The following is a 57,671-nucleotide window of genomic DNA, read 5'->3' as shown; positions in this document are numbered from 1 at the left end:
CAGGGGTCGGTGCTCACCCAGGTCACGGCGCTGCCTATGGACCGTCCCCAGGAGGGTGTGGGCGGGGGCACGCCCACTCCCAGGAAGGACAGGGCGGCCTCGGCGGTGATCCGGCCGGGCACGGAGACGGTGGTGAGGACGATGACGGTGGCCACCAGGTTGGGCAGGACCTGGGTGCCCAGGACGTGCAGCTCGCAGGCGCCCATGGCCCGGGAGGCCCGCACGAAGGTCCGGGAGCGGGTGCCCAGGGTGCGGGCACGCAGGACGCGGGCGGTCGACGGCCACCCCAGGAGGCCGATAATGAGGACCATGACCAGGATCCGGTTGGCGGTGGGCGGGACCACAGCGGAGACGGCGACCATGAACACCAGGCTGGGGAACCCCAGGACGACGTCGGTGGCGCGCGACACCAGGGCGTCCCACCAGCCGCCGAAGTACCCCGCGGAGGTACCCAGGACGACGGCCACGGCCGTGGCCAGGGCGGTGGCGCCCATGCCTATGGTGAAGGAGGTGCGGGTGCCCTGGACGACAATGGCCAGCAGGTCGCGCCCGGTCTGGGGCTCCACGCCCAGGGGGTGGGCGGTGCTCACGCCTCCCAGCGCCCCCGCGGGAAGACCCGAGGGTGCCAGGAGGTCGAGGTGGTAGGTGTAGGGGTCCACGCCCAGGAGCCGGGTGACCCAGGGGGCGAGGAGGGCCACGACGGCGGTGAGGACCACCACGGCCCCGCCGGCCACGGCCCAGCGGTCGGAGGCCAGGCGGCGGGCCACGGAGCGGGGGGCGCCGCGCCCGTCCGGGGCGGCGTCGGCGTCGGCAAGGGCCTCAGGACTCTCGCCGGGTGTCCCGGTGCCCCGGGCGGGGAGGGCGGCAGGGGGTGGCGGGGCGACGGCGGGGGCGTCCGGGCGGTCGGCGCCCGCAGGACGGTCGACGGGTACAGGGGCGTCCGGGGTGGACGTGTGCACGGGGCACCTCTCGGGGGATCAGGCGCGCGTCAGGGCGCGCAGGGCGAACGTGGTGTGCGGCTGTCTCACAGACAGCGGCGACAGCACATTCGCTTGAGCATGGGCTCGTGATCCTCACGTTCGGGTACCGGGCCGGTGGCCCGGGCGTCGGTCAACGCCTTGACGTCGCTGAACGCTACCGGCGACCAGGACCGTCGCCAAGTCGTAGCCCACTTCTGAGACCAGGGTCACTGCCAGGGGCGTGCGGGGACAGCGGGGACAGGAGCCCGCTACCGGGCCCGTCCCCGATTCCGGCAGCCAACCGGGACCAGGCAGGCCCCCGGAACCCAGTACCGGACCACAGGACCCCGGTGCCGGGCCGCAGGAGCCCTAAGCCGCAGGCCCCCGGTGCCAAGCCTCACCCGGCGGATCCCGCCCCGGCGGGCTCCAGGGAGTCGAGGTACTGCTCGACCTTGCCCACGTCCTCCAGCGCCGGGTTGCCCTCCCACCGGGGGTGGGCCAGCAGGGCGCGCACCTGGGCGACCCCCTGGCGGGCCAGGGGCAGGTGCGTGGCGGGATCCTCCTGGATGAGGATCGCGTGGATCCGCGCGACGTGCGCCGTCACCCGGGCCTGGTCCTCGCTCCGGCCCACCTCGGCGTACAGCCTGGCTGCCGTCGCGAAGTGCCCGCCGGCCTCCTGGAGCTCGGTGCCGGACCACAGGATCTCCCCGAGCTGCTCGTAGGCGTCGGCGCGCTCCTGGACGGCCTCCTCGCAGGGCCGCTCCCAGGCCTGGTCCAGCAGGTCGGCGCCCAGCTGCCACAGGTCACGGGCCCGGGGCAGCTGGGCCCGGGTCATGGCGGTGGTGGGCTGGCGGGTCAGGGCGAAGGCGGCCCGACGCAGGAGGCGGGAGCGGCGCAGGGCCCCGCCGGGGCTGTCCAGGTCCTCCAGGTCGGCGCAGCGCTGGTAGAGGGCGGCGGCCGTGTGGGCCTCCTTGAGCTCGTAGGAGGCTCGCGCCGCCCGCTCGAAGGCGGCCAGCGCACCCTTGTCGTTGCCCGTGGCGAGCTCCAGCTCGGCCAGCTCCTGGCTGGTCTCCTGCAGGCGCGCGTACTCGTTGAGGTCGTCCAGCACGTGGGTCAGGACCCACAGGAGCCTCATGCGGCGTCGCTGGAGCCCCGGCCCGCGCAGCAGCCCGATGGCCGTCTCCAGGACCTCGGCGGCCTCCAGGAAGCGTCCGGTGGCCCCGAGCGCGTTGGCCAGGTTGGCCATGGTCTCGGTCGCCCAGTCCCGCACGTCCAGCGCCAGGGAGATATTGGCCGACTCCTGGAGCTGGCGGGCGGCCTCCTCCTGCATCCCGTACATGCCGCAGGTCCAGCCCAGGGAGTCGCGGGCGGCCAGGGCCAGCCAGGCCGGGCAGGGGTCGTGGCGGCGCAGGAGGGAGTCCGCGAGCACGCAGGCCTGGTAGGGCTCACCGCGCATTGCGCTCACGGCCACCCGGTCCAGGTCCAGGAGGTCGCGCAGGATCCCGTCGGGGTCCTCGCCGCGGGCCTCGACGTCCCGGACCAGCTCCTCGGCCTGCTGGAGGACCTCGGCGGCCAGGTCGAGGTCGTTGAGGAGGTAGGAGCACCGGACGAGGTGGTCCAGTCCGTCCAGCGCGGTCCTGCGGTCCTCGGGGGTGCCCTGGGCCAGCTCGGCGACGTCGGCGCGCAGCCGCGAGGCGAGGTGGTGGAGGCGCCCCACCCGGCCCTGCCAGGCCTGGTACTGCATCCTCTGGGCCTCGTCCTGGTCCACCCCGGTGATCTCGGTCCTCTCGGCGGCGGCGTTCTCGGAGCGCAGGCAGGACAGGGCGACGCAGGTGACGTGCAGGCGGCTGTCTATCCCCGGATCCTGCTCGGCCTCCTGCTGGGCCAGCACCAGGGCCTGCCGACGCCGTTCCATGGCCTGGTAGGGGTCGTCCAGCCGGAAGGCCGCGGCCCCCGCCGTCATCGCCAGGTCGCACCGCTGCCTGAGCGTCAGCCCCTCCTCGTCCACGGGCAGCAGGCCGCGCTCACGCACCTGCTGGTGGAGGAAGGTCGCCTCCAGGGTCATGGCGGCGGGGAGGCGCTGGATGCGCGTGGCCGCCTCCAGCCCGTCGGCGGGCGGGGTCAGGACGGGCAGGCTCAGGGGCGGGTAGGGCTCGGCGTGCTCCTGGCGGGGGGCGGGGGCCGGGCTGGCGGTACTGGGGGCCTGGCCGGCACCGCCGGGGGCCTGGCCGGCACCGCCGGACGCCCCGGGGACGGCGTCGGAGCTGGCGTCGGCGTCAGGACTGGCAGAGCCGCCAGCGTTAGGACTGGCAGAGCCACCGGAGCCAGAGCCGCCGGAGCCAGAGCCGCCAGCGTCGGAGCTGCCGGAGCCGCCGCTGCCAGCAGAGCCACCGGAGCCAGCGTGAGGACCGGCACCGGCCTCGGGCAGGTCGGAGACGTGTGCGGCCTCGGGCAGGGGCTCGGAGGGGCTAATGAGCTCCAGGATCCTGGTGAAGTCGGCCACGGCGAAGGGCTCACGGGCCAGGGCCCGCTCCAGGTCCCGGCCCAGCACGGGGTTGCCGTTACGGGCGTCGTAGGCCGCCGTCAGGCTGCGCACCCAGGCCAGGATCTGCTGGCGGGCCCGGCTCACGGTGACCTCGGCGTCGACCCCCGCCTCCGGGCCCCACACGGCGTGGGACGGCAGGTCCACCCCCAGGGGCTCCTGCCCCAGGCCCGCCCGCTCCGCCTCCCGCAGGACCAGGGCGATGCCGATCAGGAGGACCTGGAGGCTGTCGGCCTCGTCGGCGTCGGCCGTCCAGGAGGCGTGGCGGCGCAGGATCTCCAGGCCGCGGACCAGGTGCCCGGACAGGGCCAGGTACTCCAGGTGGCGCCCCATGGGGGCGGTGTAGCGGGGGTTGACGCGGTGCCTGCGGTAGGAGCGCAGGTGGGCCTCCCAGGCGGCCCGGGGGCGCCCGGAGGCCAGCAGCGGCAGGAGCACGAGGTTCTGCATACCGGCGGGCTGCTCCCCGCAGCCCACGTCCTCGCGCAGCACGGGCACCGCGGTGGCCACGGCCAGCTCCCAGTCCTCGGCGCGGCGGGCGGCGCCCACCTGGCGCTCGGGGTCGCAGGCCACGCAGTCGGAGTTCTCGTCGCGGGGGGTGGCGCGCCAGGCGGCGAGCTCGGCGCGCGCCTCGTCGGGCAGGCCCAGGTCCACGGCGACGTAGTAGCGCTGCCCGTGGACCGTGTGCATGGAGGCCCCCTGGGAGCGGAAGAAGGACTCCATGCCGTCCTCCAGGAGACGCACCTGCTCCAGGCTCACCCGGGGGTTGGCGGCCGCCGCGGTCACGACCCACTTGTAGTTCCACATGAGGTGGTACAGGCGGTTGTGGTGGAAGAGGTCGGGGCGCTCGGCCTGCCGGGCCAGGCACCACACGAAGGGGGCCACACCCTTCCAGTGCTCCCGCCCCCACTGGTAGGCGTGGATGAGCTCCAGGCGGGTGACCACCGCGGCCTCCTCGTCCTCGATGGCGTCCGCCCAGGTCACCGCCTCGGCCACCAGGGCGGAGCGGGCCGGGCCGTAGGGCAGGGCGTGGGCCTGGTCCAGGCGGTCCCAGATGTCCTCGCGAGTGGTCATGGACGCTCTCCTTTGGCACGACGCCGGGTAGGGGAAGGTGGTAGAGGGTGGGGCCCGACTGCCTACCGGCAGGTGGGACGGCGTCGGGGGACGCACCGTTCAGCAGGCAGCGGGAGGGGGCGGCTCCTGCTCGTCGCCCCGGCCGCCCGGGCCGACGGCGCGTTCCAGGAGGGTGTGGAGGGTCTGGGCCGCCCAGGCGCGCTCGGTGGGGCCGAGCACCTGGTGGCCCGACAGCAGGCTCTGCACGTAGAGCCCGCGCAGGACCTGGGTGAGGACGACCTCGTCCACGGAGGTCACGAGCCTGGCCACCAGCGGGTTGGAGCGGTTGAGCACCAGGCGCGGCGGGGAGGAGGTGGCGAAGGGGTCGGCCACGCCCAGCAGGTCGGACCAGACACTGCCCACGGTCCGGGCCGCCTCGGCCCCGCTCCTGGCGACCTGCTGGCCGGCCAGGTCCGGGTCGGGCAGGTAGAGGGCGGGCAGGGCGGCGGGGGCGAAGCGCCGTAGGACCACCTGGCAGCCCTGGGAGCCCAGGGCGCGGGCGGCCACCAGCAGCAGGTCGGCGGCCTGCGCCTCCTCCGCCGGGGTGCACGGCTCCAGGACGTCGAGGAGCTCACCGGGGTCCACCAGGTCGAAGACCACGCCCCCCAGGACCTCGGGGTGGGTGCGCACCGCCTGGAGGAGCTCCTCCTCGTAGGAGTGCCCGGCGTCGACCAGCACGATCCCCTGGGCGGAGGCGACGTCGGCCAGGGCCCGGTACTGGTCCACGGTGCGGGTGTAGCGCACCTGGCGCCCGAGGCGGACCAGGTCGGCCAGGGCGGTGAGGCTGCGCGGGCCCTCGGTCGTCTCCAGGGGCACGTGGTGGGCCACGAGGTCGAGCATCATGGGGTCGTGGACGGCCACCGCACACAGCCCGACGGCGTGGGAGCGGACGAACTCCTCCATGCGGGTGGGGGCGGTGTGCCGCAGCCGCTCCAGCCAGTCGCGCACGGCGGTGCCGATCGCCTCGCGGGTGGCCCCCAGGAGCTCGTCGTCCACCAGGGTCTCCCGGGACGCCGTCAGGCGCAGGTGGCGGGCGTCGGCCACGACCCGGGCGAAGTAGGCCCACTCGGGGGTGAGCTTCTGGGCCGAGCGGGAGACCAGCATCCGCTTGACGCTGACGGTGTGGTGGGCCTGCTGGGTGGGTGAGGCCGTGGGCATAATGACGGCCAGGCCCCTCAGGCCCGCGGCGGGCACGTCCAGGTCCACCAGGTCGAAGGGCGTCACGCCCAGGTGGGTGCGGCACCACTCGCGGGCCTCGTGACGGCTCATCTCCCAGGGCGCGGGCTCGCGGCCGTGGTAGGTGGTGGCGCCCGGGCTGCGTACCTCGATGCGCACGGGCAGCAGGGAGCCGAACTCGTCCACCAGCGCACGCACCGTGCCCGGCTCCACCCAGGACTCCCCGGGGCGGGCGTTGAGGACCACGGTGGTGCCGGGGGCGTCCAGGGCGGGGACGTCCTCGCCCGGGGGCAGGACGGCGTAGGTGCCGTCCGTGCTGCCCCTCCAGCCGACCGTGGGGGCGTCAGGGGTGCGGGCGGAGCGGGAGGCCACCGTGATCTCCTCGCTGACCATGAAGCAGGACAGCAGACCGATGCCGAACTGCCCCAGGTAGCCCACGCGCTCCAGGCCCAGCTCGTCACGCTTGGAGGAGGCGCCAATGGTGGACAGGAAAGTCCTCATCTCCTCCTCGTCCAGGCCGATACCGGTGTCATGGCAGGTCAGACGGGGCCCGTCGAGGGTGAGGGCGACGCGGCGAGGGCAGTCGGGCTCGTCGTGGGCGCGCGCGGCAATGGCGTCGACGGCGTTCTGGAGGAGCTCACGCACGTAGACGCGGGGCCCGGAGTAGAGGTTGCGGGCGAGGAGGTCCACCATCCCGCGCAGATCCACCTGGAAGGTTGCCATGGTCCTGCCTTCAGACGGTCGGGGCCGCGGGGGCCGGGTCGGTGGGGCCCGGGCTGGCTGGCCCGGTCGGGTCGGGGGGCAGCGGGAGCCCCTGGGTCTCACTGAGCTCGTCCAGGGCGTGCAGGGTGCTCTCGCACCACACCCGCAGCGTCGTGCGCAGCTGGGGGTCGCTCATGCCCGCGGTGACGGTGCACCAGGCCCGCCCGACCACGTCGGCGCCGGCCAGCCCGGGGGCCGTGAGCAGGGTGGGCGAGACCCGGCCGGAGTTCTTCTCCAGGAGGTGGGCGGCCAGGTGGGCAGCCGCCTCCTGCGTCAGGCCGACGGTGTAGCGCGACTCCATGAGCAGCCTCACCTGAGCGGGCTCCGGCGCGGGGGCGCCGGTCAACCGGTCCGGGGCCGGCGCTGGTGCCTGCGGGGCCGGGGCCGGTACGGCAACCGCCTGGTCCGGGACCGCCTGACCTGAGGTCGCCTGGTCCGCCGGGACGGGTCGCTGAAGGGCCTCCGTCGAGCCGGCGTCAGGCCGGTCCAGGGCAGCCTTCTCCGCCTGGGTCGAGACCGGCCCCGGGGCCGGTGGGGCCGACTGGTCCGGGGCCGCCGGGCCCGGGCTCAGGAGGCGCAGGGTGCAGGGGTAGCGGTAGAGAACGACCTGAGTGCGGCCGTCGTGCACGACCGGGTCCAGGCCCAGGCGCCGCAGGGCCGCGCAGACCCGCTCCAGGGTCACCGGGGGCGCTGCGACCTCGGGGGGCGTGTTCCACCAGGGCACGTCAGTCCTCCTCCATGTCAGGGACGAGCTCGTCAAGGGTCTGGCGCAGGGCGGCGACGGCGGCGCCGAGGGCGGCCACGGCGTCGTCCATGACGGTGGCGAGCTGGGGGTCGTTCATGCCCTCACCGACGGTGGTGACGACCTGCGCGTTGACAATGACACGGCGGGGCAGGTCGGCAGAGGGGTCCTGGTCGGGTACTGGCGGGGCCTCGGGGTCGTCGTAGACCGCGAGCGCGGGGCAGGTGGGCTCCTGGAGGAGGCGGGTGCACAGGGCGACGGCCTCGGCACGGCGCGCCGGGGTCATCTCGGCGGAGAACCGGGCTCGTAGCACCAGCCCGTAGCCCCGGTAGACGAAGGCGAGGAAGCGGTGCCCGGGGACGTCGAGGCCCCCGTTGCCGTCAAAGGAGAAGCCGGGGCCACGGCGCCGGGCCCAGGCCCCTAAGCGGTCACTAGTCACGGAGGGAAGGTCAGCCATCCCCCGCATGGTATCCCGATACCGCCGGGCTCATCCGGTAACACGGGTGGGCCCCAGGCTCCCGGGCCGATGGTCCCACCGGCCCCCACCAGCCGGGTGCCCCGGCCTGCCGGACACGCGGGGCGCGCTGTCCCGGTCCCAGCCGCACACCCCCTCCCCACCCCCATCGCGAGAACGGTACTTATTCGCCGCGAGAACGGTACTTGTTGCTCGCGAGAACGGTACTTGTTCGTCGTGAGAACGGGACCGGCCACACAGCACGCCCCCACAGACCGCACCAGTTCTTGCAGGAGGCGCCCGGGGCCTACGGAATCATGCGGATATCCCGGGGTCCTGCAGGGGGCCGGTACAGAAACTGATGAGATATGCAAGAACTAGTGCAACCTGGATACACCCCAGCCCAGGTGAACGCGCTCCCGCGCCCCTGAACGCGCCTTGACCTCGATGTACGTCTTCCCACGCCATTGAACGCGCTTTAGCCTTGATGAACGCGCTCCTGGGCATACGAACGCCGCCCAGGACGGCGTTCACATGCATGAAACGGCGTTCACGCGCACGAAGGCGCGTCCACCTCGAATCAGCCCAGCGTGTCCCCACCAGAGGCCCCTCGACGCCGCGCAGCATCCAGGGGCGGGACCTCCGCCAGCTCACGCAGCTGCCGCCCACCTGCTGGCGCAGCATCCAGGGGCGGAGCCGACAGCACGCAACCATCCCGGGCACAGTCACCGGCCACCGTCGCGAACACCGGCCGTGCGGGACGGATCCAGCCGGACCTTGACCTCCTGCCCATGTCCCACGACGACGCCGTCCGGGACCAGGGCGGCCGCGGCACCAACAGGACCACCGGCGCCCAGGAGCTGGACCTCGGCCCAGCGCTCACCACGACGGGCACGCAGGCCCGTCACCCGCGCTGCGGCCGTGAGGGCCCGCACCCGCTCGGGCCCGGGCGCCGAGAACGCCCCTCCGCGCGCGCCCAAGGCCTCGTCCACCGAGGACGCTCCACCCACCGGAGGCGCCCCGCCCGCCGCGATCCCACCTACCAGCACACTACTCATTGGCGGCACCCCGCCCACCAGGGCCCCCGGCCCAGCACTTACCGCAGACGCCCCGGTGGCCGAGGACGCTCCATCCACCAGCACCCCACCCATCGAGGACGCCCCACCCACCGCGGCCCCACCCACCGGGTCACCATGACCCACCACGCTCAGCGCGCCGGGTGCCAGGGCCAGTGCCGGGAGGCCGCCGTCCGTGGCGCCACCGGCCGCGAGCGCGCCCTCCCACCCCAGGCAGGCGACGTCGTCGGCACCCAGGACCGGGGAGTACCCGAGGAACTCGGCGACCTGCCGGCTGCCGGGGTCGCCCCAGAGCCGCTCGGGGACGTCCAGGCGCGCCAGCCGCCCGTCGGCCATGACGCCTACGCGGTCGGCCACGGTCATGGCCTCGTCCTGGTCGTGGGTGACGTAGAGGGCGGTCATGGCCTGCTCGCGCAGGATGGTCCGCAGGTCCAGGCTCAGCTGCTCACGCAGGGCGCGGTCCAGGGCGGAGAGCGGCTCGTCCAGGAGCAGGAGGCGGGGCCGGGGGGCCAGGGCCCGGGCGAGGGCCACCCGCTGGGCCTGGCCACCCGACAGGGTCGTCACCGCCCGCCCCCCGTACCCGCCCAGGCCGACGAGGTCAAGGACCTGCGCCACACGCCGGTCCCGCTCAGGCCGCGTCATCCCCGTCAGACCGTAGGCCACGTTCCCGGCCACGTCCCGGAAGGGGAAGAGCTGGCCGTCCTGGAACATGAGGCCGAAGCCGCGCCGGTGCACGGGGGTGCGCACCACCGAGCGCCCCGCCCAGGCGACGTCCCCCCCGCTCACCGGCTCCAGCCCGGCCACGGCACGCAGGAGGGAGGACTTGCCTGAGCCGCTGGCCCCCAGCAGCGCCACCACCTCGCCGACGCCGACCTCCAGGTCCACCCCGTCCACGGCGGCCACGGGCAGGGCGGGGCGGGGCGCCGGGTAGGTCACGCGCAGCCCGGTCAGGCTCAGGCCCGTCGGGGGTGTGCCCGACGCCGGTGGCCGTCTCGGGCCAGGTGCACCCACCGGACCAGCCGGGTGCGGCACCCCCGCACCAGGTGCACCGAGCGCGCCCACCGGACCAGCCGGAGCACCATCGGGCGCACCCGCCCCCGGGTTGGCCGAAGCACCAGTCAGGTCATCCACGGAGCCTCCTTCCCGTGGCCCGCGGTCTGGAGCCACTCGCAGACAAGCATGAGGACGGCGGTCCCGCCCGCCAGGACGACCCCGGCGGCCAGGCCCATGCCCTGGTTCTGGGCGCCGGGCCTGCCGATGAGCCGGTAGAGGACCACGGGGAGGGTGGGCTCGGCGGGGCGGGCGAGGAACGACGTCGCCCCGAACTCCCCCAGGCTGGTGGCCAGGGCGAAGCCCGCGGCCAGGCCCCCGGCGCGCACCAGGTGGGGGCCGTCCACGGTGGCCAGCACGCGCCCCGGCCCGGCCCCCAGGGCGGCGGCGACCTCGCGCTGGCGGGGGTCAATGGCACGCAGGGCCGGCAGCAGGGTGCGTACCACCAGGGGGACGGCCACCACCGCCTGGGCCAGGGGCAGGATCCACCAGGAGCGGGTCAGGGCCAGCGGCGGGCGGGCCAGGGTGACGAGGAAGCCGAAGCCCACGGTCACCGCCGAGACCCCCAGGGGCAGCATGACGACGGCGTCGAGCACCGCCAGCCCCCGACGCAGCCAGGCCGAGCGCGGGGAGCGGGAGATGACCAGGCTCAACGCCACCCCGACCCCCAGGGAGATGGCGGCAGCCACCACGGCCACGCGCAGGGAGCTCCCAGCGGCCTGCCAGACGGTGACCGTCAGGGCGTTGCGCCCGCCGGTGGTGGACAGGTCGGTGTAGTTCGCCAGGGTCCACTGCCCGCCCCGGCGCAGGGACCTGGTCACCAGGGTGGCCACCGGCCCCACCAGGAGGACGGCCACCACCGCCAGGGTCAGGACCAGGGCGGGGACGTCGCCCGGACACAGGCGGGTGGCGGGCACGTCCACGCGCAGGGCCAGCCGCGCCTGGCTGGCGCGCCGGGCGCGCTCGGTGGCCCCCAGGCAGGCTGCGATGACCGCGAGCTGGAGGACGCTGAGCACGGCCGCGTCCCGCAGCTGAAGGTACTGGGCGGTCAGGGTGTAGATCTCGGTCTCAATGGTGCCCACCCCGGTGCCGCCCAGGACCAGGACCACCCCGTAGGCGGTGGCGCAGAACAGGAACGTCAGGGAGGCGGCCGAGGCGATGGCGGGCACGAGGCTGGGCAGGGTGACGGTGCGCCACGCCCGCCACGGCGAGGCGCCCAGGGCCCGGGCGGCCTCCTCGGCGCGCGGGTCCAGGCGGCACCACATGGTGCCCACCGTGCGCACCACCAGCCCGTAGTTGAAGAAGACCAGGGCGGCGACGACGGCGGTCAGGGACCCGTCCAGCCCCCAGCCCCCCAACGGCCCGCCCTTGGTGACCAGGGCGTGGAAGGCCACGCCCACCACGACGCTGGGCAGCACGAAGGGCACCAGGACCAGGGTCCGCAGCAGGTCGCGCCCGGGGAAGCGACGCCGGTAGAGCACCAGGGCCCCGGGCACGCCCAGGACCACGCAGACCACCGTGGCCAGGGTGGCCTGGGTCAGGGTCTGGCGCACGACCCTCCAGGTCCGCGGGCGGGTGAGGACCTCGGCGAAGCCTGACAGGTCCGGGCTCCCCTCGGGCGCCAGGCCCCGGCCCACCAGGGTGGCCACCGGCCAGGCGAAGAAGATCCCCAGGAAGACCAGGGGGGCCGCCACCGCCAGGGCCCAGCCGGCGCGCTCGCCCCAGCCGGTGCGCGGGCCCGACGCCGGGGCGGTAGCGCGCGCGCCGCCGGGCACCGGGGCGCGTTCCCTCACCGGCCGACGGCCTCGGACCAGGTGGCCAGCCAGGACTCGCGGTTGGCGGCGATGTCGGCGGCGGGCACCGAGACCGGCGTGGTGGACAGGGTGCCGAACCTGGTCAGGGCGTCGCCCAGGGAGGCGTCGGGGCTGACCGGGTACATGTACATGTTCTGCGGGATGGACTCCTGGACGTCCTTGGTGAGCATCCACTCAATGAAGGCCTTGGCGCCCGCGGGGTTGGCGGCCCCGGTCAGCACCCCGGCGTACTCCACCTGGCGGAAGGCGGTGGCCGGCAGCGAGGCGGTGGTGGAGCTCTGGCCGTCGGGGCTGACCGTGGCCGCGGGGGAGGAGGAGTAGGACACCACGATCGGGTAGGCCCCCTGGTTGCCGCCGCCGGAGAAGTCCGTCTCGTAGGCCTGGGTCCAGCCCGAGTCGATCCTGGTGCCGTTGGCCACCAGCTGCCTCCAGTAGTCGGCGAAGCCCCCGGACTGGGCGGTGCCGAAGTGGCCGATGGTGGCCAGCAGGAAGGCCAGGCCCGGGGAGGAGGTAGAGGGGTTGATGGCCACGAAGAGGTCCTTGTAGTCGGGCTTGACCAGGTCCTCGAAGGTGGCGGGGGCGGTCAGGCCCTTGGAGGCGAAGTAGGTGGTGTCGATATTGACGCTCACCTCGCCGAAGTCAATGGGCACCAGGGCCGGGGTGGCGCCCACCACGTACTGGTCGGCGCCGGTGGGCAGGGTCACGGACACGGAGGTGTCGATGACGCCCTCGTCCAGGACGCGGCTGGCGAAGGTGTTGTCCACACCGAAGACGGCGTCGCCCAGGGGGGCGTCCTTGGTCAGGATGAGCTTGTTGACCAGCTCGCCGCTGTCACCGGAGGCCACGGTCTGGAGGTGGTAGCCGGTGTCCTTCTCAAAGGCGGCCACCAGGTCCTCGGGTACCTGGAAGGAGTCGTGGGTGACGACGGTGACGGTCTGGGAGCCGGTGCCGGACGCCCCTGAGGCGGCGGGACCGGCGTCGTCGTCCTTGCCGGAGCAGGCCGCCAGCGTCAGGGCCAGCACTCCGGCCAGGGAGCCGCCCAAGAGGGTGCGGCGGGAAAGGGTGGGGGCCGTGGGAACAGCCATGGGTGTACCTCCGTGGTGTCTCGGAGGGCCTGGGCACGCACGCGCCCAGGGAGAATTCTCGACTTCCTTCGCCGGTACTAGCCGGAGCAGGTTCGAGGGTCTGCGTCGGCCCGGACGCCCGGGACGGCGGGCGCTGGCCCCAGGTCCCGACGGCGCCTCGCGGCTCCCGCACTCTCAGCGCGTACGCGCTCCCCTGTCGTGCTCACAGCATATAGCGCCCGGGCCGACCCTTCATATCCACGGGCGCGGCGCCCGCACTCCACACACCACCCGCGGACCTGTTCCACGTGAAACCCGGCCAGGCCGCGAACCCGCACCCCGGGTGCTCACCTAAGACGACGCAGTCGTTCAGGCCACGCTCAGCACGGACTCCCGGCACCCGCCCGAGAGGAGCCTCTCCCCACCCCGGACAGCAGCCAGGACCACGGCGAGGGCGCCATGAACGCGCAGGGACCGTCTGGCTCCCCCGTCCAGGTCAGCTCGGTGGACAGGGAGCACCGCAAGCGCACAGGGACTATCCTGCCGCGGCGCGGCGTACCCACGGACGGCGCCATCGGGCCTCCCCCACCGGCGGGAACCGTCCGGGAGCCACCACCCCAGGAGACGGCGCCCTACGGCCACGAGCTGACGATTCGGTCAGTGGCCTCAGGCACGGTCAGGAGATACGATAGGGCGACATGCGAGGCCTCCACGCAGCAACGTTACCTTATCGATATAAAAAGGTCGCCAACACGCCTACCCTGCCTGCCCTGACCTGTGCAGGCCCTCGGCTCGGCGGCCTTGGGGTCAGTCGTACTGCGCGCCAGCCTCGCAGGTACTACCAGCAGCCATGTGCCCGACGCCGCCAGCAGGCAAGCGGATCTCCTGGTCCTCCTTGTCGGGAGCAGCGGTAAGACACGGGCACACAATATCTCTAGAAAGGAATTCAATGAGCCACCTCTACCGATCCGCGATCGGGACGCTCGCAGCGGTGTCATTCATGTGGGCCGTTGTTCCCGCAGCCACGGCCGACGACCCCGACGTCGGGCAGACGGCCAGCCCCGGGGTCGAGGCACCGGCCACCCCAGACCCTCAGGCCGGACCGACGGACGCACCTCCCGTCCCCCCGGATCCGCCTGTCGCCCCCGCTCTTCAGGGATGGCACGCTGAAGGCGGGGTCTGGTACTACTACGACCAGGGCGTGAAGAAGACCGGATGGCTCTTCCTGGGAGAGGCCCGGTACTACCTTAACGTCGACGGCTCCATGGTCACGGGCTGGGCGCGTATCGGAGGAATCTCCTACTACTTCGGTACCGACGGCGTCATGCAGCACAGCAAGTGGGTCCCCTCGGGCGGGAACTGGCTCTACCTGACCGATTCAGGGACGGTGGCCACCAACAAGTGGATCCCCCAGGGAGGCTACTGGTACTACGTTGACGCAAACGGTTTCATGGCCACGGGCCAGATCCAGGTCGATGGAGCATGGTACTACTTTAACGCAAACGGAACCATGGCCACCAGCGCGTGGGTCTCGCAGGGAGGCTCCTGGTACTACTTTGGTCCCAGCGGAGCCGCGACTACGGGATGGGCGCAGCTCGGAGGCACCTGGTACTACTTCAGCAGCGAAGGGGTCATGTCCACGGGCTGGATGCAGGTAAGAGGATGGTGGTACTACTTTAACGCAAACGGATCCATGACCACAGGGTGGGCCCAGATCGGGGGATCCTGGTACTACTTTGGTCCCAGCGGAGCCGCGACTACGGGATGGGCGCAGCTCGGAGGGACCTGGTACTACTTCAGCCGTGAAGGGGTCATGTCCACGGGCTGGATGCAGGTAAGAGGATGGTGGTACCACTTTGACGCAAACGGCTCCATGACCACGGGGTGGGCCCAGATCGGAGGGTCCTGGTACTACTTCGGCACCGACGGCGTCATGCAGCACAGCAGGTGGGTCCCCTCAGGCGGGAACTGGCTCTACCTTAACGACTCAGGTGCTATGCTCAGCAGCACCTGGCTGCCCCAGGGAGGCGCCTGGTACTACTTCAACACCAATGGCGCCATGCTTACCGACTGGGCCAAGATCGGAGGGGTCTGGTACTACTTCGGCACTAGCGGGGTCATGACTACCGGCTGGGCTCAGATTGGAGGATCCTGGTACTACTTTGGCAGCAGTGGGGTCATGTCCACCGGGTGGGTGTACACCGGCGGGAACCGTTACCGCTTCAACGGGAGCGGCCGGTGGGTCAGCATCTACTCGGGCACCTACACCTGCCCCAGCTCGCACCCCATTAAGGGGAACCAGGACAGTATGATCTACCACAGGCCAGGACAGCAGTCCTACAACGTCACCAAGGCCGAGGAGTGCTTCGCCTACGCGTCGGACGCGGAGGCCGCGGGATACCGGGCCGCCAAGCGGTGACCGTCCCCCATTCTCCTCAGGCCAGCAGACCAGTAGCCAACTGTATCGTCTCTCCTACCGTCATCTGTCTCCTATAAGGATGCCACCAGGACCCCTGGAACAGGCGGGACCGATGAGGACCTGCACGTGTGGGGCGGGAGGACCATCCGGTTCTCCCGCCCCACGCAATCGCGCGAACACCTCTACGGCTGGGCACCCGGTGGCGCCGCCGCCGGCAACCCGCCCTACACGCTCGCGCGGACACCTAGATTCAGGCAGGAGCACAGAGGCGGCCCTAGGATAAGGGGGCTATGCACGGCCCCGGCGGTGGTGGGCGGACGGTTCTGTCGCAATCTGAGGATCAGAGCCGACCCCACCCCGCACAACTCTTTGTACACTCAATGTCCACGCAGGTCAGGAGCCCGGACCCCAGCGCGGCAGAGAGTGCCCACCGCCCTGATCCTCAGATTGCGACACACGTACGAACCGGGCCAGCAGACAGACGGCAGATTATCCGGTTCGCCAGATAAATCCGCCCCGATTCACCCGGACCCACGCCGGGAGAACTCGGCAGGCACCCCACCACCTGGCCCCTTACCCCGGACCACCTCCGGTCTCCACCGTCATTATGGCCATTCCCGCGCCCAGAGTATGCCCCCGGCCGTGCTTGACAGCCCGGCCGATCCCTCCGGCGCTGGAAGCCGGAATCCACAGCGAGAACATCGACCTTACCCACTGAGCCCTCCGAGTGAATGCGCGTGCGCACCCACCCGGCCACTACGCCCTTGACGAGCGCCACACTGACGGACCCGGGCTCTCGAGCACGTGCCCCAGTCCCTGAACCTGCCTCTGCCAACCTCGCGGGCAGAAAGCGCTGTAGACGAGACCGGGGACGGCCTCCTCGCATTCCTCGGGAAGACCGGCCCCTACGCTCGTACAGCGAGGTCGGGAGCAGCCTGGCGCATCGGCTCGTAATAGCGAACGGTCATCGGCGCGATACCGTTAAGGGCGCGGGCCATATCGGTCACGCCCGTGGACTCCGGCAGCCAGTCAGAGGTACGACGCGCGCAGGTCGGCCGGGTCCTTCGCCGACAGGTCGGCCAGTGTCACGTCGAAGACCGTGCGCGCCCCGGTCTCGCCGCGTGCCGCCATCCTTACAGCCGCCCGGCCCATTGCGACCACGACGGAGCCGGTGAACTCGGGGTTCGATCCCAGGTCGAGCTCGAAGCCAATGCGCGCAGCGACCCCCGGGGAGGTCTCGCCGCGACGGATCACCGTGCCCCCGTGCGGGATGCCGCTGTGCCTCGCGGCCATCTCCTCGGCGGAGATGAAGGTCACAGTGGTGTCATAGTCCGCGAAGTAGTTCGGCATCTCCACGATCTCCTTCTCAATGCGAGCGAGATCGGCGCCGTCGTCGGCCACCACGTAGCAGTCACGCCGGTGCATCGAGCGGGTCGTCAGCTCGACGTCGTCGCCGGCCTTGACCGCGTTGACGGTCTCCTGCACCGGCAGCGTGTACTGCCTCGCGTCCACCACCCCGGGGATGCGGCGGATCGCGTCCGAGTGCCCCTGCGAGACACCCGGCCCCCAGAAGGTCGTCGTCGTGCCGTCGGGCAGGACCGCGTCCCCGAGGACCCGGAGCATGGAGAACAGGCCCGGGTCCCACCCGGTGGAGATGATGGCGAGGTGGCCGGCCTTCCTGGCAGCGGCGTCGACGGACGCGAAGTAGGCCGGGATCTTGGCATGCGTGTCATAGGAGTCGACCGTGTTGAAGAAGGCGGCCGCCGCCGGGCCCTGCTCGGCCAGGTCCGTCGCGGATCCGCCGCAGTCGAGGCAGACGTCGATCTTGCCTTCCCAGTCCGGCATGTCGTCGACGTGGGCCACCGGGGCCCCCTGCGTGGCGACCGTGCCCGGATCACGCCGGGTGAAGACGACGACGAGCTCCATGTCGTCGTTGCGGGCGATCGCCCGCTCAGCACCTCGCCCGAGGTTGCCGTACCCGTTGATTGCGACTCTGATCATGGGAGCCCTCCTGTCGTTGACGCTGTGGCCCCAAGCCTCCCACCAGGACCGGCTCGACGCGAGCCCCGGCGGGCGACGTCTCGCGAGGAACGAACCCCGGGGCCCGCGGACGCGCATCAGGCCACGGTCGACGGCGAGGGGCTCGGCGCCCGAACGAGGCATATGAGATGCTCATCACTCTTTTACGGCCTCCACCCATGCACAGTGGCACATCGTAGTCGGAGCCGCCCACCTTCGGGAGATACTCGGCAGACCTCCACAAAAGACTGAGAACGACGTCAACACATAAATGACCACGCGACTGCGTCACCGCAGACCCCATTCAAAGTATGGCTGGAATTAAACAAGATCGGTGTGTGGTGGTGTGACTGGGAGGTGCTCGAGGTCGTAGTCGAAGGTGCGGTTGGTGATGTAGGTGGTGAAGGCCGTGAAGGTTTTCTCCGGGGTGTCGCGTTGGAGGTTGGCGGTGCTGGTTCTTGGCGGCGTCCCGTACGTGTTCCGTGGGACCCAAGGTCGGGGGCGTAGGGGGGAAGGTAGATGGGTGTTATGCGTTCCAGGGCCTGGCCGGGGGCGTAGAGGTCGGTCAGGGCCCTGGCGTGGTGGAACCTGGCGTTGTCCAGGACGACGGCGATCTTCTTTCCCTCGTCGGTCTCTCGTTGGAGGCGGCCCCGTCATGAGGATGGTCTGCTCGGTGTTCTGGTCTCCCTCGACGGGGTAGATCCTCATCTTCCTGGTCGTCAGGCTCAGTGCCCCGAAGAACGACTGGCTCGCCTTCTCACGGTCCACGTACAGTTTTGTCCTCCTTCCTCTGGGGAGCCACATGCGCCTTGTCTCGGCCTCGTGGCGGGCGCGGACCTCGTCGACGGTGTAGACCTCCCAGCCCTCCTGGAGCAGGTCGTTGACCTGGTGCCGGATCTCGGCCATCCGCCTGGTGACGGCCTCCTCGTCGCGGCGCTTGTCGAACGGGTCGGGGCAGCAGAGGCTCATTCCCAGGAAGCGCATGAGCAGCCGGTAGGAGGAGTCCGACCTGTACTCGACTCCGAACCTGATCTGCACGACGTCCCTGAGAGCCGGGACGTCCCAGAACTCTGCTCTGACTCCCGACTCCGAGGGCGGCTTACTGAGAATCTCCTCCAGCTCCTCCTTCTGCGCCCTCTTGAGTTTTGCGGCGTTCTCGTTTCCGGCGTGACCGGTCACCACGGATCCCAGCCTGTACCTCCGCCATTCCGAGAGCCACTCGCGTACCGTCTTCTCGGTCCGCTCGACCATCTCCGCGATAATGTCCAGGCCGACGCCACGGGCGGCGTACACAATCGCCTCCGCCTTCATCCGAACCAGCTTGTAGGTGTCCGAGCGCTTCTTCCACCTGATGAGGATGTCCCGCTCCTCGTTCGTCATGTCGATCTGCACGAGACAATCCTACACGAGATACTCCGCAGACGTCAACCAGGAACCCCGCAGAAGCCATCCCAGAATACCGTTTTGTTTAATTCCGGCCATAGCAGACGCCAGGAACAACGAGCGACCGCTCATTAAAAGCATCTCACACATTAAAGCGGAACTCGACCACGTCTCCGTCGGCCATAATGTAGTCCTTTCCCTCCATTCGCACCCGGCCGTGGGCGCGGGCCTCGGCCACGGAGCCGTACCTCATGAGGTCGTCGAAGGAGATGATCTCGGCCTTAATAAAGCCGCGCTCAAAGTCGGTGTGGATGACCCCGGCGGCCTGCGGCGCCGTCGCCCCCTTGCGGATGGTCCAGGCACGCGACTCCTTCTCCCCCGCCGTCAGGTAGGTCTGCAGGCCCAGGGTGTCAAAGCCGACCCGCGCCAGCTTGTCCAGCCCCGACTCCTCCTGCCCGCTGTCGTGCAGCATCTCAGCAGCCTCATCAGGTTCCAGCTCCACCAGCTCGGCCTCGAACTGGGCGTCCAGGAAGATCGCCTCAGCTGGTGCCACGAGCTCGCGCAGCTCGGCCTGCTTCTTCTCGTCCCCCATTCCGGCGTCGTCCATATTGAACACGTAGATAACGGGCTTGGTGGTCATGAGCTGGAAGGTGCGCAGGACCTCGGGCTCGATCCCGGCCCGGGCGGCGTCGCCAGAGGCCACTGCCGCGGAGAGCAGGGTGCCCTCCCCCAGGACAGCCAGCGCCGCCCGCGCCGTCTCCAGCACTGAGGCGTCCGTCTTCCTGCCGCGCACCTCCTTCTCCAGGCGCGGAACGGCCTTCTCCAGGGTCTGGATGTCAGCCAGAACGAGCTCGGTGGCAATAGTCTCAATATCGGAGGCGGGGTTGACGACACCGTCCACGTGGACCACGTCGGGGTCGTCAAATGCGCGCGTGACCACGCAGATGGCGTCAGCCTCGCGGATATTGGCCAGGAACTGGTTTCCCAGACCCTCGCCCTCACTCGCCCCGCGCACGATCCCGGCAATATCCACGAACGACACTGTGGCAGGCACCACCTTGGCGCTGTGGAACATCTCGGCCAGGCGCCCCAGTCGCGCGTCAGGCAGGGGGACGACGCCGACATTCGGCTCGATCGTGGCGAAGGGGTAGTTCGCCGCGAGGACGCTCGCGCGGGTCAGGGCGTTGAACAGGGTGGACTTGCCGACGTTGGGCAGTCCGACGATTCCGATAGTGAGAGCCACGCCCTGAGTCTAGGCCACCGGGCGGGGCAGAGGGCGAAGGACGACAGGGACGTCGTAGGTTCGGAGCCAGCAGGGCGCGCCAGCCCCAGCGCGACCCACGGGACACCGGCGCACCAGGACCGCGGCCCGCGGCACCCGGGAGACCGTGCCCACGCAGCCAGGACACCGGCGTACCAGGACCGCAGGACCCACGGGCAGGTCCACCCCACCGGAGCCGGAGAGGACCGGACCCGCCCTTTGCCGCACTGTCCCACCCGGCCCCGGGGCACGGCCTGAGCCACTCCTCACAGCACCGACGACATGAGCCGGCACACATTGTCAATGTACTTGTTCCACCACGGCTCGCGCGCCCACTGCGCCGCGGTGAGCTCGGTGGAGATCTCCCGGTAGTGGGCGTCGTTCTCCCGCAGGAGGTCGTCCAGGTCTCCGCCGAACGCCAGCAGCATGACCTCGTAGTTCAGCGCAAAGCTACGGAAGTCCATATTGGCGCTGCCAATGACGCAGGCCTCCCCGTCCACGGTCATGTACTTGGCGTGCAGCACCGTGGGCGCCGGGTAGCGGTAGATACGAACCCCCGACGCGAGCAGCGCCGAGTAGTAGGAGCGCTGGGCGTGGTTGACAATAAACTGGTCGGATTCCTGTCCCACAAAGAGCTCCACCTCCACCCCCCGGTAGGCGGCCGTGGTCATGGCGGACAGGAGCGCCTCATCAGGAATAAAGTAGGGACTGGTAATAGAGACTCGCCTGGTGGCGTTCTGGATAAGGGAGAGGAACAGCCGTAGGTTCGGCTCCGTGGGGTAGCCGGGGCCGGAGGGGACGAGCTGCATCGCGTTGACGACGGCGTCAGGACGTCCCGGCTGGGGTGCGGGAGTCCCCACGGGGGCGGTATCGAGAATCTGCGCGGTGAGCTCAGGGAGGATTATGGAGTCGTCCACCTGCGGTATCGCACCATTAACCAAGGGCGCCGGGGCGGTGACGGAGGCGGAGGCGACGACGAGAGGACTCAGCGAGGAGTCGTCCATGTCGTGGAAGGGAGCGAGGTACCCGGGCCGGGGTGGCGTGGCGCTGCCGCGGCCAGCAGGCAGCCCGTCGGCCGGGCCCCGGTTAGCGAGGCGAGGACCAGCCGGTGCGCGGCCATCCGGCGCGAGACGGGTCGGTGCGCGGCCAGCAGGCGGCCTACCTGCCCCAGCAGGACCAGCCCCACCAGGACCAACCGGACCAGCCCCGGCAAAACCTGCCGTGGCAGAACCAACCGAGGCAGGACCGACCCGGCCAGAACCGGTCCCGGCAGGACCAGTCCCGCCAGGACCGACCCGGCCAGAACCAACCGGGGCGGGAACAACGGATCCGCTTCGGGGCCCCTGCCCCGAGATCCTCTGGTCACGCCTGGCCGCGCGGTCGGGCTCCCCCTTGGCCCGGTGCCTGCCGCCCTTGAGCCGGTGCCTTCCTCCGACCGTGTAGCCGTCCGCGGTGGTGTAACCGCCAGCAGCCGCGTAGCCGTTCCCGATCGCGTAGCTGTTCCCGAGGGCGTGCCGACCTCGGGGACGGGGCCCTCCCCCGGTCAGCCCGTCCACGGTCGCTCGCCCGTTCTGGGCATAACCGCCCCTGAGCACGTGCCTGCCCCCGAGCCGGTGCCTGGGCACCCCCCTGACGAGCCCGGACCCCACCCCCAGCTCAGCGGCCAGCCCCGACTCCGTCACCTGTGCCAGTGTGCGCGCCTGACCCGGGTCCGCGCGCCTGACCCGCGACCTCCTGAGAGCCTCGGCGGCGCCGGGAACGGCGTCGAGCAGGTCCAGGGTCTCCCCGGACTCGAAGTACCAGTCCATGGCAAAGACCGCCTGCGCCTCCACCACGACCGAGCCGGTGACCTCCACGGTCAGGTCCTCCCACGTGCGCCCGGCACGGATATTGCGACGCAGCCGGTAGGTGGGGTCAATAATATTGTGGCTGCCGATAAAGGCGCGCTCACCGTCGACGACAAGAATCTTGCGGTGGTTGCGCAGGTCCGGACGACGCCAGCGGCGACGCAGGGGCAGCAGCGGCATTGTGAGGTACCACTGGATACCCGCCGCGGTCAGGCGACGCCCGAGCTGGTTCCAGCCGGGGTACTTGCGGCTTCCCAGGTGGTCCAGGAGAAGACGGACGGTCACGCCCCGCTGGACCGCGCGCGCCAGGGCCGAGTAGAAGGGGTCGGTGACCTCATCCCAGCTCTGGATGTAGAACTCCACGTGGACGTGGCCGGTAGCGGCGTCGATCGCACGCACCATGGCGGCGTAGGTGGACGGGGAGTCCGAGTGCAGGGCCACGACCTCCCCGGTGACGCAGGGCAGGCCGGTCAGGCGCCGGTTCATCCGCAGCAGCGAGCCCAGGGAGCGGCTGGGGGTGGCGCCCTCGGGGGCGTCGGGCAGGTTGCGCGTGTAGGCCAGTGTGGTCCTGGTGGCGGCGACCTGCTGCTGGTAGCGCTTGCCCTGGACCCAGGGGCTGCCCAGGAAGAGGTACAGCGGCAGGCCCACGAACGGCAGGAAGAAGATGAGGACGAGCCAGGCGGTGGAGCTGGAAGGGCGGCGGTTCTCCGGGATGACGCCCAGGGCCACGATCTTGATCGCGTACTCCAGCACCACCCACGTTCCCGTCGACAGCTGGTTCCAGTCCATGGGCTCATCCTGCCACGACGCCGGAGGACACCCTGACCCTGAGCTGGGTCGACGTCGGACACCGCGGGTGGACGCACTGGCCTGTAGGTGAACTCGCCATCCTGCGGGTGGACGTGCTGTCCCGCGCGCCGCCGCGCCGCCCTGCAGATGAACGCACTGGCCTGCCGGGTAGACGTGCTGCCCTGCACGCCGCCGCACCGCCCCGCAGATGAACGCACTGTCCCGTAGGTGGACGCGCTTAAGGGTATATGAACGCCGCTCTACATGGCGTTCACGCACCCGACAGCGCGTTCACCTGCGGGACAGCACGCTCACGATCGCGGCCAGAACCCTCGATGCGCGCAGAGGCCATGTCCCGCAGGGCCCGCGGGCGGCGCGCTCACTTCTCGCAGGCAACCCCGTCATGGTCGCGGTCCAGAGCAGAACGGTAACCTGGGTCGCCCTGGTACAACGGGGCCGCACCTGCGGCCTTTGCCTCGGCACAGTTCCTGTAGTAGGCCTGCGGCTTCTGCGCAGGCTGTGCTGGCTCCTCCGGTTCCTGCGCCTGCTCCTGCGCTGCTTCCTCGGCCTGCTGCGCCTCCTGGGCCGCCTTCTCCTGCGCCGCCTTCTCCGCCGCCTCCGCAGCTGCCGCAGCAGACGCTGACGCCTCCGCAGCGGCCGCAGCAGATGCCGAGGCCTTGGCTGACGCCTCCGCGTGGGCGGAGTCGTGGGTGACCGTCAGGGTGATCTCCCGGTCTGCCGCAACCTGCTCACCAGCCGCGGGGTCCTGGGCTGTCACGGACCAGTTGCTCTTCTTCCACACGGACTCCTTGCCGTCAACGTCCTTGAAGGTGGGGTCCTCGGTGAGACCGGCCTTCTCAAGGGCGTCGACGGCGGCGTCGCCCTTCAGGCCGACGACGTCAGGCACCTCGATCGTGGTCTGGGCGGTGGTGGCTTCCGACGACGCGGTCTTCTTGGCCGACGCCTGGTCGCACCCGGCAAGTGCCGGCGTCAGGACGAGGGCAAGGGCGACGAACCAGCTACTGGCGGACAGCAGCCTACTGCGGCGACGCGGTGAGACGGACTGGGGAGCGGACACGGTGGGATCCTTAGGTGACGGGAGCGGAACAACACCCCTGGGATACACCCTGGTACACCGCGACGGCAATAAACCACCGCATTTGTCATCATATTGTTATGAAACTCGAACAAAATAACGATGAGGTCACTTTGTACACCCATTGAACTCGCCCGCAACACGAAGGCTCGTCAAGCACCCAAAGCCATCGCGCACTCCGTGCGAAAAAACAACTCCTAAGACACTCAGAACTCACCAAAGTTTGAAAGCTCACGATTGAACGCGGTCGACCGATAAGGTCTTCCTATTACCTCACCGCGCCTGCAGGCCCGTCTATCTGGATCTCATCGGTCCCCGGTCCCCGCACCTGTGCCCACCTACCTGGCCGCACGTCCGCGGGCCCGAGGCCGGTGAAGCAGGCACCCAGCCCAACTCCTCCAGCCCAGCTCCTGTACCCGGCCGCACGTCCGCAGGCCCGAGCCGCCACCGCGTCCGGCTGGCCCCCGCCCCGCTCAGCTCGCCTGCCAGCACGAGGGAAGCGGCCCGCTCGCCCGCGTCGCCTGGCCCGGACCCGGCGGAGGAACCGGGGCCTCTATTGGGACAGCCGTTCCCGGGCCCAGAGGCGGGTAGCGCGTGGTCCAGGTCATGCTGGTCGCGTGCCTCAGTCGTTCCCAGGCTCAGAGGTGGGTGCCTGGGCGGCGACACAGTGGCGCTCGAGCGGGTCAGTCGTTCCCGGGCCCAGAGGTGGGTACCGCGCTGGAGGCGCCGAGCCGGACGGCGGTCGCAGCGACCAGAGGGTAGGGGGCCTCGCGGGGCAGGCGGCTGAGGTCGATGCGCTCAGAGCCACGCAGCTCGCTGACCAGGTCTGTCACGTCAGTAATATCGACAATCCAGTCATCGACGTAGCTGGGGACCATGCGCGGGCCGATCCCCACCTGGATCGACCGGTGCCGCAGGGGGGAGGAGCGGACATTACGCTCGGGATCCCACTGGACCCGGACCGGGCTGGTGGTCTTGGCCGAGCGCCAGGCCTCGTAGGTGGGGTACACGGCGGGGTCGAAACTGCTCAGGCACGCACTGGCCAGGGCCTCGTCAAATCCTGAGCGCAGCAGGCGGATAGCGAGCACCTGCTCCTGCCCGGGTTTGGTGGCCCAACCGCTGCGGTACATCATCCACAGGAACGACGGCTTGATCCACGTCATTCTGGTACGGCTAAAAGGTGGCACGAATCGACCCGCACGCAGGGCCGGTTCAGCGATACTGGACGAGTACGCCTGGTAGACCGTGATCGTGTCATCATCGTAGAGCGCGCGCACCTGGCGCGCAGGAATATCGTCGGGGACAGGGGGTAGCATAACTGTCCTGGACCTCCTAAGGGTACGGCTACTCCGACCCCTGAAGGATACCGTACGGCACAGGATAGGGCACGCAGCTCCCGGCTCAGGGCGCGGTCGGTGCCAATACCGTCCAGTTCTCACAGAGCACGGGCACGACGCCGAGTCGGGTCTGACCCGCGACAACCGTCAAGGTCTCCCGGAAGGCGGCTGGTAGACGGCGGCCTTGACGCCGTTGACACCAGCGGCGCGCAGCCCCCAGACCGGAGCGCGCAAATAACACGCACCTGAATCCGCTACCGTGTCGTTGCGAGCTTGCTGGCAGCCTCGTACAGGGCATTCCTCAGGGAGTTCAGCCTGCGGTTGCTGCCTGACGGCGTCCGCACACCGTCCTGCAGGACGAGGTCATTGAAGCTCCCCATGCCTCCGTACATCCTCAGTATGTCAATCGCCACGTCCCTGCGCTCGGCCTCGCCAGGGGCCTTGACGAACTGGAGCCTACGGATCTCCAGCACGCGCGCATAGTATGTCTCGCCCTCTTGCGACAGGAGTTCTACAAGCCTTGACAGGATCTCGTCAACAGCCCGCATTTTGATCCCCTGCCCTCCCGCTGCGACGCAGCATCTTCACTCTCCGCCTCAATCCCGTAACTATAGCACTACATTTACTCATGACGTCTGGCGGGTTCTTTTGTAGGAGGGTGGTGGTGTCAATGTTGAGCGTGTGGCCTGCCTGTTGGATGTTGGCGAGGTTGGTGGGGGTGAGGTGCGTGCCCGTCTCGCACACCTGGGTGCAGAGCACTCTCAGGGCGAGGGCCCACTCGCCCATTGAGATGAGGTCCAGGACCCCGGCGAAGTCGAATACGGGCAGGTCGGGGTTGTCGACGACCCTGAGGAGCTGGTTACGTAGTCGCGTGCCGGTCGGGGAGGTGTCGACGACCACCTGGTTGCGGCTGACGACCCGGCCTGTGGCCAGCTCCGCCACGACGCACACCCCGGGCGGGTAGGCGCTGACCCAGCACAGCACGGGCGTGCCGTTCCTGGCACAGGGCCTGCCGAGGGTGCCGGTGAGCAGGTAGCGGGAGGCCCGCGGGTCCTCCAGCATCCCGGACACGTAGGCGTCGACCTCCTCCTGCGACCAGTCCAGGGGGAGTCTCTCGTTACGACAGGCCAGCGGGTCCCACCACCCCTCCCCACGCGGCTCCCCCGAGGCCTCCCTCTCGTCCCAGCGCCTGAGGTATTTCTCGGTGTCGACGCCCAGCTCCCGGGCCAGGCCCAGCAGCCTGCCCAGCAGGGGCTCGTCCGGCCTCCACCCCGTGCACCGCAGGAACTGGTCCACCGCCAGCTCGAGCTCCCCCGGCCCCACGAGCTCCAGCACGCTGGCCACACCCCGGGGCGACAGCCCCTCAGCAGCCACCACGCACTCAATCACGTCAGACCTCACAGCAGACCAGTCACGACGAACACGCGCCACCACGAGCAAGACCTCCTAGAAACATACCCGGAGTCAACTCCACCCAGCGAGCCCCAATGACGTCCTCACCGTCGTCAATAAATCGAAGACGAGGGCGCTTACGCCTGCTCGAGGACCTTCTTAAGGTGCTGCCAGAGGCTAATGTCTGTGAACTCGTACGGACGACTGTCGAAGAACTGGTCGAACTGATATGTCTGTATCTCTCTCTCAATTGCGTCCAGGATACGCTCACCGACCCTGCACTCGACGAGCCCGGCCCATGACTTCACCACTTCCCGACCATGCTCAAGGGCAGTAGGCGCATGACGCACACGGGCGTAGTAGTCGGCCTCCGGCAGCCTCTGCGCGTCCAGATCGACGCCGTAACGGAAGGAGCAGGAGACCAGGTCGGCAGTGGAGAAGTCGTTGCCCCTGAACTCGTTGACGGCAGGCAGGGTCGAGCCGTTCTTGAGGTCGCTCCTCAGTGGGGACCCCCAGAACACGCAGTCCTTGAGCACTGCCCCGGAGAAATCGCAGTCCACCAGGCTCATTGTGCTCGAGTTAATTCCCTTAATGTGCGCACCCCGAAATGAGCAGCCCACGAAGTGGGCCCTTCCCGATGCCATCATCGCGCCCCTCAGGCCGTTAAAGTTACAGCCTCGGTACTCGGAGAAGGACGCGCCTCCGCCTATGCCGAACAGGCCGATCCGAGAGCCACTGAAGTCACAGCCCTCGAAGACGCTTTTCCACACGCTGAACTTGTCCAGATCCAGCCGGGACCAGTCAGCGCCAACCGCCTTTACCCTGCCAGCGGAGCCAAGGATCTCTCGATCCATGTCCGGGAAGTTGTTCTCCCTCACCCTCAGGCCCCTGATCGCCGCCATCTCCTTGACGCTCTTCAGCCCGGTCCCTTCCATGACCAATCCTCCCTGTGTCGTCCTTCTTCCGAACCTGACATCATTATTATACATTCTGTTTGGGCGTGCCGCACGTCCAGGAGCCACCTTACTGAGTCGTCCGTGGCACCTCCTACGCTTCTCGGGTCTCCCACGAACCCAGGTACGCCCCTAAGCGGGTGAGCATGGTGAAGGCCGTCGCGCACGTGAAGTGTGGTAGGCGTTCAAGAGGAAGTTGGCTGACACGTTCCGCCAGCCTTTCCCGCACCTGCGGGCTGAGTAGTCCTGCCACAAATGCTGAACCAGCAGATGAAAGAGCCACTCACATCGCCCGTCTAAGCGGCTCTAGGTACTGGGTGACCGCCGTCGGCATAATGTGAGCCCGGCTCGCAGGTCCTCGCGCCTTGATCGACCCGAGTAGCTCTCCTGTAGAGTACGCCATGACCTCGCCCCCATTAATATCTCATGGAACACCGTTAAAACTCTTAAAGAGCTTCTTAACGAGCCCACCATCGTCGCCTAGGAACCTCTCGAGCGAACTCTTTCCCCGATCGTTGCCCGGTCTAGCAATCATTAAAGTAGCATAAAATATGTTTCATAGTCTTTGAATCGAGTACAGATGCAAGCGTCTGGAGGACGTCGGCGGTAGTGGTCACATAATAACCGTGGTGCCCGACGGCGTACAGAGGTTGTGGTCTGGCTGTCCCCCTCCACCGCCCTCCCACCGCAAGCCCGACGACGCACAGGCGACAGACAGATCCGTCCTCTGACCTGCGGTTACCGCTCAGGCTAGGGCTACCAGAGTGCCACCCATCCGGGACGCCCCTTCCTTACCTCAGGCACACCGGCTTCTCGAGGTGCCGCCTCCCTAAAGGTAGTGGTCTGGCACCCAGGTCGGCCGTACCGGCGCCGTCAGGGATGCTGCCTTCCCAAAGACAGTGGGCCTGACGGATCGTGAGGTACGGCAGACCGCTTCCGACCTCCATGATTAGGCTCTCCTCCATTCGGGGCCAATATCATTCCAGTTTTCAGAGATCTTGACGGAGTCCTCGGGCGTGAGGAAGAAGTGCTCGGTAGTGGACACAGCACGCCCCAGGATCCTGCTGACGCCCTGAATATCAGCATAACAAGTAGGGAAGCCCTCCCCGGACACGAGGACAGGGCAATCGACAGTACGAGTGAGCAGACTGTACAGGAAGCTGGTGACACTCATCTCGTGGAAGGACCACTCGGTGCACTTACTGTCTACATAGACTACACGCTCCGGAAGGTCCCCCGTGGGAGCCAACTACAAGCAGCAGTCGCCGTTATCGGTGCCTCCCCACACCGCCCAGGCTTCTACGGAGCGAATGGCCTTAAGGAGCGGAATGACTGAGTCATCGTAAGAGGCAACCTGCTCCAGGATTTCCAAGAATAGGTGCGTCTCCACCGTAGAACTGAGGTTTGGGTTTTCGTCTGTCCTGCCCAGGACAGACAGGAAGATATCGAAGGAGCCTTGCCCGTAGACGCTATAGAGATGAATAAGATCCTGCGGCCAGGTGACAATGTCCTCGGATTCTGCCGTACTAATATGAGAGTGCGGTGGCGGTGGAGCAATCTGAATCAGGAGGTCTGTCTTGTCTTCCATGCCGTAATCCTCCAGGGGGCTAAGGTACGAGGGCTGTCTAGGCCTGCTCGAGGACCTGCTTGAGCTGCTGCCAGCGATCAGGGTCAGTGAACTTGCACCTACGAACATCAAGAAACTGGTCCAGCTGATCTACTTCAATATCTCGCGCAATTGCATTTAAAGCACGCCGCCCAGATTCCTGGTCGTCGAGTCCGTTCCAGGATGCCACCAGCTCCCGGCCGCGCTCAAGAGCGGCCGGCGCGTGACGGACACGGGCGTAGTAGTCGGCCTCGGGGAGCTTCTGCGCGTCCAGGTCCACACCACGACGGAACGAGCACGACACCAGGTCGGCACCGGAGAAGTCATTACCCTTGAACTCATTGGCAACAGGCAGACTCGGGTCCCTCTCCAGGTCCATGACCAGCGGCGCACCCCAGAACACACAGCTCCTGACCACCGCCCCGGTAAAGTCACAGTCTACCATGCTCATACTATCCGCATTGAAACCCCTGAGACGCGCCCCACGGAACGAGCACCCCACGAAACGACCCCTCCCCGAAGCCACATTCGCCCCCCGCAGCCCACTGAAGTCACAACCCCGGTACTCAGAGAACACCATCCCCTCCCCCATGTGGAACACCTTGACCTGGGAGTCACTGAAGTCACACCCCTCGAACACGCAGTCCCACACACCAAAGTTGTCCAGATCCAGCCGAGACCAGTCAGCACCACACACCCTTAGCTTAGCCGCAAACCCATGAGGCTTCCGATTCGGACCAAAACCATTCTCACTCACCCTCAATCCCTCAAGAAGCGCCATCTCCTCAGCACTCCTCCGCCTCACACCCCTCATACCAAGACCTCCTAAAGACATATTCTCGCGAACTACTATCCGCCACTATCGCTACGTACCAGGTCGAGGCAGTTCGTACGTCGCGTACTGCGCTGTCTCGTATTCTCCACCTCGCGCGATATGCTTTTCTACCTGCCCCGAGGTAGTCAACTCGATCCTGGTCACGACCTTGGTGTCCGGATCTACGTGCTTAAAGTCAACACCATTACTGGGATTGTACTCAAACTCCCCAGGATAACGATTCTGGAGAACCTTGTTAGTTCGATTATGTACAGCATGACCGGTAAAGACGTCCTCAAGCCATGACTTCTTTTTAGCAGCCTCTTGCTGGTCTACCGTGAGCGTCGATAGCAGCGCCTTGCGCCCCCTCTTGGCCTCCTCCTGAGCGATTTCCTCAATCTCCTTCCTTGGATCCGTGCACTTGTTGTGGACGGCGACGGGAATGCCGCTGGTGGTGACCACATAGTAGCTGTGGAGCCCGGCGACGTGCAGGTTGTGGACGGTGGCCTCCTGCCCGGTGGGGACCACTGAGACCACGGTTACCGTGGCGCCGTCCGAGGCGGCCACGTCCGGGGCGCCGTCCGAGGCAGCCGCCCCCGGAGTGCCACGCTCCTCAGGGGTACCGCCTGCACCCGAAGTGGCCTGGTGGAGCCGGTCCCCCGGGCGCAGGTCCCGGGCCGCCACCCAGCCCCCGTCCTCCACCAGGAAGGGGTGGGTGGCGGTGGTGGTGACGCTGCCGCCGTCGCTGGTGGAGACCCGCCAGGTCCCCACCTCCTCGTGGACCAGGGCCTCCACCACCACGCGGGGCTCCTCGGAGCCGGTCGCCGGGTTGTGGGCCAGCACCTCCTCACCGACGGTCACCTGCTCAATGGGCTTGCGGCTGCCGTCCGCCATCACCACGGGCGTGCCGGCGACAAAGCAGCCAATGTCGCTGGTGCCCGTCACCTTGGCCAGGGCCCCGCCGGCACCGCCGGAGATGGTTCCCTCCAGCAGGCCCTCACCGGTGCTCGAGGCCAGGCCACCCAGCGTGTGCGGCCCCGGTCCCGTCAGGTAGTTCAACGCGTTGGACACGCCGTTGTCGGCAGCCTCCTCGGCGGCACCCACCAGGATATTGCGTCCCATGCAGGACATGGAGGTGCGCGCCGTCGCCCGGGTCAGTCCCGCCGCCGCTCCCCCGCCCGCGGCCCCGCTGGCACCGCCGATGGCGGTGTCCAGGGCCACCTGGCGCCAGTCAATGTGGCCCGTGGTGATGTACTGGGAGCCTGCTGAGAACACCCCTGAGCTGGCGGCGCCCACCAGGATGCTGGCCCCGACCCCGGCGCCCACCCCGGTGGCCACCATCGCCACGCCCGCGACCACCACCGCGGCGGCGGCAACGTACTGCCAGTTGTCCGCCACCCAGGACGTCGCCGCGTCCCAGGCGCTGGCCAGCATCCCCGAGTGCGCCTGGTTGTAGGCCCGCAGCTGCTCGTCGGACACCGGTGCCATCCCCGTGGGGTCGGCGAGGTTGACCGGGTCGTTACCGGCGAAGGAGTAGGGGTTCGGCCCCCAGGCCGCCCCGGGCGGGGCCAGGAGCGGGTCCGTGGTGAGGAAGGAGCGGGTCGCCGTGTCGTAGACACGCGCGTCCATGAGGCTCAGGCCGTCCAGGCCCAGGGCGCCGCTGGTCTCCAGGACCAGGTCCTCCCCCAGGGAGGCGGCCCCGACCTGGGCCCAGGGGTCACCAATCTGAGCGGCCCGGCCCCCGGCCCCTGACAGCCCGCCCCCTGACAGCCCGCCCCCTGACGGCCCGGGTCCGGCGCCATCCCCTCCGCGCCAGTCCCTGTGCCAGCCCCCTCCGCGGGCACGTCCCACGCCGACCAGGTGGGCCACGCCCGCGCCCCGGCACCGGCGGGCCCGCTGGTCATGCTCACCCCGGAGGTGGTGTCCAGGCTCAGGGCGCCCACCATGACCGGCGCGGTGGCCCCGCTGGCGGCGTCCCAGGTCAGGGGCACCTCACCCACGCTCGTCACGGTGCCGGAGGCGTCGCGCTCAATGTCCCAGGCCCGCTCGGCCCGCCGTCGGTCCCCCTCACGGTGCACGCGCACCACGCGGGTCAGCTCGCCGTCGGTGTTCCACGAGTAGCGGCGCTCACCGGCGGGCCCCTCCTCCCGGGTGCGACGCCCCAGGAGGTCGTAGGTGTAGCGAGTGGTGCCCAGGGCGTCCGTCCTGGTCACCAGCTGGTCAGCGGCGTCGTAGGTGTACTCCACCGTGGAGGAGCCGAGCCCGTCCGCCCCGGTGCTGGTCTCCCTCAGCAGGCGTCCGGCGGCGTCCCACGTGTAGGTGGTACCTACCCCGTCAGGTCCCACCAGGTGCGTGAGCTGGCCGGCGGCGTCGTAGCCGAAGCGCGTGGTCACCCCGTTCGTGGTCCGGGCGAGCACCCGCCCCTGGTCGTCGCGCTCGAAGACGGTGACGCTCCTGGCGCCCTCGCGCCGGGTCTCCTCCCGGGCCAGGTAGCCGTCCTCCCAGGTCCAGGAGATGTACAGGCCGGGGGCGTGCGCGCTCACCGGTCGGCCGATGAGGTCCCGCTCCACGCTGACACGGCCCGCGCCGGCCCCTGCGCCGGCGTCAGTGACCAGGGCGGCGAGCCGCCACTCGGCGTCGTACTCGTAGGTGGTGCCCACGCCGTCGGGGCGGGTCATGGAGGTGCGGCGCCCAGCCTCGTCATAGGTCCAGGTGGTGCGCTCGGTCCCCACCCAGGACTCGGTCAGGAAGCCGCGGGCGTCCCACACCTGCCGCGTGGTACCGGCCGCGGGGCCGTCCTCGCCAGCACCGGGAGCAGGCCCGGAGCTCACGCTCACCTGGCGCCCGGCCACGTCGTAGAGCACGCTCCGGCGGGTCCTCCGCGAGCCGCCTGCGGTGGCCAGGACCTCGGAGACCACGCGCCCGGCCGGGTCGCGCTCCCACAGGACCGCCTCACCGGTGGGCTCCAGGCGGCGGGTGAGGCGCCCGGCGGCGTCGTAGGTCAGGCGGGTGACGCGCCCCAGCGGGTCCGTGACCGAGACGACCCGCCCCATGCCGTCGTGCTCGTAGCGGGTCACCCCGCCCGCCGGATCCACCTGGGCCACCACGCGCCCGTTGCCGTCGTACTCCAGGGTGGTCAGGCCCCCCAGGGCGTTGACGACCCCGACGAGCTGGCCCGCGGCGTCGTAGCGGAAGCGGCGCGTCCCGAACTGGGTGTCCTGGGTGCGCACCACCCGCCCCGCCCTGTCGTAGGTGAGGTGGCGCGTCCCCGCACCGGGCTCCCGCCGGCAGACGGGCCGGCCGCAGGCGTCGAACTCCGTGGTGACGCGCTCACCGGTGGGCCAGCGCTCACCGGTGGGCCAGCGCTCACCGGTGAGACGGGAGTCGGCGTCGTAGGAGACCTCGTAGCGGGCCCCCGCCGTGGAGACCGTGGTGCACCAGCGTCCCAGCTCATCGTACTCATAGCCGTAGGAGTCCCCACCCGGCAGCCTCACGCGGGTGAGGCGCCCGGCGGCGTCATAGGCGTACGACGTCGTGGCCCCGGTCACGTCAGTGGCGGTCAGGACCCGGCCGCACCGGTCGTAGGTGACGTCCTCACCCGTGCCGGCGGGGGTGCGCACCCCGACCGGCCGCCCCAGGCCGTCGTAGGTGGACTCCCAGGCCCCGAGCGGGTCGCTCAGGAGGCTCGGAGCACCGCCCTCCTCCCGGGTGACGTGACGGGTGGTGCCCACGGCGTCCGTGGTGGAGCGGATCCGCCCCTGGGAGTCGTACCGGATGCTCCACCGGCCCCCGCTCGCGTCACGCACGCTGGTCAGGCGTGAGAGCGCGTCGTGCCCCAGGTCCCAGTGGGAGCCGTCCGGGAGGGTGACGCTGGCCAGGTTCCCCAGGTCGTCCCAGGTCTGACGCAGCTCACGCCCCAGCTCGTCAACGGTGCAGGCCTCCTGGCCCGCGGAGTCGTAGGTGACCTCGGTGCGCCCGCCCAGGGGGTCCACGCGGGCGGCCAGGCGCCCTGCCGCTGTGTACTCCATGCGCCACACCCCGCCCTCGGGGTCGGTGCGGGACACGCACAGGCCGGAGTCGTCGTAACGGAAGGAGGTGGTGTGCCCCAGGGGCGTGACGGCGGAGACAATGCGCCCGGCCGCGTCCCGGACCAGGCGGTGCACCCCTCCGGCGGCGTCCGTCACGCTCGTCAGGTCGCCGTGGGCGTCATAGGCCAGGCTCACGGTGACCCCGGTGGGGTCCTCCAGCCGGGTCAGGAGGGAGCCGTCCCACCACAGGCGGGTGACCCCGCCCTCGGGGTCGGTGATGACGCTCGGGTTGCGGTCCTCGCCCTCGTACTCGTAGCGGGTGACGCTCACGGCGTCCCGGCCCCGGGCGTCCTGGGGCCCTCCCGTCCTGCCCGACCGGGCGGCGGGCGTGAGCCGGACCTGGGTGAGCCTGTCCCGCTCGTCCCACACGGACTCGGCACGCGCGCCGGTGGGGCCCTGCTCCAGGGTGAGACGACCCCGGTCGTCAAAGAGACGCGCAGTGCGGCCACCGTCGCGTTCCACCACCATGACCTGGTTGCCCCACCGGTCCCAGCCCGACCTCTGCGACCTGCCGTCGCTGTCCGTCACGCGGACCAGGCGGCCCCGGTCGTCGTGGACCCAGGTATTGGCACGGGTGCCGTCCTCGTCGGCGACCACGGTCACCCTGCCGGGCAGGTAGGTGTAGTAGGTGAGCCGCCCCCGACGCGCCGTGACCTGGTTGTGACCCGATACGCAAACACGCAGGGCGCGCCGCTGGGCGCACACCGTCTCCGCAGGTCAGAAGCCCTGTCAGCCGGGAGACGCCGTCGGCGGCCCCGGCGCCACGGCCCCACGGGACCAACCCGGTTATGTAATGACTCACACCTGTCGGGGTGGTGTGTGCCTAGGATGACCAGACCACCGACGTCACCCAGCGTCTGAAGGAGATCCCGTGATCCACGTCCACCGGCCCCGGTGGTGCAGCCGGCACCGGCTGCGCCTGGCACCCTCCCGGCTGCGTGCCCGCGCGGCGTCCGGGCTGCGCCCGCTCCTCTCCCTGCCGGGCGCCCTGACCCCCTCCCGGCTCCCGGGGACCCTGCGCACCGCGGCCCGCTGGCCCCGTCGGCACCCCGGCGTCGTCGCAACGGTCCTGGTCGGCGTCCTGGCCGTGGTCTCCTCCCTGGTCTCCGCCCCCACCCACGCCGAGGAGCTCCGCACCCTCCAGACCGTCCAGGTCCAGGTGGGCCAGGACGGCACGGTCACCTCCATCACCAGCACCACGGTCGCCAGCGACGGGAGCTCCGGCGACAGGCACTCCTACGACCCCTCCAAGGCGGCCGCCGACCTGCCCGTGCGCGTGCGCACCGCCTACCGCACCCAGGACTCCTCGGGCACCAACCTGGCGGACCTGGCCGGCTACACCGGCCGGGTCACCATTGACGTCACCGTCGAGAACCTGACCGTGAGCCCCCAGTCCCTGACCTACGACGTCGCCGGGACCGCCCGCACCCAGACCGCCCTGGTCGGCGTCCCCCTGACCCTGGTGGCCTCGACCTCGCTGGGCGCTGCACCCCAGCAGGTCATTACCGCCGCCGACGACCCGGCCCAGACCACCAACGGCGTCCTGAGCCAGGGCCCCGACGGCACCGCCCAGGTCCAGTGGGCCATGCTCATGGCCCCGCCCCGCCTGGGCGCCACCGCCTACCTGCGGCTAGTGATGGACGCCACTAACCTGACGGTCCCGGAGATCAGCATGGCCGTCTACCCCGGCCTGGTCACCGACCCCTCCGTCCAGTCCCTCCTGGACAGCGCCTTCCGCACCGACCCCGGCTCCGCCCTGGCCCAGACCAGCACCACCATCGAGGTCCTGGGCCAGGTCAACGGGGTGCTGGCGAACGCCAACGCCATTGTCACCAAGGTCCGTACCAACCTCGACACCAACGCCACCACGCTGGCCAGCACCACCGCCGCGGACCTGGCCTCCTCCAGCGCCGCCCTGACCAGCACCATGAGGTCCGTGGGCTCCACGCTGTCCTCCCTCCGCTCCTCCCTGAGCAGCTCCCTGGCGTCCACGGAGTCAACCTCCACCGCCCAGCTGCTCCAGGTGGTCAACACCGTGTCGGCGCTCATGGGCGACACCACCCAGCAGGTCCCGGCCCCCACCCTGGAGGGCACCGGGTGCCAGGCCGCCCTGCCCGGCCCCACCCCGGACGCCGGCGGTGGGGACACCGCGTCGCCGGGCGCCACCGCCACACCCGCCGCCCCGGCCTCCGCCGTCGCCTCCCGGGGCCTGTACGGCAGCCTCGCCCAGGTCTCCGCCCAGCTCCAGGCCTACGCCGGTGCCACCGACGACTGCAAGACACAGATCCAGTCCAGCCTCCTGGCCTCCATAGGCCCCGCCGAGCCGGACGCCACCACCTGTGTGGGCCAGACCTCCACCACCTGCGCCCTGTTCTCCACCCAGACGGCCCTGGCCTCCGTCGCCCAGGACCTGCGCCAGAAGGGGAGCGACGCCGCCGCCAGCCTCCAGCCCGAGGTCGCCAGCAACGTGGGCAGCGCGGCCACCACCCTGTCCACCACCGTGGACACGGTCTCCCAGGCCGCCGCGAACCTGACCACCTCCTCCACCACCTTGTCCACCGACCTGGACACCCTGTCCACCGCCGCCTCCACGCTCTCGACCCAGGTCGACACCCTGGTGTCCAAGCTCGACGCCGTCCACTCCGACGTCGCCAACGCCACCACCCACAACACCACCGCTACGGGTCAGGTGACCGCCCTGGCGGACCAGCTGTGCCACGCGCAGGTCCCCGGCGCCACCGAGGCGGCCAACCTGGAGCACGCCAACACCATGCGCGCCTACCTCACCAGCACCCCCTGCCCCGGCTCGGCGCAGGCCAGCCTGCCCCTGCCGGCAGACGCCACCGCTACCCTGAGCGACACCCTCACCAGCCAGGCCACGACCCTGGCCGACGCCTCGACCCTGTCGGACACCAAGACCGAGGGCGCCGCCACCGCCACGGCCGTCACCAGCCTGCGCACCGCCGTGACCGACGTGACGAACGCCGTCAGCCAGGCCAAGAAGGCCCTGTCGGGGGACCCGGACGACCCCGACGCCGTGAGCCTGACGACGGCGCTGAGCACCTTGAGCACCAGCGTCAGCCAGCTCACGACCGACCGCACCACCCTGACCAGCGCCGTCAGCGCCCTCAAGACCCAGCAGGACACCCTGTCCACCACCGTGACCACCGCCTTCGACTCCGCCGCCGCCAGCGCCGACGCCGCCCGCACCACCGTGGGCACCCAGGTCCGCCTGGTGTCCGCCCAGGCCCAGCTGGACACGGCGACCCTGGGCAGCATGTTCGAGCGGTCCACGAGCGCCCTGGGCGGGCAGGCCAAGGCGATCACGGACACCGGCGCCCAGGTGGTCACCGGCCAGAACGCCCAGGTACAGACGGCCGCCGCACAGGCCGCCGCCCACGTGCACGACCAGGCCCAGGCGAGCCTGAGCACCATGTCCGACGCCATGACCTCCTCGGTCACCGACATTGAGGCGGCCCGCACCCTGCTGAGCGCGGACCTCACCACGGTCCTGACCGACCTGGGCAGCAAGGACGGCAACGGGACCGGCCTCATCGGGCTCATGTCCTCCTCCTCCGCCCTGGTGGGCAGCGCCAACTACCAGGTGGCCCTCGCCGCGCAGGCCAGCTCCGCCCACGCCGCCGTCAGGGGGCAGGACCTGGCGGCCGCCCTGCTGACGCAGGCACAGGTCAAGGCCAGCCTGATCGCCCAGGCCCGGATGAGCCCCTTCCACATTGAGGACCCCACCGGCCGGGTCACGACCCTGTACAGCATCCGCATCGGAGACCACCAGTGAGTATCCAGGACGCCGTCCTCCGGGCACTGCCCGGGCTTCCCGGCGCGGGCCGTCGTCAGCACCGGGTTGCCCGGGACCGCGTACGTCAGCTCGGGCTTCACGGCACGGGCCACCAGCTTCCTGGCACGAGCCACGAGCTTCCCGCAGCCCGCCCGGCGGGCACCCGCCGCGTCAGGACGGTGCTGGTAGGCGCCCTGACCCCCGCCCTCCTAGTGGTCGCGGGCTGCTCCGCCGGCCCCGCGAGCAGCCCCACGCCAGCCGCCCCGGGGTCTGCCGTCGCCTCCGCCTCCCCCGTCCCGGGCGCCACGTCCGGGGTGGGAACGCCGGCCGCCCCCACCCCGGTGGAGCTGGTCGCCGACGGCGCCCCGGCGACCATCACCCTGGGGGTCGTGGTCAGCCCCGGCGCCCCGGAGGCGGAGGGCTCCACCTGGGTGGGCCCGGCCCAGGGCGCCGCCGTGGCCGCCTACCGCTACCGGCTCGGCGGGACCACCGTGACCCTGGTGACCGCCGACGACCACGGTACCGCGGAGGGCGCGCAGGCCGCCGTCGAGCAGCTCGCGGCGCAGTCCGTCTCCGGCATTGTCCTGGCCACCGGCGGCAGCCACGTCCAGGCCGCCCTGAGCGCCGCGGCCAGCCACTCGGTCCCCGTGCTCATGCCCTACGAGACCTCCAACGAGCTGGTCGCCGGCGGCAGCGGGGCCTGGCTGACCGGCCTGACCCGCAACCGGACGGCGATCGCCCTGGCCAAGGCCCTCAAGGACGTCGGCTCCGCCGCGCCCCTGCTCATTGACGCCGGTGGCGCCAACCCCACCGAGGTGGCACCGGCGCAGGTGCTGACCTACACCGACGGGCAGGACACCGCCGAGCTGGTCGCAGCGGTCACCGCGGCGGCCAGCAGCCAGGCCGTTGACGCCGTGCTCGTCTCCGGTCCCGCCCACGCCCAGGCCACCGTGGTCCACGCCCTCCAGGGCACCGGGACCACGCTCCCGATCGTGCTGACCCCCGAGGCACTCAGCCCCGCCTTCCCCGCGGCCCTGGCCGAGGCGGGCGGGAGCCTGTCGACCCCGCTGACCACCGTGGGCGTCGCGGACCACGACCCCAGCGCCCTGACCCCCACTGAGGACGGCGCCGCCCTGTCCGCCTACCTCGCCGCCGTGCGCATTATGAGCGAGGACCCGGCCGCCGTGGACATCCTGGACGGGCAGCCCTTCGGCGACGCCGCGGCGGGAGGCGCGGACGTGGCCAGTCACGACGCCGTCGTGGCCCTGGTGCGGGCCGCCGCACAGGCCGGGAGCACGGACCCGGCCGCCGTGGGCAGGGCCCTGGCCACCCTCCGCCTGGACCACGGTGACGGCCTGGCCGGAGGGGACCTGGACCTGACCGGCTACGTGGCGCTGTCCACCGACGCGGTGGTCACCCTGGTCTCCACGAACCAGGACCCGGGCCTGCGCGCCACCTCAAAGGCCCACCCGCTCCTGTACTGGTTCACACCTAAAGGGTAGGGAAAGCGACCAAACAGACCGTGTACGTGAGTGTAAGGAGTCGTTGAGTGCGTCTTGTCCTGACCCTGTTCGACAACCCCCGCACCGTGGACCTGGTTGACCACACCGAGGCCGCGACGCTCGCGGACCTCCTGGACGCCGCCTACGGCCCCGTCCACGACCTGAGGGGCCCGTTGTGGGTGGACGACGCCTCCTACGAGCTGGACGCGCCCCTGGAGTCCCTGACCCTCATGGAGGGCAGCACCATCGGCTCTAAGCGACCGCAGGCGCTGGAGCTCCTGGAGGGCTGGACCCTGACCGTCCTGGGCGGCACTGGCACGCAGGGCCACTGCGCGCCCGCCCCGGGGGAGCCGGTCAGCATCGGCCGCTCCCCCCGGGCGGACCTGACGACGGACTCACCCAGCGCCTCCTGGCTCCACGCCACCGCCACCCTGGAGGAGGAGGGCCTGCGTCTTGAGGACCGGGACTCCACCAACGGGTCCACGGTGGACGGCACGCCCCTGGACGCCGAGGGGACCGTGCTGAGCGACGACGCCGTCGTGCGCGTGGGCGGGTGCACGGTGGCGGTGCGCAAGGACGTGGCAGAACCGGCCGCGCCTCGCCCGGGCAGCCTCCACAACGTCACCGCCGCCGGCACCGTCCCCTTCAACCGCCCACCCCGCCCCGGGCGTCCGGCCCCGCCCCGCCCCCTGGCCCTCCCCCAGCGCAAGAGCATCCCGCCGGCCACCAAGTTCTCCCTCATCACGGTCCTGGCGCCCCTGGCCCTGGCACTGGTCATGATCATTATGATGCGCGACCTGCGCTACGCCCTGGTCTCCCTCATGAGCCCCCTGCTGGCCGTGGGGACCTGGGCGGAGCAGCGCCGTCGCCGCGCCCAGGAGGTCAAGGAGGCCGACGCCGCCTTCGCCACGGGCCTGGAGACCCTCACCAAGGACCTCCTGGGGGCCGCCAGGGCCCGTCGCCTGGTCATGCGGGCCGACACCCCCGACGTCCAGCTCATGCGCCGCCGTGCGCTGGTGCCGACCACCACCCTGTGGCAGCGGCGTGCCGAGGATCCCGACGTGCTCCTGCTGACCGCGGGCACGGCCGACGTCCACTGGGTCCCGGAGGTGGACGCCCGCCCCGGCCAGCGTCAGGAGGACGAGGTGTCCGCGCTGCTGGCGCGCGCCTCGGTGCCCGGCGCCCCCGCCCAGGTGGACCTCACGGGGGCCGGCGTGGTGGGGATCGTGGGGGACCGGGCCGGGGCGGTCGCCCTGGCCCGCAGCCTCCTTGTCCAGGCGGCCACCCACTGCGGTCCCGCCGACCTGACCGTGGGCGTCTTCCACGACCCCGGTCGGGCCCAGGAGTGGGAGTGGGCCTCCTGGCTGCCCCACACCCGCCGCCTGGGCCCCGAGGCCGGTCGCTGGCTGGGAGGGCAGCGGACCGTCAGCGACTCCCTCCTGGGTCGGCTGCGCGACGGCGTGGAGTCCCTGCCCACGCCCCACGTGCTCCTGCTGCTGGACTCCGACGTGCTCACCGAGGGCCGGGACTCCCCCGCCCGCGCCCTGCTGGGCCGGGGGCGCGCGGCCAGCCCCTCACGTGACCACGTGCCGCGGCGGGTCAGCGGCATCGTGGTCGCGGCCGTGCGCGAGCACCTGCCCGCCGCCTGCACCACCGTCATCGAGGTCGGCGAGGACTCCACCGGGGTCCTGGAGCACCCCCAGAGGCGTGAGCGAGTGGAGGACGTGGCCCTGTGCGGGGCCAGCGTGGCGGAGGCGGAGCAGGCCGCCCGCGCCCTGGCCCGCCTGGAGGATCCTGAGCTGGAGGTCCCCGGCGCCTCCCTGCCCGGCCTGGTCCGGCTCGGCCCCCTCCTGGGGCTGGAGGAGGTCACCGCCTCCCAGGTGCGGCGCCTGTGGGGCAGCCCGGGGGTCTCCACCCCCATCGGCGTGGGGGAGCGGGGTGTCATGGAGCTCGACGTCGTACGTGACGGCCCCCACGGCCTGGTGGGCGGGACCACGGGGTCGGGCAAGAGCGAGTTCCTCCGCTCCCTGGTGGCCGGGCTGGCCGCACGCAACGACCCCACGCGCCTGACCTTCATCCTCATTGACTTCAAGGGCGGGGCGGCGTTCAAGACCTGTGAGCGCCTGCCCCACACGATCGGCACCATCTCCAACCTCGACGCCCAGATGGCCGACCGGGCCCTGCGCGCCCTGGAGGCCGAGATGACCTACCGCCAGCGGCTCTTCGCGTCCGCGGGCGACGGCGTGGACAACCTGGACGCCTACCTGGCCACCAGCCCCTCCGAGCCCGTGCCGCGCCTGCTGCTGGTGGTTGACGAGTTCGCGATGCTCGCCAAGGAGTACCCTGACGTGCTCTCCTCCCTGGTGAGCGTGGCCGCCGTGGGACGCACCCTGGGGGTCCACATGGTGCTGGCCACCCAGCGGCCCGCGGGCGTGGTCAACGACGACATCCTGGCCAACACGAACCTGCGGGTGGCCCTGCGCGTCCAGAGCCGTGAGGACTCCTCCAACGTCATTGACGTGCCCGACGCCGCCGCGATCGGACGCCACCAGAAGGGGCGGGCCCTGATCAAGCTCGGCCAGGACGACATCACCCCCGTCCAGACGGCCCTGGTCACCGGCGCCCTCCAGGAGGACGACCGGGCCCCGGTCACCCTGCGGGACGAGGACGGGCGGGTACTGGTCGCCGCGCCGGGCGAGCCGAGGCCAGGCGAGCCGAGCCAGGTGCCAGGGCCGGTGGAGGTGCCGAGCCAGGCGCCGGGGCCAGGCGAGCCGAGCCAGGCGCCGGGGCCAGCGGGAGCGCCGACGCCAGGCCAGGCGCCGGGGCCGGGCGAGCCGGAGACGGACCTGGACCTGCTCATTGACGCCATTGTGGCGGCCAGCGAGCAGGCAGGGATCGCCCCGCCGCGCCCCGTGTGGCCCGAGCCGCTGGGGCCCCGGGTGGATCTAGAGGGCTTCCCGGCGTCGCCGGTGCCCGACGACCCGCGCAGGGCCGTCCCGCAGGTGGGAGGGCGTGAGGGGGACCGCATCCTGTTCGCCCTCTCCGACGACCCGGACCGCCAGCGCCAGGTGGTGGAGGGCTGGAACCTGGCTGAGGGCAACCTCCTCCTGGGTGGCGTACCCGGGTACGGGACGACGACGGCCCTGGCCTCCGTCGCCCTGGCGGCCACCACCCAGTGGGCGCCCCAGGAGATGGACCTGGTGGTGCTGGACATGGGCACCGGTGAGCTCACGGCCCTCGAGAGGCTGCCGCACACGCTCGCCTACGCGGGTACCGGCCCGGGAGGGCGGGAGCGGCAGGGACGTCTTATCAACTACCTGCGCGCTGAGCTCGAGCGCCGTCGGGCGGGGGCCGCCGGCCGCGTGACGGTCGTGCTCGTGGACGGCCTGGCGGCCCTGCGCGACGAGTACCAGGACACCGAGGGCCTGGAGCTGCTGGACAGCTTCTACCGCGTCTACGCGGACGGCCCTGACCTGGGGATCCACGTGGCCGTCAGCACCTCCCGGGTCAAGGTCATCCCCTCGGCGATCGAGGAGGTCACCACCCAGAAGTGGCTCTTCCACCTGGTGGACCGCTACGACTACGCCCAGGCCGGGCTCAAGCCCACTGAGGGCCCCCCGGAGGTGCCCGGCCGGGCGGTGGTCTCACGCACCCGGCTCCAGACGCATGTGGCCACCCCTGCCTGCACCCTGGCTGAGGCCGTGGACCTGCTGCGTGACCGCTGGGTCGGGGCGGAGCCCAAGCGGCCGGTGGTGGGGGAGCTGCCCAGTGAGGTGGCAGTGGCGGCGCTGGAGGGGTCCGGGGACGTGTCCGGTGAGCCCTGGCGCCTGCCCGTGGGGATCCTGGCCTCCGACCTGTCCACGGCGGTGCTGGAGAGCTACGAGGGCGAGCACCTCATGGTGGCCGGGCCCCCGCGCTCGGGCAAGTCCATGACGCTCCTGGCCCTGGCGGCCTCCGCCCGGCAGGCGGCGCAGGCGGCCGGAGCCGAGATCTGGGTGGGGGCGCTCGCCTCACGCCGCTCGCCCCTGGCCGCGGCCGGCCCTGAGGCGGGGCTGGACAAGGTGGTCACCGAGGTCTCGGAGCTGGCCGTCCTGAGCTCGGCCATCACGGTCCATGAGGGGCCGGCCCTGCTCCTGGTCGACGACGCCGAGCGGGTGGAGGACCCTGACGGCGTCCTCAGCGGGCTCCTGGCCTCCGGACCGTCTCACCTACGTATTGCCGCGGCAGGGCGCAATGACGACGTCCGGACCCTGTACAGCCACTGGACCAAGACCCTGCGGCGCTCCCGGTGCGGGATCCTGCTGCGTCCCAATATCGACCTCGACGGCGACCTGCTGGGGGTGAACGTGCCCCGGCGGGCCTCAGTGCCCATGACCACCGGGCGCGGCTACCTGTGCCTCAACGGGCACGCCACGCTCATGCAGACCGCGTTGCCCTGAAGCAGTCTCACCGCGACGTCGATCACCCTCTCGCGCAAGTCCTGACTCGCCATCTTAACCTCCTCGACAGAATGCCTTGCATAAATCCCTAGGTCCGTACGATCAGGGCAGGCAGGTACCACCTGACCTGGTGCACTGTGTTCTGCAAGTGGGTGTGCATCAGGTCTGTTCCTGTTCCTGCTGTTTCTCTTGTTTCTGTTGTTGTCTTGCCCAGCGGGGGAGGAGTCTGGGGTCGCCTAGTGGTATGTCTGTCCCGATGGCCATGCCTGGTGGGGGTGGGGGTGGTGGTCCTGGTGGTGGGTCGTAGTCGGTGCGGTTGGGCGGCTCGCCCCCTCTTACGAAGCAGGCGCGGTGGCTGAGTCTGAGGGTTCCGTCGGGCCACACCCCGAGGCGGCGGACCCGGATGGGCTGCCCCACACTGGGGTGGAAGTCGGTTTTGAACATCTTCCGGTCGGCCTCGATGAGGGAGCGCATGACCGTGCCGGTCTCACCCGAGGCCAGGAGGAGCACGTCAAAGCCCCGCTCGTGTACGGCGGTGATCACGCCCCACTCGGCCAGTCTCAGGCCTGAGGGCCACCCCGTCTTGCGTCTGCGGACCACCTCCTTGGGTGACCAGTCGATAGCCGCCTGCTGGGCTGTCAGGCGCAGCTCCCCGCTGGGGCGCACCTCCATACGACGCACCCGGATACGGTCCCCCACGTCCGGCCAGTACTCCTCATTAGTCCGTATAGTACTGTCGTTGACCCACGTTATCCCGACCGTACCCACCTCCCCCGAGGAGTCCAGGAACACGTCCAGCCCGTACGGCCAGTGCGCCACCACCGTCCCCCACTCCACCGGGCCCATTCTCACGCTCCCAGGCTTAACCACAGCTAATCACCTCTTCCCCGACAGATCCTACAACGGGTTATGTGCCTCCGGACCCCTGGTCCGGGTTGTGGAGGGTCTGCATGAGGTTGTTGATCGACGTCGGGGAGAGTCGCCTCGTGTTGGTGGCCTCCTGCCACACGCCCTCGAAGAGGCTGGCGCTGGTGTAGCAGGCGGTGAACTCGTCTGCCTCGTTTATGGACTGGAGTTCCGGGACTGGGGGCGAGATGTTTATCGGGTCCTCTTCCCAGAGACTCTCTGTCTCCACTCTGCCGTCGTGGAAGACATTGATAATCCGCTCCAGGTAGCGTTCACCGTCGATCTGGACGAACACGATAAAGGGGTCCTCGGGGTCGTCGCTCCTCCAGTCTGAGAGTATGTACCGACTCATTCGTGTCTCCTGTGGTGTGGTGCCGGGTGGGTTACCGGGGTGGCGTCGTAGCAGGTCACTCCCACCACGTCCAGGCCGACCAGGCGACCGAGCACCCCCTGCCAGCGCCCGGGGTCCCACAGGTCCGTGGTACCCAGCACCACCCTCCCGTCCCCGCCCAGCACCCGGACCAGGGTCTCCGGTGAGAAGTTCCAGTTCTCGCCCCCCATCCAGATAAAACAACCAGCTATACTCTCAATCCTGCTCACCCGCAGAGGCACTAAGGACTCCAACCAACGCGAGTAGGCGTTGACCCAGGCAGCGCTGCTAATCATGGCATCTTCCTAAGCGTAAGTACCATTACGGCACCCTTCTAGGGGTTCAGCAGGAAGCGTGTCTGTTAAACCTGCCGTCCCGTTCCAGGTAGATCCAGTCTTTCCTGCTCGTCGTCCTGGGCCCATTGGAGTGCCAGCTCGCTGGCCCCTTCCAGGTTGCGGTGTGAGAGCTTCTCCAGGAGGGCTCGTCTGGTGGGGGTGTCGTCCTCGACGTTGTACACGATGGTGATGAGGTGCGAGCGGATCCTGTCGTCGGTCGCCTGCTCGAGCATTTGGTAGAGGCGGGGCAGGCGGGCTCTTACGACGGCCCGGCACCTGCTGTCCAGGTCCTCGTCACTGTGCTCCTCCCCGGGCGGGGTCTCACCGCAGGTGATCTCCACCAGGGCGTCCGTGGCGTACACCGTCCCCCAGTAGGTGCACTCCCCCTTGCACACCGCGTCCACCAGCACCCGCGTCACCGGCAACGCCGCCTCCTCAAGCTGCCGGGAGTAGAACGCCGCGTACTCAAGCTGGTCAGAGGCCTTACCACCCGACCCCGCGTCCGGCCAGTACTCCTCGTTGGCGTGGAAACTGTTGTCATCGACCAGGATCCGGTCGACCACGCCCACGTCACCAGAGGCCTCCAGACGCACCTCCAGCCCGTACGGACGGTGCGCCACCACCACCCCCCACTCCACCGGACCCAGACCCATGTCCTCAACCCTACCCACAACAACTCACCCCTTCCCCAACAGAGCAAAGTTCGTAACCAGATCTTGTCCTGTCCGTACTATATTCAGGGGCCGGACGCTAAAGTACGTGCCCTGGGACACCACTTACTCCGGCGACTGATTGGTCTTGGTTATGCCGCCTAGTTTCTCGGCATGTCGTCTTCTGACGCGGTCCAGGGACATGTCAAGGAAGGTCTTGCGGTGGCTGAGTCTGAGGGTGCCGTCTGGCCAGATCCCGAGGCGGCGGACCCGGATGGGCTGCCCCGTGCGGGGGTGGAAGTCGGTGGAGAAGAACATGCGGTCGAAGTCGACCAGGGACCACATGACCGTGCCGACATCCCCCGAAGCAAGAAGGTAGACGTCGAAGCCCCGGTCGTGCAGGGCCGTGACCACGCCGTGCTCCGTTTCTCCCAGACCGGCAGGCCACTCGTACATACGCCTGCGGACCACCTCCTCGGGCTCGGACCAGCCGTTGAGCGCGGTCTGGAAGGAGACCAGGCGCAGCTCCCCACCGGGACGCGCCTCCATGCGACGTACCCGGATACGGTCCCCCACGTCCGGCAGGTACTCCGGGTTACGACGCATGTAACTGTCGTGACTCTGCATCCTGTCCAGCATGCCGACCTCGCCCGAGGCCTCCAGACGCACATTCAGGCCGCACTGGTGACACCTCACCACGACCCCCCACTCCACCGGGCCCCAGCCGGTGTCCTCAGGCCTGTCCACAGCTGACCGCCCCTTCCCCGGGTCTTGTTCCCGTCTAGAAGAGTGTATATGAGGTCCTGTCCTTGGGTGTGGGTCGGGCCTGGTGGTGGGTGTCCGAAGTCTGCTCCTAGTGCTTCTTCCTGTTCTGTTCCTGTGTTCTTCTGTCCTCTCCGTACTCCTCTACCAGGTTCCAGTGCAGTGCGTTGTCGCTCGGTCCGGGCAGGTCCTGGTGTGAGAGCCTCTCCAGGAGGGCCCGTCTGGTGGGGGTGTCGTCCTCGGCGTTGTACACGATGGTGATGAGGCGCGAGCGGATCCTGTCGTCGGTTGTCTGCTCGAGCATCTGGTAGAGGCGGGGCAGGTGGGCTCTTACGACGGCCCGGCACCTGTCGGGCAGGTCGGTGCGCCCGGCCGAGGTGTGACTACAGGTGATCTCCACCAGGGCGTCCGTGGCGTACACCGTCCCCCAGTAGGTGCACTCCCCCTTGCACACCGCGTCCACCAGCACCCGCGTCACCGGCAACGCCGCCTCCTCAAGCTGCCGGGAGTAGAAGGCCGGTCCCTCGATCTGCCAGTAGGCCTTATTAGCCGTCTTGGAGTCCGGGGCACTCAGCATCACCCCGATCGGAGCAGGATCCATACCCACCCCGTTCAGAGTACGCAGGGAACCCCACTCAACCCCGTAGTCACCACCCATCCCAGGATCCTCCCTCCTCCCTACCTGGTGTGCCGGGTGCGCTGCGGTGGAAGGGTTCCATGTGGTTGAGTGAGGCGTAGTGTGACAGTATCCTGGCCTCGTAGGCGGGGTTCCAGGTCCTGGTGAGTACTCCCTCTGGGGTGGTGGTGACCTCTATGCTGCACAGCCCACCAGTAAGGTGCCCGCGGACGTGGAGGTCGAGCACGTCCGCTAGCTGCATGCGCAGGCGCAGGGCGTTGTTGCCCCGGGCGGCCCACCTGGCCGGGAGGGGGTCGGGGGCGTCGGCCAGCTCCACAACCAGGCGGACGTCGTCAAAGTTGACGAAGCGGACACGCAGGCACACCGCCCCCTCCAGGGAGGCCGGGCGGCGGTTGAACACCTCGAACAGCCCCCGGCACCCCGAGAGGCCCGCGGCCCACCAGCCAGTCGGGATACCCACGTCAGATGACCTACCCATTATGTCCTCCCTAATTAAGGTCTCGTGCTCCTGCCCGTGTGCTCGGATTGGAGGGTGCGGTGGGCCCGACGTCGGGGCTGTCGTCCTGTCCGTCTGCTAGTCGGGCTGGTGTCTAGTAGGGGTTGTAGCCGTAGGCCTCGTAGTAGTCCAGTAGGCAGGTGCGGGCGCGTACGCGGATGCTGTGTCCCTGGCGGGCCAGGCGCAGCTCGACGTGGTCGTCGCCTAGGGCCCCCAGGTAGACCTCGTCGGGGCCAGCCCCGGCCCTGGTGGTGCCCGCTACCTCCACGTCCCCGTGGAGGGACAGGAACAGGCAGATCATGTCGCAGCCCGGTCTCCAGCAGGCGGGCGGGTTGACGGGAGTCTGGACAATACTCAGGCACACTTTCAGAGTGCCCGTGCTGTGGTAGATGATGAGCTCGTCGCCGATCAGGTTGGACGCGCACGGGCCCTGGGGCCCATACATCTCGTAGACGACTTCCCCGCCCTCTATGACCGCGTAGTCCACGTCACTAGCCGACGCCGTCGGGTCTGTTCCAGGTGACATTGCTCCAGTCTCCGAATCCGTAGTGGTCAAGGGTTCCCTCCACCTTGCCGTTATCAGTATGTCCTGTGCGGGGCGACGAGGAGCCCGACCACCGCCGGGTCGTACGCCCGCATCCCCAGCAGGCCGGCCACCACCAGGCCCCGGCAGCCAGCACACCCGCACCACCAGCACCAACTGGGCCAGCGGGGCCCCAGAACCACCCGGGCCAGCGGGCCTACCAGGACCGACGGGCAGCTACGACCACCCTTATTCTGCTGTGGGTGAACAGGTGTGGGCTGCCCCTGTTGGCGCTACAGGATGTGCGGTATGTTCCTGGTCACAGAACGGTTACGGCCGCGACCGGGCAGGGACATGATCAGGCAGGGAGGTGAGGCGGTCCGTGGAGGTCAATGACGCAAACCTTGACAACCTCAAGGGAATGCCTGACGTCGCCTACGACTTCAGTGTGGCGAACTCCCTGGCCGCGATGTTCCGTCTGGCAGCCCGTAACCTGCGGGACCAGCACCCTGAGCGGGCTAGTTACCGACTTAATGCCCGTAAGGACTTCAAGGGGCACTTCTCGGTGGTCTTTAGGACCAACGGGACCACTCAGCTGTCTGACCTGGACGAGATCGTACGTAACCTGGATCTGGTGGCCACGAAGGTCGAGGCCGTGACGGCCAAGGCCCGTGCGGAGAACGCACGGCGTCGGGCCGCGCGGGAGTGGGCCGAGCGGCGTGCAAAGCGCGGTTTCTGGGAGAGGACCTTGGACCGCGTAGGTGGAGGTGAGGAACCGCCCTACAAGGAGATCGCCGACGACGACGAGGGACCCTCGGAGTCGGTGACCGCGGGTGCACCCCAGGCACGTCAGACGCCCCAGCCGGGGAGCGTGGGGAACTCGAACGGGACGTCGTCGGCCAGACCCGGTGACCTGAAGGACTTCGCCACGAAGTCGCGGGCGGCCGACGAGGCGCTAAGGGCGGTCCCGGGGCAGCTCGAGGGCTACTGCCTGGACTTCGCCACCTCCTGCTCGTGGGCCACCCTGGACGCCTCGAGCGTGCTGTCAGGCTACCGGCAGTGGCTGCTGGCCAACGAAGAGGATGCCAAGTGGGCCCAGACCGTGGGACAGGCCTTTGAGGACGCGGGAGGCAGCGGTGAGGTGTCCGCCCTGCCGGACAGTGCCGTGGAGGCGGTCCTGGCCGGTGCGGGCGTGTCCAGCCAGCGTGCGGACATCGTGATCGACCCGCCCACGGCCTACGGGTCCCCGCCCACCACGGGCTACAGCGACGACCCGGTCAACACCAGTACGGGCGCCTTCCTGGAGGTCGAGGAGGATCTGGGCTTCGCCGGGGCGAGCGGGTCCCTGGCGTGGACGCGCTCCTACAGCTCGTTGAACCCGGTGGTGGGTGCCTTCGGGCGGGGCTGGTCCTCGTGGGCCGAGGTGGGCCTGGTCCTTACCGGGGACGCCGCCCGGCTGACGCTGCCCGACGGGCGCGTGGTGGTCTTCCCCCGCGCCGGGCAGGGCTGGGGGCGGGCCGAGGGCGAGAGCCTGTGGCTGGAGCGCGCCCCGGCCGGCCAGGACGGTGCCAGCCAGGACGGTGCTGACCAGGCTGACGGTCCCGGCGGGGCCCGCCCGGACAGTGCCCGCCCGGACGGTGATGAGGACGTCGCGCAGAGTGGGGGCTACGTGGTCTCCTCCTCGTGGGGCCTGCGGTGGCGCATTGACTCTGTGGGCCGGGTGGTGCACGCGGGCGCGGGGCCGGGGACGGGCGTGACCCTGTCCTGGGAGGGTGAGCGCCTGGTGCGCCTGACCCACGAGCGGGGCCGGTTCGTGGACCTGTCCTGGGAGGGCGGCCGCGTGGTGGGGGCCGTCTCCTCGGACGGGCGCCGCGTGGTCTACGACTACGACGAGGTTGGGCGCCTGGTGGGGGTGGTGCGCCCGGTGGGGTCACGGACCTACCGGTGGGACGAGGCGAGCCTGCTGGCCCAGGTCGTGGACGCTGACGGCGTGGTGGAGGTGACTAACACGTTCGACCAGACGGGGCGCGTGACCACGCAGCGCTCCCCGTTCGGGCGTACCACCCGCTACTCCTACCTGGCTGGCGGGGTGACGGCCACCAGCGACGAGGACGGTTCGAGGGGCAACACCTGGATCCACGACCGGCGCGGCCGCCTGGTGGGGGTCGTGGACGCCCAGGGGCGGCGCCAGTCCATGGGGTACGACCGGTGGGGCAACAAGGTCATGGTGCGTACCCGGGACGGGCAGGCCACGGCGTGCGTCTTCGACGATCGGGGCCGCATAGTCCTGCGTCGTCTGCCCTCGGGGGCGCGCCAGGCCTGGGAGTGGGACGAGCTCGACCGCCTGGTGTCCGCCACCGTCACCGGTGCCGACGACGGGGCCGGTGGGGCCGGGGTGGAGGCCGTGACCCGGTTCGTCTACGAGGGCCCGGCCCGGCAGCCCTGTCGTGTGGTGGATCCTGAGGGCGGGGTCACCCGACTGTTGTGGGGTCCGGGGGGCCTGCTGGCCCGGGTGGTGGATCCCACCGGGGTGGGTGTGGACTTCGCCTACGACGACTTCGGTGAGCTGGTGGCCGTCACCAACGCCGAGGGGGCCGTGGCGCGCCTGGAGCGTGACGCCGCAGGCCGGGTGGTGGCGGCCGTCACCCCTCTGGGGAACCGTACCGAGTACCGGTACGACCCGGACACGGGGCTGCTGGCCACCCGCACGGACCCCACGGGGGGCCGGTGGAGCTTTGAGTACACCGCCGCGGGGCGCATGTCGGCCCGGGTCGACCCCATGGGCGGGCGCACCACGGTGTCCTGGGGGCAGGACGGGCAGGTCGAGACGACGACCGACCCCCTGGGCCGGGTGGTGGGCCAGTGGTACGACGACCTGGGCAACCTGGCCGGCATGAGGCTGCCGGACGGCTCCACGTGGAAGCTGGGCTACGACGCCCTGTCCCACCTGACGCACGTCAAGGACGCCGCGGGCGGGCAGTGGTCGATCAGCTACGGGGCCGACGGCCTGGTGTCCGCCACCCAGGACCCCACGGGCGTGCGCCGCAACGTGGAGCGCGGCCCCCTGGGCGAGGTCGTGGCCGTGCACGACGGGGGCGAGGACCTGGAGGCCCGCTGCGACCGCCTGGGGCGGGTCGTGGCCGTCACCGGGCCTGACGGCACCGAGCAGACGGTGCGCTACGACCGGTGCGGGCGCGTGGTTGAGGCCGTGGACGCCACCGGCGCGGTCACCCGCTACGAGCGTGACGCCGCTGGCCGGGCGGTAGCGGTCACCCAGCCTACGGGGGGCGTCTACCGCTACGAGTACGACCGGTGCGGCCGGTGGTCGGCGACCGTGTCCACCGGCGGGGACCGCTACGAGATCCTCTACGACGCCGACTCGCGCTTGGTCGGCGAGATCTGGCCCGACGGCGGCCGGGTGTCCACCCGCTTTGACGCCGCGGGGCGGATTGTGGAGCGGCGTACCCCGGGGCGTGGGGTGGTGCGTTTCAGCTACGACAAGTGCGGGCGCATCACCACCATCCAGGACCCCTGGCACGGGACGCGGCGTCTGCGCTACGACGCGGCCGGCCAGCTGGTGGCGGCCGTGGACGGTGCGGGCGGGGTGACCCGCTACGAGTACGACGCCCTGTCCTACCAGGTGGCGGTGACAGACCCGGCCGGCAACAGGACCACCCGCTCCTGGGACGCCATGGGGCGCCTGGTAGCGGACACCGACCCGCTGGGACGCACCACCTCCTGGTCCTGGGACGCCTCCGGGCGCCCGGTACGCCGGGCAGAGGCCACGGGCCGGGTGCTGGAGTGGGCCTACAACACGGCCGGACGCCTGGAGGAGGTCCGGGCTGACGGGGACCTGCTGGCCCGTCTCAGGCGGGATCCTGCGGCCCGGACCATGAGCGCGGACGGGCCCGGCGGGTCGGTGTCCTGGACGTGGGACGCCTGTGGGCGTCTGGTCTCGCGTCTGCGTGACGGGGTGGGGGTGTCCTACACCTATGACGTGGCGGGGCGGCGTACTGGTATGCGCAGGCCTGACGGGGTGGTGACCAGGTACTCCTATGACGCCAACAACCGTCTGGCCGTCCTGGAGCAGGAGGGTCTGGGGCGGGTGGACGTGGAGCGTGACCCGGTGGGGCGCGTGGTGGGTGTGCGCGGCCCGGGTCTGGAGGCCCGCTGGCGGTGGGAGGACGGGTTCGTGGTGGGCCACCGGGTGGACCGCCACGGCCTGGTCCAGGAGACGGGCGTGGAGCGTGACGCGGGTGGGCGCGTGGTGGCCGAGGTGCGTGACGGGGCGCGTACGGACTACGACTACGACGCGGCGGGGCGTCTGGTGGGGGCCGTCACGAGTGAGGGGACGGCCTGCTCCTGGGCCTGGGACGCGGCGGGGCGTCTGGTGCGCAGGGTCGAGGACGGGGCGTCCACAGTCTACGACTACGACGCGGCGGGCCAGCTGGTGACCGCCCGTGTGGGGGGTGCGGTCACCACCTACTCCTATGACGCGGCGGGGCGGCGTACCCGTCAGGCGGGTCCGGGCGGGGAACGGCGCCTGTCCTGGGGGCCCAGGGGTGAGCTGGCCTCGGTCACGGACGTGGTGCGCCGGGGTGACCGCCTGTGGGCGCGTCGTCAGGAGCTGGTCACCGATCCCGGCGGGGAGACGGCCCGTGTGGGGGGCGTGGACGTGTTCTGGGACAGCGCCGCCGTGCTGCCGGCCCTGGCCCAGGTAGGTACCAGGGTGGTCACCGACGCCCTGACCGCGACGGCCCTGACCGGCGGGGAGGAGGGGACGGCCTGGCTGGTGCCCGACACCGACGGGCCCACCGCCCTGGCGGGGCAGTGGGCCACCGCCGGTACCGGTGGCGCCACCGGCCCGGCTGGCCCGGCCGTCCCCACCGGTGCCGGTGGGCCCGCGGCACCTACCGGTGCCGGTGGTGCTGGTGGTCCCGCTGCTGGTGCTGGTGGTGCCGGTGGTCCCGGGCCAGCCGGTGCTGGTGCTGGTGGCGTGTGGGGGCTGGGCGGTGTGGTGGGCGTGGCCGGGCCCGCCCCCTGGGTCCCCGCCGGCGTCGGTGCCGGTGGTCCTGGCCCCGCCGGTCCGGGTGGTGCTGGGCCGGGTGGTGCCGGCGCGCCTGGCCCGGCTGGCCCGGCCGGTCCGGGTGGTGCTGGTCCTGGTGGTGTGGGTGTGTCGGCCTCGGGGGGCCTGGTGGTGGCCGGCCTGGGTCTGCTGGGGGCGCGGGCGTACGACCCGGTGGTGGCCGGGTTCCTGTCGCCTGACCCCCTGGGGGCCCCGGCCGGGGTGGGGTGGGCCGGGGCGCGGTACTCCTACGCGGGAGGGGACCCGGTGGGGGCGGGTGACCCCACGGGCCTGTCCCCGGTCAGCGAGGCCGACCTGAGGGCCTACCAGCAGGCCAGCCATGGTGCCCTGGGCGCCGCCCTGGGGGCGGCCGGCTCCTGGCTGGCCGGCAACTGGGAGTACCTGGCCGCCGGGGCTCTGGTGGTGGCCGGGGTGGCGGTGATGTGCACCGGCGTGGGCGGGCCGGTGGGGGCGGCCGTGATCAGCGGGGCCCTGACCAGCGCGGGCATGTCGGCCGGGACCCAGAAGATGACCACGGGGCGGGTGGACTGGGGCCAGGTCGCCGTGGACGGGGCCATCGGGGCGGCCTCGTCCCTGGCCGGGGGCGGGGCCGTGGCCGCGGTGGACCGCGCCACGCGGGGCATGCGCTCCTGCCTGGGACGCAACCTGCTCTCCGGGGCCGCCGAGGGCGCCGCCGAGAACGGGGTGAGCAGCGGCCTGGAGTACCTGACCAGCGGCGAGCCCGTCACGGTCGGGGGCCTGGCCCGCGCCGTGGGCGGGGGCGCCCTCGACGGCGCCCTGGACGGGGCCAGCAGCGCGGCCCTGGAGAAGGCCACCGGCACCGCCCGCTACGGGTGCTTCACCCCCACCACCCCCGTGCTCATGGCCGACGGCACCACCAGGCCCATCAAGGACGTGCGCCCCGGGGACCGGGTGGCCTCCCGCGACCCCGCCACCGGCCGCCTGGTGGCCGCCACCGTGGACCGCACCCACACCCACGCGCGCGTGCCCACCATACGCCTGACCACCACCAGCGGCACCGTCACCACCACCGCCACCCACCCCGTCCACGTGGCCGGACGCGGCTACGTCCCCGCCGGCCACCTCAGGGCCGGCGACACCCTCACCACCCCCGACCACGCCCCCGTCCACGTCGTCTCCGTCCAGGCCACCGGACACACCACCACCGTCCACAACCTCACCATACGCCACACCCACAACTACCACGTCCACACCACCACCAAACAAGCAATACTCGTACACAACACAACACCCGCAGGCGGATGCGGGCCAGACGAGGATGAACTGCGTGACGCAGCCCGGCAACTACGGGATGAGTATGCCGCATCTTTTTCATCTAATAGCCGGCCTGCCACAGTTGTTGCAGCCTACGTTCCTGGTCATGGGGTAGAGGACATCAGAGTAGGAAGGAGCGGAAGTCGAGAAGAACTTGGACCGACAAAAAACGGCGAGCCAAAGTTTGGATGCGCAGAGGACGACGCTTACTACAGATTAAAAGAGGATGTCGATCCCGATTTGACCAGGAAAGATATTAGGTTTGTCGAACCTGTTAGACCAAGGACGGGAAAAGGGGTTGACCCCTGCGTAAGGTGTCAGACCAGATTTGACAAGTCGCAGTTCCCGCCGGGCGTCAAGGGTCAGAAAGGAGGTGCCTGGGGTGACGGGTGACAGTACTGACTGGTCCAACCTGCGTGCGCTGGGTGACCCCTGCGACCTGCCGTCGGCAATTGACGAGATGATGGGGGCGGAGGATGACGACGACGCTGATAGCGCGTACTGGAGGATAGAGGGGAACGCGTTCTTCCAGCGCGAGCTGTACCAGGCGGCGGAACCCACCGCCCTGGTCGTGTCAGACAGGATCTGCGACGGGTGCTCGACGGTCCACGGCCTCAGGTGCGGGTTCGACCTGCTCGTCGAGATCGCCCACGGGTTCCCAGCGCAGTCAGAGCAGATGCTCGGGGACAACACGATTGACGAGCGCTGTACCAAGGTGATCTGCAACCACCTGCCCTGCTTCTACCGTGTCGCGGAGTCGTGCACCGACGAGAGGGTCCTGCAGGGAGTCGTGGACCTGTCCGTGAGGCTGGAGGTCGACGTCGCCAGGCGGCGCAGACTGCTCGAGACCGTCTCCGTGAGACCTCCTCGCAGCTCTTTCCTCATCTCCAGCGTGAACGACCTGAGAAGGTCGTTGTCAGGTAAGGACTGCTTCCTGAGCGCGGTGTCAGCCCACGTAAGAAGGAAGCAGATGGTGGCAGGTGCCGGGGCAGGCGAGGAGTCGTCTCGGACGCGAACGGGAGGCGCCTAGGGATGGATGCCTCGTGGCTGGCTGAGGTCCTCGGTGTCAGGTCTCCTGAGGACCTGTTCGACTCCGAGCGGGGACTGGTATACAAGGGCCTCCTGGGCGTGGACTTTAACTCCGTGCGAGCGGTACTAGGGATGAACCTCGAGTACTCTATAGGACCCGGATGCGGCAACGAGAGCGACACCCCGGCGAGGAGCTACAACGCCGTGACCGTCCGGCTTGAGTTCGCACAGGTGTCGGCGGTGGACTCACGTGTCACGCGGGACCGTGATCCGGACGCCTCTACAATAATTACGATGAGGACCCCGGTCACGGGGTCGGGGTACGAGATCCGCCTCGGTCAGAGCAGGCTCCAGCTGGTCGTCGTATGCGGGTCGGTCGCGGTCGTCGGCTGCTCGCCCCACTGGCTCGAGTGAGGCGCTGGCACGGGCCGCGCGCTGAGTATTCTTAAGGTAACAGATTCCTGGAGGAGGAGCACAATGCCCGGTACCCTGCCGCGCCTGAGTCCCACGAGCTTCACCCATACTCCCGCGACCTTGGACTACCTGATTCTTTCCACAGGGGCGGGGTTCACCCAGGTCGGTGTCTGGCTCGACCAGGGGCACGACTACTGGCTTCCTCGCGCCTGCGCGGAGCGCCTCGCAACAGACCGCGTACAGCTCGACGTCGACGACATAGAACAGCTTCACTGGTCCGGGACACCAAGACCGTTTGAGCCAGTACGCATAGAGCTGACCACCTCGCGCGACGGTGATCTCGTCAGGTTCGTCATGCGCGGCCAGTCCCTGTCACTGGACGTCGAGGCCCGCACGTGCACCATCACCAGGTCGCTGTACAACCGCACGGCGTAAAACTGCGGTCGGCCGCGAAGACCACGACACGCCCAGTGCCGGAGCCGACCGTGCGGTCGTAACAGCGAAGACCTGCTGAACCCACCCGGTACTGAAGTGTGGTGACCGGGTCCCTGTCGCCTGACCCCCCCTGGGGCGCCAGCCGGGGTGGGGAAAGGTACTCCTGGGCGGGGCAGGGGCCGCGCTTCAGCGTCCGGCCACCGCATGACCTGGATACTGGTATGGTGGAGGGGGTTCTTGGTATGGGTTCGGAGACTGGGGCAATGTCTGGGACAGGATTGATGGCGTCGGCTAGCGTGGACTATGCGGTCATAGAGGGTGGGGGTGTCGTCTACGAGATGTACGGGCCCCAGGGGCCGTGCGCGTCCAACCTGATTGGCAACATGATCGACGTGGACCACACCACGGGAACAGTCGGGGCGCGCCTGAGTATTATCCAGGTCCCCGTCAACCCGCCCGCCCGCTGGCGGCCGGGCTGCGGCATGATCGACCTCTTCCTGTCCCTCCGCGGGGACGTGGAGGTCACAGGCACCACCGAGACCGGGACCGGGACGGGCCCCGACGGGATCCACCTGGGAGGTACGGGCGACGACCACGTCCAGCTGCGCCTGGCCCGCCAGGGGCACAGTATCCGCGTACGCGCCCGCACCTGCCTACTGGACCACTACGAGGCCTACGGCTACAACCCCTACTAGACGGCCCGGCTAGCGCCCGGACCGGAGCATTCATTAAGGAGGACATAATGGGTAGGTCATCTGACGCGGGTATCCCGGGTGACTGGTGGGCCGCGGGCCTCTCGCGGTGCCGGGGCCTGTTCGAGGTGTTCAACCGCCGCCCCGCCTCCCTGGGGGGAGCGCTGTGCCTACGCACCTGCTTCTCCCACATCCCCGAGAGCATCCACCTGATAGTGGAGCTGGCCGACGCCCCCAACCCCCTCCCTGCCAGGTGGGCCGCCCGAGGCAACAACGCCCTACGCCTACGCATACAGGTATCGAACCTACTCGACCTCCACGCGCACGGACACCCCAACAGACCGTGCAGCATAGAGATCACCACCACCCCAGAAGGACTACTCACCAGGACCTGGAACCCCACCTACGAGGCCAGAATACTGACACAGTACGGCCTGCTCAGCCACATGAAGCCCTTCCACCGACGCACACCCGGCACACCAGCTTGAGACCACTGACGACACCGTCCTGAACGTGTCCAGGCACGACAGCCAGCTAGTAACGCAGAATCCCGCAGTCAGCGTGCGGCATC

General features: G+C 70.0%; 39 protein-coding genes and 1 pseudogene (1 of these 40 only partly in view). 10 read left to right on the top strand and 30 right to left on the bottom strand.

The window, feature by feature from the left end; all coding sequences use genetic code 11:
- The 8 genes from C3V41_RS10895 to C3V41_RS10860 form a co-directional block, all read right to left on the bottom strand.
- Window positions 1–959, bottom strand: partial view of an ABC transporter permease gene (locus C3V41_RS10895; protein WP_254423581.1) — the 5' portion only. The gene continues 109 nt to the left of window position 1, outside the view; the window shows 959 of its 1,068 coding nt (coding positions 1–959); the start codon lies at window positions 957–959; its stop codon lies beyond the left edge, outside the window.
- A 397-nt stretch (window positions 960–1,356) separates the two neighbouring features.
- Window positions 1,357–4,572 (bottom strand): hypothetical protein, encoded by a 3,216-nt coding sequence (locus tag C3V41_RS13225; RefSeq protein WP_165271643.1) that lies wholly within the window; start codon window positions 4,570–4,572, stop codon window positions 1,357–1,359.
- A gap of 99 nt (window positions 4,573–4,671) precedes the next feature.
- On the bottom strand, window positions 4,672–6,510 hold the full coding sequence (locus C3V41_RS10885) for an HSP90 family protein (protein ID WP_106110272.1): 1,839 nt from the start codon (window positions 6,508–6,510) through the stop codon (window positions 4,672–4,674).
- Between the two features lie 10 nt (window positions 6,511–6,520).
- Window positions 6,521–7,273, bottom strand: coding sequence for a hypothetical protein (locus C3V41_RS14295; protein ID WP_106110271.1), 753 nt, complete (start codon window positions 7,271–7,273; stop codon window positions 6,521–6,523).
- Between the two features lies 1 nt (window position 7,274).
- Window positions 7,275–7,748: a hypothetical protein gene (locus C3V41_RS10875; protein WP_106110270.1), complete on the bottom strand. Its 474-nt coding sequence runs from the start codon at window positions 7,746–7,748 to the stop codon at window positions 7,275–7,277.
- Between the two features lie 722 nt (window positions 7,749–8,470).
- A complete protein-coding gene (locus C3V41_RS14445; RefSeq protein ID WP_368033267.1) occupies window positions 8,471–9,952 on the bottom strand; it encodes an ATP-binding cassette domain-containing protein in 1,482 nt (493 codons plus the stop codon).
- Complete coding sequence (locus tag C3V41_RS10865) at window positions 9,940–11,664, bottom strand: ABC transporter permease (RefSeq protein WP_254423580.1); 1,725 nt, start codon at window positions 11,662–11,664, stop codon at window positions 9,940–9,942. Before C3V41_RS10865 ends, C3V41_RS14445 begins: the two co-directional genes overlap by 13 nt.
- A complete protein-coding gene (locus tag C3V41_RS10860; protein ID WP_106110819.1) occupies window positions 11,661–12,770 on the bottom strand; it encodes a thiamine ABC transporter substrate-binding protein in 1,110 nt (369 codons plus the stop codon). The genes C3V41_RS10865 and C3V41_RS10860 overlap by 4 nt, the downstream gene beginning before the upstream one ends.
- A 928-nt stretch (window positions 12,771–13,698) precedes the next feature.
- Between C3V41_RS10860 and C3V41_RS10855 the strand changes: the two genes are divergently transcribed.
- Window positions 13,699–15,168, top strand: a complete 1,470-nt coding sequence (locus C3V41_RS10855; RefSeq protein ID WP_165271642.1) for a sunset domain-containing protein — start codon at window positions 13,699–13,701, stop codon at window positions 15,166–15,168.
- 1,029 nt (window positions 15,169–16,197) lie between these two features.
- Here the strand turns inward: C3V41_RS10855 and C3V41_RS10850 are convergent.
- From C3V41_RS10850 to C3V41_RS10775, 14 genes and pseudogenes are all read right to left on the bottom strand, one after another.
- Window positions 16,198–17,169 (bottom strand): diaminopimelate dehydrogenase, encoded by a 972-nt coding sequence (locus C3V41_RS10850; RefSeq protein WP_106110267.1) that lies wholly within the window; start codon window positions 17,167–17,169, stop codon window positions 16,198–16,200.
- A 278-nt stretch (window positions 17,170–17,447) separates the two neighbouring features.
- Entirely contained in the window at window positions 17,448–17,789 is a 342-nt protein-coding gene (locus C3V41_RS14440) for a hypothetical protein (protein WP_368033298.1), read from the bottom strand.
- A gap of 118 nt (window positions 17,790–17,907) precedes the next feature.
- Window positions 17,908–18,438: pseudogene (locus C3V41_RS14435) on the bottom strand (winged helix-turn-helix domain-containing protein); the annotation flags it as partial.
- Between the two features lie 274 nt (window positions 18,439–18,712).
- Window positions 18,713–19,813: a redox-regulated ATPase YchF gene (gene ychF, locus C3V41_RS10830; protein ID WP_106110266.1), complete on the bottom strand. Its 1,101-nt coding sequence runs from the start codon at window positions 19,811–19,813 to the stop codon at window positions 18,713–18,715.
- Between the two features lie 284 nt (window positions 19,814–20,097).
- Window positions 20,098–22,467, bottom strand: a complete 2,370-nt coding sequence (locus C3V41_RS14005) for a phospholipase D-like domain-containing protein (protein ID WP_254423579.1) — start codon at window positions 22,465–22,467, stop codon at window positions 20,098–20,100.
- A 379-nt stretch (window positions 22,468–22,846) separates the two neighbouring features.
- On the bottom strand, window positions 22,847–23,545 hold the full coding sequence (locus tag C3V41_RS13440) for an excalibur calcium-binding domain-containing protein (protein ID WP_217350938.1): 699 nt from the start codon (window positions 23,543–23,545) through the stop codon (window positions 22,847–22,849).
- Window positions 23,546–24,246: 701 nt separating this feature from the next.
- Window positions 24,247–24,879, bottom strand: coding sequence for a DUF4291 domain-containing protein (locus tag C3V41_RS10810; protein WP_106110264.1), 633 nt, complete (start codon window positions 24,877–24,879; stop codon window positions 24,247–24,249).
- Between the two features lie 275 nt (window positions 24,880–25,154).
- Window positions 25,155–25,373: a DUF6966 domain-containing protein gene (locus C3V41_RS10805; protein WP_129591592.1), complete on the bottom strand. Its 219-nt coding sequence runs from the start codon at window positions 25,371–25,373 to the stop codon at window positions 25,155–25,157.
- A 61-nt stretch (window positions 25,374–25,434) separates the two neighbouring features.
- Window positions 25,435–26,301, bottom strand: coding sequence for a hypothetical protein (locus C3V41_RS10800; protein ID WP_129591591.1), 867 nt, complete (start codon window positions 26,299–26,301; stop codon window positions 25,435–25,437).
- A 128-nt stretch (window positions 26,302–26,429) separates the two neighbouring features.
- Window positions 26,430–27,227 (bottom strand): pentapeptide repeat-containing protein, encoded by a 798-nt coding sequence (locus tag C3V41_RS10795; RefSeq protein ID WP_165271641.1) that lies wholly within the window; start codon window positions 27,225–27,227, stop codon window positions 26,430–26,432.
- A gap of 1,267 nt (window positions 27,228–28,494) precedes the next feature.
- Window positions 28,495–28,833: a hypothetical protein gene (locus C3V41_RS10790; RefSeq protein ID WP_106110260.1), complete on the bottom strand. Its 339-nt coding sequence runs from the start codon at window positions 28,831–28,833 to the stop codon at window positions 28,495–28,497.
- Between the two features lie 37 nt (window positions 28,834–28,870).
- Complete coding sequence (locus tag C3V41_RS14000; protein ID WP_299050197.1) at window positions 28,871–29,431, bottom strand: pentapeptide repeat-containing protein; 561 nt, start codon at window positions 29,429–29,431, stop codon at window positions 28,871–28,873.
- A 285-nt stretch (window positions 29,432–29,716) separates the two neighbouring features.
- The gene (locus C3V41_RS10780) at window positions 29,717–31,294 is read right to left on the bottom strand and encodes a polymorphic toxin-type HINT domain-containing protein (protein WP_106110258.1); all 1,578 of its coding nucleotides are present in this window, start codon (window positions 31,292–31,294) and stop codon (window positions 29,717–29,719) included.
- A 5-nt stretch (window positions 31,295–31,299) separates the two neighbouring features.
- Complete coding sequence (locus tag C3V41_RS10775) at window positions 31,300–34,458, bottom strand: RHS repeat protein (protein WP_106110257.1); 3,159 nt, start codon at window positions 34,456–34,458, stop codon at window positions 31,300–31,302.
- A gap of 166 nt (window positions 34,459–34,624) precedes the next feature.
- On the opposite strand from C3V41_RS10775, the gene C3V41_RS13215 reads away from it, so the two are divergent.
- Genes C3V41_RS13215 through C3V41_RS14285 form a run of 3 tightly spaced genes read left to right on the top strand, consistent with a single transcriptional unit; the run spans window position 34,625 to window position 43,490 of the window.
- The gene (locus C3V41_RS13215; protein WP_165271639.1) at window positions 34,625–37,549 is read left to right on the top strand and encodes a hypothetical protein; all 2,925 of its coding nucleotides are present in this window, start codon (window positions 34,625–34,627) and stop codon (window positions 37,547–37,549) included.
- Window positions 37,546–39,051: an ABC transporter substrate-binding protein gene (locus tag C3V41_RS10765; RefSeq protein WP_129591589.1), complete on the top strand. Its 1,506-nt coding sequence runs from the start codon at window positions 37,546–37,548 to the stop codon at window positions 39,049–39,051. The genes C3V41_RS13215 and C3V41_RS10765 overlap by 4 nt, the downstream gene beginning before the upstream one ends.
- 47 nt (window positions 39,052–39,098) lie before the next feature.
- Window positions 39,099–43,490, top strand: coding sequence for an FtsK/SpoIIIE domain-containing protein (locus C3V41_RS14285; protein WP_217350937.1), 4,392 nt, complete (start codon window positions 39,099–39,101; stop codon window positions 43,488–43,490).
- 159 nt (window positions 43,491–43,649) lie between these two features.
- Here C3V41_RS14285 and C3V41_RS10755 read toward each other — a convergent pair whose 3' ends face one another.
- The 8 genes from C3V41_RS10755 to C3V41_RS10720 form a co-directional block, all read right to left on the bottom strand.
- On the bottom strand, window positions 43,650–44,342 hold the full coding sequence (locus tag C3V41_RS10755; protein ID WP_129591588.1) for a hypothetical protein: 693 nt from the start codon (window positions 44,340–44,342) through the stop codon (window positions 43,650–43,652).
- A 55-nt stretch (window positions 44,343–44,397) separates the two neighbouring features.
- Window positions 44,398–44,748, bottom strand: coding sequence for a DUF6881 domain-containing protein (locus tag C3V41_RS10750; RefSeq protein ID WP_106110254.1), 351 nt, complete (start codon window positions 44,746–44,748; stop codon window positions 44,398–44,400).
- Complete coding sequence (locus tag C3V41_RS10745; RefSeq protein ID WP_129591587.1) at window positions 44,745–45,062, bottom strand: hypothetical protein; 318 nt, start codon at window positions 45,060–45,062, stop codon at window positions 44,745–44,747. Before C3V41_RS10745 ends, C3V41_RS10750 begins: the two co-directional genes overlap by 4 nt.
- A gap of 65 nt (window positions 45,063–45,127) precedes the next feature.
- Window positions 45,128–45,754 (bottom strand): hypothetical protein, encoded by a 627-nt coding sequence (locus C3V41_RS10740; RefSeq protein ID WP_129591586.1) that lies wholly within the window; start codon window positions 45,752–45,754, stop codon window positions 45,128–45,130.
- Window positions 45,755–45,877: 123 nt separating this feature from the next.
- Window positions 45,878–46,498, bottom strand: a complete 621-nt coding sequence (locus C3V41_RS10735) for a hypothetical protein (RefSeq protein ID WP_106110251.1) — start codon at window positions 46,496–46,498, stop codon at window positions 45,878–45,880.
- Between the two features lie 106 nt (window positions 46,499–46,604).
- Window positions 46,605–47,114, bottom strand: a complete 510-nt coding sequence (locus C3V41_RS10730; RefSeq protein ID WP_129591585.1) for a hypothetical protein — start codon at window positions 47,112–47,114, stop codon at window positions 46,605–46,607.
- A 46-nt stretch (window positions 47,115–47,160) separates the two neighbouring features.
- Window positions 47,161–47,610 (bottom strand): hypothetical protein, encoded by a 450-nt coding sequence (locus tag C3V41_RS10725; protein ID WP_106110249.1) that lies wholly within the window; start codon window positions 47,608–47,610, stop codon window positions 47,161–47,163.
- Window positions 47,611–47,740: 130 nt separating this feature from the next.
- Window positions 47,741–48,172, bottom strand: coding sequence for a hypothetical protein (locus tag C3V41_RS10720; RefSeq protein WP_129591584.1), 432 nt, complete (start codon window positions 48,170–48,172; stop codon window positions 47,741–47,743).
- Window positions 48,173–48,551: 379 nt separating this feature from the next.
- On the opposite strand from C3V41_RS10720, the gene C3V41_RS14280 reads away from it, so the two are divergent.
- The 6 genes from C3V41_RS14280 to C3V41_RS12930 all read left to right on the top strand — a co-directional run bounded on the left by C3V41_RS14280 (window position 48,552) and on the right by C3V41_RS12930 (window position 57,588).
- Window positions 48,552–54,923 carry a DUF6531 domain-containing protein gene (locus tag C3V41_RS14280; protein ID WP_106110247.1) on the top strand — a complete coding sequence of 2,124 codons (6,372 nt, stop codon included), beginning with the start codon at window positions 48,552–48,554 and terminating at the stop codon, window positions 54,921–54,923.
- Window positions 54,913–55,560 carry a hypothetical protein gene (locus tag C3V41_RS10710; RefSeq protein WP_106110246.1) on the top strand — a complete coding sequence of 216 codons (648 nt, stop codon included), beginning with the start codon at window positions 54,913–54,915 and terminating at the stop codon, window positions 55,558–55,560. The genes C3V41_RS14280 and C3V41_RS10710 overlap by 11 nt, the downstream gene beginning before the upstream one ends.
- 2 nt (window positions 55,561–55,562) lie before the next feature.
- Window positions 55,563–55,973 (top strand): hypothetical protein, encoded by a 411-nt coding sequence (locus tag C3V41_RS10705; protein WP_106110245.1) that lies wholly within the window; start codon window positions 55,563–55,565, stop codon window positions 55,971–55,973.
- A gap of 63 nt (window positions 55,974–56,036) precedes the next feature.
- Window positions 56,037–56,408 (top strand): hypothetical protein, encoded by a 372-nt coding sequence (locus C3V41_RS10700; RefSeq protein WP_106110244.1) that lies wholly within the window; start codon window positions 56,037–56,039, stop codon window positions 56,406–56,408.
- Window positions 56,409–56,689: 281 nt separating this feature from the next.
- A complete protein-coding gene (locus C3V41_RS10695; protein WP_129591583.1) occupies window positions 56,690–57,103 on the top strand; it encodes a hypothetical protein in 414 nt (137 codons plus the stop codon).
- A gap of 47 nt (window positions 57,104–57,150) precedes the next feature.
- Window positions 57,151–57,588, top strand: coding sequence for a hypothetical protein (locus C3V41_RS12930; RefSeq protein ID WP_129591582.1), 438 nt, complete (start codon window positions 57,151–57,153; stop codon window positions 57,586–57,588).
- Window positions 57,589–57,671 lie beyond the last annotated feature (83 nt).

The sequence above is a fragment of the Actinomyces sp. oral taxon 897 genome, from assembly GCF_002999235.1.
Lineage (GTDB): Bacteria > Actinomycetota > Actinomycetes > Actinomycetales > Actinomycetaceae > Actinomyces.
Note: the sequence above shows the minus strand (reverse complement) of the source record. Positions and strands in the feature narration are given on the sequence as shown.

Bases quoted from the DNA above. Each gene is read 5' to 3' on its own strand.
- C3V41_RS13225 (WP_165271643.1), bottom strand. From the start codon at position 4,572: ATGACCACTCGCGAGGACATCTGGGACCGCCTGGACCAGGCCCACGCC.
- C3V41_RS10885 (WP_106110272.1), bottom strand. From the start codon at position 6,510: ATGGCAACCTTCCAGGTGGATCTGCGCGGGATGGTGGACCTCCTCGCC.
- C3V41_RS10875 (WP_106110270.1), bottom strand. From the start codon at position 7,748: ATGGCTGACCTTCCCTCCGTGACTAGTGACCGCTTAGGGGCCTGGGCC.
- C3V41_RS10860 (WP_106110819.1), bottom strand. From the start codon at position 12,770: ATGGCTGTTCCCACGGCCCCCACCCTTTCCCGCCGCACCCTCTTGGGC.
- C3V41_RS10855 (WP_165271642.1), top strand. From the start codon at position 13,699: ATGAGCCACCTCTACCGATCCGCGATCGGGACGCTCGCAGCGGTGTCA.
- C3V41_RS10850 (WP_106110267.1), bottom strand. From the start codon at position 17,169: ATGATCAGAGTCGCAATCAACGGGTACGGCAACCTCGGGCGAGGTGCT.
- C3V41_RS14005 (WP_254423579.1), bottom strand. From the start codon at position 22,467: ATGGACTGGAACCAGCTGTCGACGGGAACGTGGGTGGTGCTGGAGTAC.
- C3V41_RS10810 (WP_106110264.1), bottom strand. From the start codon at position 24,879: ATGCTACCCCCTGTCCCCGACGATATTCCTGCGCGCCAGGTGCGCGCG.
- C3V41_RS10795 (WP_165271641.1), bottom strand. From the start codon at position 27,227: ATGGAAGGGACCGGGCTGAAGAGCGTCAAGGAGATGGCGGCGATCAGG.
- C3V41_RS10790 (WP_106110260.1), bottom strand. From the start codon at position 28,833: ATGGAAGACAAGACAGACCTCCTGATTCAGATTGCTCCACCGCCACCG.
- C3V41_RS14000 (WP_299050197.1), bottom strand. From the start codon at position 29,431: ATGGTGTTCTCTGAGTACCGGGGTTGTGACTTCAGTGGGCTGCGGGGG.
- C3V41_RS10780 (WP_106110258.1), bottom strand. From the start codon at position 31,294: ATGGACGCGCGTGTCTACGACACGGCGACCCGCTCCTTCCTCACCACG.
- C3V41_RS10750 (WP_106110254.1), bottom strand. From the start codon at position 44,748: ATGAGTCGGTACATACTCTCAGACTGGAGGAGCGACGACCCCGAGGAC.
- C3V41_RS10745 (WP_129591587.1), bottom strand. From the start codon at position 45,062: ATGATTAGCAGCGCTGCCTGGGTCAACGCCTACTCGCGTTGGTTGGAG.
- C3V41_RS10740 (WP_129591586.1), bottom strand. From the start codon at position 45,754: ATGGGTCTGGGTCCGGTGGAGTGGGGGGTGGTGGTGGCGCACCGTCCG.
- C3V41_RS10730 (WP_129591585.1), bottom strand. From the start codon at position 47,114: ATGGATCCTGCTCCGATCGGGGTGATGCTGAGTGCCCCGGACTCCAAG.
- C3V41_RS10720 (WP_129591584.1), bottom strand. From the start codon at position 48,172: ATGTCACCTGGAACAGACCCGACGGCGTCGGCTAGTGACGTGGACTAC.
- C3V41_RS10705 (WP_106110245.1), top strand. From the start codon at position 55,563: ATGGATGCCTCGTGGCTGGCTGAGGTCCTCGGTGTCAGGTCTCCTGAG.
- C3V41_RS10700 (WP_106110244.1), top strand. From the start codon at position 56,037: ATGCCCGGTACCCTGCCGCGCCTGAGTCCCACGAGCTTCACCCATACT.
- C3V41_RS10695 (WP_129591583.1), top strand. From the start codon at position 56,690: ATGGCGTCGGCTAGCGTGGACTATGCGGTCATAGAGGGTGGGGGTGTC.
- C3V41_RS12930 (WP_129591582.1), top strand. From the start codon at position 57,151: ATGGGTAGGTCATCTGACGCGGGTATCCCGGGTGACTGGTGGGCCGCG.